Consider the following 57671-nt stretch of genomic DNA (forward strand, 5'->3'; position numbering starts at 1 on the left):
GCACAGCTTTTCTCCTTGACTTCGAATCCTTTAATTTTTAGATTGAAGATGTAAATTTGGAAAAAACTTTCTTATTAGTGTAACATATGTGTTGACAACTAAGATTAAATATACCTAGTAGATATAATGGGAGTATTGACTTGCTTCATTTCAGAAGAAGTAGATACTCCCATTTGTTTTGATTTTATAAACTACTCATATTTTACAATAGCTATTCACACTATAGGTGAAAAATACTAACCTTTACCAATAGGGTATGCAAAATATAAAAATCCCTTTTTTGTAACACCCCACACATAATCATTTGCTAATGAATTATGCTTTACATCTTCCTTAATTATAAAGAACTTTTTTTCAGCTGATGTATCTTTTTGGTTTATTTCATGAATGTCTGAAAAAACTAATTCGATAGCATTCCCATTAAATAGAGTAATAAGCCGAGTTCTAATTGCAATACTTGGACTTATGTGGGATATTATAAAGGCAAGTATTAAAATCGTAATAATCACAGTGATTTTTTTCTTCATAATTAAAACCTCATTTTCATAAAAATTATATTTAGTTTAGTGTAGCTATATGAATATATGTCCTTTCATAATCATTATTTGTACCTGGTATTTTTCCCGCCTCATTTATTGGTACATTGTATCTGTCTTTAGTATGTGCTGCGACTCCAAAGTTAGGTCCGGGTCTAACTACAATATATGTGTGAAACCAACTTTTTCCGTTATGAAGGAAGCATAAATCACCCAATTTTAAAGTAGATCCATATTGATATCCGTGACCTCCCGGTCCTCTATATCCACCATAATTTCTAACTATAAATGCTCTTAAATAATGAGCTTGTGCCCAAGCATCACCATAGGTTGGTTGAATATGGAATGAATCAGGTTATAATGACCATGTCCTGTATTTGTTATCAATCCATATTTTGTGATTTTTGTCAGCTCTACCACCAGCTTTCCTTAAAGCTTGAGAAGCAAAATTAGCACAATCATTTTCGAAACTCAGATAGTTTGGGTTTCTTTTAAATGCATATTCTTTAGCATAGTCTCTTATAATATTTCTTTGATTATCGGTAACGTTTTCATAGCTTGCTCTCATTGAAACGGGTGTAATCATTTTTCCGATGTATCTTTGTTACTTATACTTATTTTTATTTCATTCATTCTATTATTGATTTTATATAGGTTACTTTCAATAAAAGTATTGCTAATATCATCAGAGTTTATACTTTGTCTAGAGTTATCTGTACCATCGTCTTTTATATAACCTAATTCCTTATTTGCATTGAATTCTCCATCGATAGGATCGGCATCAGTATCAATATTTGCTGACAAAATATAATAAGTATTTCCTTTTTTTTGCAAAATGACTTCATAGTCATTTCTAACCATCGCTTTCTCTCCTTGAGCCGTTGGTATATCATAGGTAAATTCTTCTGTTACTTCAACATTTGCCGTTACAATATCATTTTTTTTCTGTAAATTAGCGAACTTAAATTCGTAGTTATTATTATAAGAGATGTAGTTATCGTTCTTATTATTTAACTCTTTGATTTCATTTCTCATTTTCAGATATTTTTTAAAATTGTCATTACCAACAGTTGAAAAAACATTATTACCGCCATTGAAATTGTAATCTTCAGAAATGAATGTTTTTATTGTTTCTTCAAAATTAGAAGATTGTCAGAGTTTAATTTTTGTTCTTCTTGTTCTTGTATATCAACCGTATCAGAAAATACACTGGTAGTTAAAGATAGAATCAAAAATAACGATAAAATAGTTCCACGACCGATTTGCTTGTTTAGCATATAAAAAACCTCCTTTTTAAAAAATTTAAATAAAAAATTAATAAGTTGTAATTTGAGCACAAAATAACACAAAAAATAAATAAAGTCAATACTTTTTTAAAATTTTAATCATTATATTATTAGTGTAACATATGTGTTGACAACTAAGAATAATGATTAAAAAAATAGAAATAATCACTTGAAAAAAGTATTATATTATGATATCCTAATTGAGATATATGCAAGAGGGGTCGTGCTGTGACACGACGGCATAAAAATTAATAGATTAAGTCTTTTAAGCTGGTCCAGAGAGACTGGAAAGGATAAAACTGTAGATTTGTATAAGATATCGTCGTATGGATTTTTTCTATACTTTTTGGCATACTTTATGTAGGTTATTACCGTCCTTACACTCTGGTGTAGGGACATTTTTTTATGTAAATTTGCTAGGCTTAATCGGAATGGAGCAAATATGATAAGTGGCAAGGAAAAATTAATCGTGGCTATAGACACAGATGATTATGAGAAAGCAGTAAAACTAATAGATTCTTTGGAGGATAGCGTTGATATATTCAAGGTTGGTCTTGAAAATTATATTGCCTCTAGGGGCAAAACTGTAGATTATCTTAAATCCAAGGGCAAGAAAATATTCTTGGATTTAAAGTTTCATGATATTCCAAATACGATGAAATCTGCTGTTAAGGCAGTTATTAGAGATGGAGTTTGGTTGATGACCATCCATGTTTCAGATATCGAAGGTATGAGACAATGTGCCGATGTAGCAAGATCAGAATCTGAGAGATTGGGAATAGAGAAACCGTTGATAGTTGGAGTAACTGTTTTGACATCTCTTAGCGATAATGATTTAAAAGATATTGGATGTGATATGAACACTCAAGAGCTGGCAATAAAAAGAGCGAAATTGGCAAAAGAGGCAGGGCTTGACGGGGTAGTTTGCTCTGCAAGGGAAGTGAGCAAGATAGTGGACGCTTGTGGTAAGGATTTTGTTACGGTTTGCCCAGGAATTAGACCAGCTAGTATAGAGGTAGGGGATCAGAAGAGAGTTGTAACCCCTGGTGAGGCAATTTTGAATGGTGCTAGTGTTTTAGTTGTTGGAAGACCGATAACTCGAGCTCAAAATCCAAGCGAATTGGCGGATAAAATAGTAAAAGAAATAGAATCAGTATTATAATCGGGAGGCTTAAATGAAAGGCAGATTAATTTTAGAAGATGGAACTATATTTGTGGGCAAGGTTTTTGGATACGTTGAAGATAGCGTGGGTGAGGTAGTATTCAATACATCTATGACAGGTTATCAGGAAATACTGACGGATCCATCATATTATGGTCAGATAGTAGCTATAACCTATCCGTTGGTAGGAAATTACGGGATAAATTTGGAAGATAAAGAATCTGAAAGCGTAAAAGTCAGTGGCTTTATAGTAAGAGAAAAGAGTGATTTACCTTCAAATTTTAGATGTGAAATGGACTTGGATACATATTTAAAGCAAAGTAAAGTTATAGGCTTAGAGGGAATTGATACAAGAGCATTGACAAAAATACTTAGAAATAAAGGTACTATGAGAGGTATAATCACTACGGAGCATTCAAAGCTAAGAGATATTCAGAGCAGATTGGATGCGTATGACAATACACAAGCAGTTAGAATAGTGGGAAGAAAAAAAATTGAACATATACCAGGAATTGGCAAAAAAGTAGCAATTATGGATTTTGGAGTTAAGGAAAATATAATAAGAAACTTCAAAAAGAGAAGCTGTGATATTACTATTTTCCCTGCAGAAACTACAGCAGATGAGATATTGAATACTAATCCGGATTTGATATTCTTGTCAAATGGACCTGGTGATCCGGCTGATCTTCAAGATATTGTGGACAATGTGAAGAATATGATAGGCAAAAAGCCGATTGTGGGAATTTGCCTAGGTCATCAGATATTGGGGATTGCACTGGGAGGAAAGACTGGTAAATTAAAATTTGGTCATAGAGGAGGAAATCATCCAGTGAAAGATTTTGAAGAAAATAAAATATTTATTACATCTCAAAATCATGGGTATTATGTAAAAAAAATCCCAGAAAATGTGACGATAACGCAGGTGAATTTAAATGATAATACTGTAGAGGGAATGAGACATAATACTTTACCTATCTACAGCGTTCAGTACCATCCAGAAGCGTGTCCTGGACCAAATGATTCTGAATATGTATTTGATAAATTTATGGAATTAGCAGAGTAGAATTAGAGATACAGAAAAGGAGAAAAAATATGCCTAAAATAGATAGTATAAAGAAAACATTAGTACTTGGATCAGGTCCAATAATTATTGGGCAAGCAGCAGAGTTTGATTATTCAGGAACTCAGGCTTGTCAGGCTTTAAAGGAAGAGGGTATAGAGGTTGTATTGATAAATTCAAACCCTGCGACAATAATGACAGATCAGGAAATAGCAGATCACATATATATAGAACCATTGACAATAGACTTTATTGAAAAGATTATTGCTAAAGAAAGACCTGATAGCTTGCTTGCTGGCATGGGTGGGCAAACTGGCTTGAATTTGGCTGTAGAATTGTACGACAAGGGTATTCTGGATAAATATGGCGTAAAGATAATCGGTACTTCTGTTGAATCGATTAAAAAGGGCGAGGATAGAGATACATTTAGAGAAGTGATGAATGAAATAGGTCAGCCGGTAATTGAAAGTGATATTGTTACTACTCTTAAAGACGGTTTGAGCTATGCCAAAAAGATAGGATATCCTGTTGTTGTTAGACCGGCGTATACGTTGGGGGGTACTGGTGGAGGTATTGCTGACAATGAAGATGAACTGAGAGAAACCTTGACTCATGGACTTCAGCTAAGCCCAGTAACTCAGTGCTTGATAGAAAAGAGCATCAAGGGATGGAAAGAAATAGAATACGAGGTTATGAGAGATTCTAACGGCAACTGTATAACTGTCTGTAATATGGAAAATATAGATCCAGTAGGTGTTCATACTGGTGATTCAATAGTAGTTGCACCTAGTCAGACTCTTTCAAATGTTGAGTATCAATTATTGAGAACGGCATCTTTGGATATAATTGATGCCATAGGTGTTGAGGGTGGTTGTAATGTGCAGATAGCTCTTAATCCAGATAGCTTTGAATATGCCATTATAGAAATTAATCCGAGAGTTTCCAGATCATCTGCTCTTGCTTCAAAGGCAACAGGTTATCCAATTGCCAAGGTCGCAGCAAAAATAGCTCTTGGCTATACGCTTGATGAGATTCAAAATGCTGTTACAAAGAAAACTAATGCTTGTTTTGAACCGACTCTTGATTATGTAGTCGTGAAGATTCCCAAATGGCCATTTGATAAATTCAAGCACGCAAACAGAAAGCTTGGAACAAAGATGATGGCAACTGGTGAAATAATGAGTATAGGGGCAAATTTTGAGGCGGCATTTTTAAAGGGGATTAGATCGCTTGAAACTGGAAAATACTCATTGGTACACAAGGCATCTGAGCTTAAAAATTTATCAGAATTAAAGGCGAGTATAGTAGTTCCAGATGATGAGAGAATTTTTGATCTTGCTGAAATGATTAGAAGAGGCTACAAAATAGAAATGATATCTCAAATAACTGGCATGGATGAATGGTTTTTAAATAAGTTTAAATGGATAGTCGAGCAAGAGGAAAAGCTAAAGGTAATGAGTATTGAAGATATTTCAAAGGACTATCTTTTGGAGCTAAAGAAAAAGGGATTTTCTGATAAGGGAATAAGCGATTTGATGAAAATAGATTCTGAAGATATTTTAGAGCTAAGATCATTGTACAAGATTCAACCATCATATAAAATGGTAGATACTTGCGGTGGTGAATTTGAAGCACTGTCACCGTACTATTATTCAACATACGAACAGTTTGATGAGGTTGAAGTATCTGATAAAAAGAAGATAATCGTATTGGGCTCTGGTCCAATCAGAATAGGACAAGGAATAGAGTTCGATTATTGTTCAGTTCACTGCGTAAAATCTCTAAGAAAGCTAGGTGTTGAAACAATAATTATAAACAACAATCCAGAAACAGTTAGTACAGACTTTGATACATCCGACAAGCTGTATTTTGAACCATTAACTGAGGAGGATGTTTACAATATCATCAAAAAAGAAAATCCAGATGGTGTGATATTACAGTTTGGAGGACAGACTGCGATAAAGCTGGCAAAATTCCTTTTTGAAAAAAATGTGAAAATATTTGGAACAGATTTCAAGGATATAGATGCGGCAGAGGACAGAGAAAAGTTTGACGATCTTTTGGAAAGATTAAATATCAATAGACCAAAGGGAAAAGGTGTGTGGTCGGTTTCTGAAGGTGTGGAAGTAGCTACGGAATTAGGTTATCCGGTGTTGGTTAGACCATCTTATGTTCTTGGTGGACAAGGAATGGAAATCACTTATGACGAGGTTAGACTAACTCAATATCTTGAAGATGCATTTGAAAGAGATGCTATAAATCCGGTTCTAATAGATAAGTATCTAACAGGTCGTGAAATAGAAGTCGACGCAATATGCGATGGTCAAGATATACTGATACCTGGAATTATGGAGCATCTTGAAAGAGCAGGTGTTCACTCTGGAGATAGCATCACGATGTACCCAAGTCAGAGAATTTCTGACAAGATAAAGGATAAGATTTATGAATATACAAAAATGATGGCATTAAATCTAAATGTAATAGGAATGGTAAATATTCAGTTTATTGAGTACAAGGATGAGCTGTACATAATAGAGGTAAATCCTAGAGCGAGCCGTACCGTACCGTATATTTCAAAGGTCAGTGGTGTTCCAATCGTGGATTTGGCGACAAGGTGTATGCTAGGCGAAAGACTACAGGACTTGGGGTACGGAGTTGGTGTATATAAAACTCCAAAGCATATATGCGTAAAGGTACCTGTATTCTCAATGTCAAAATTATCAAAGGTAGAGGTGAGTCTTGGACCAGAAATGAAATCAACAGGAGAAGTATTGGGTGTAGGAGAAACTCTAGAAGAGGCTTTATACAAAGGATTTTTGGCATCAGGTCAAAGAGTATCAGATGAAAACAAGAAGGTTTTGGCAACTATAAACAACAACGATAAGGAAGAATTTATCGAAATAGCCAAGGGCATGAGTGAGTTGGGATACCAATTTATTGCCACAGAAGGTACTGCGAAGGCTCTAATAAATGCTGGTGTCAGCTGTGATGTGGTAAATAGGGTTGAAGAACCAAGACCGAATATTTTGGATGTAATTAGAAATAAGCAGGTTGATTTGGTAATAAATACACCTACAAAGGGAAATGATTCAACTAGAGATGGATTTAAAATAAGAAGAACTGCGATAGAATTTCAGACGGAAATTATGACATCATTAGACACATTAAAAGCAATGGTTGCTGTAAACAGAAAACACGTGAGCTCTGAGCTGATGAAGGTTTATAGCTTGAATGATATAAACAATAATAGTATTTGCTAAGATCTATGTGCATATATTGTTTTTTAGGTGTGCATACTATATTTACAGTCTTGACAATCTAAGTGAATATGATATAATGTGGCGGTATAAAGAGCATTTAGGCTTTTTATACCGCTATTTTGTTGGATATATTATTTTTGGAGGGCATTTTATGGATTTTTTTAAGAGACTTTGCAAGCTAATTGTAGGACTATTTTTATATGCGTTGGGAATTATGGTAACCATAAATGCCAATATAGGATACTCTCCATGGGATGTATTTCATGTAGGTGTTTCCAAAGCAACTGGTTTGTCACTAGGGACTATATCAATATCAGTAGGATTTATAATAGTGATAATAACTTCACTTTTGGGAGAAAAATTTGGTATTGGTACAATATTAAACATGATATTGATAGGTGTATTTATCGACATAATTATTAAGCTAGATTTTTTGCCAGTAGGAAAGAGCTTTTTACAAGGTATAGCTATGTTGCTGATCGGTTTGGAAATTATAGCATTTGCAACATATTTTTATATTTCGCCAGGATTTGGTGCTGGACCAAGAGATGGGTTGATGGTTGCTCTATCCAGAAAGTTAGGATTATCAATAGGTATATGTAGAAGCATCATTGAATTTGTCGCAGCTATTGGAGGTTATTTCTTGGGAGGAATGCTAGGAGTCGGAACGGTAATTGCAGTTTTGTCGATAGGTTTTTTGGTTCAAAATACTTTTAAAATAATAGGCTTTGATCCAAAGGCAATAAAGCATGAGAGTGTTAAGACCACAATATCAAATTTAACTAAAAAAAAGTAGTTTGTATTTAAGGGGCTGATTTACAAGCTCCTTTTTTGTTTGTAACATTTGATATTGCTGATATTAGATTAATAAAATTTATTGATAATAAGAGCTTTTTTTCAAAAAAGTCATAAAAAAGTAAAAAAATATAAAAAACATATTGACAAAAGTATTTAATAGGTATAGAATTGTATTTAATTCCTAGTAATTTAATCGGAATTAAAAATAATATTTTACAGTAAGGAGAAGCTGACATGAAGAATATAGTATCGAAAAATTTAATAAGCATTGTTTTCGGAGAATTTTCTTCTTGTTGTTGCTGTTGTTGTAGATAATCTTTTGTATAATTGTTTACCTTGACGATGACAACAAATTGATAAGTTGTCTGAGCTGGGTGAATAGTTATAGTCTTTGAGCATACATTCTATCTATTGAATGTTCTATGTATAAACCCAAATTAGAATTAAAAAATTAAAGTAAAAAATAATTAGGTAAAAATTTGAATATGTGAATTAGTGTTGGATTGCAGCTATGTACTTGTTGCCGTGTTTTTTGGTACATTTATTTGGATTTTCATGTTTAAAAATCCATGCGTACATAGATTGGTTTAAATACTTGAATAATAATTTAATATAATAAAAATTTAAATGTAATTTTGAATATAATTTTGAAAGGAAAAGAATTATGAAAAAGAATGTAGTTGAATTAATAGGAAATACACCAATAGTTAATATAGCAAGAGTAAATGAAAATATATATTTAAAATTGGAAGGAAAGAATCCAGGCGGATCTGTAAAGGATAGAGCAGTATTAGGTATGATTCTTGGGATGGAAGAAAGAGGAGAATTAAAGTCTGGAGATAAAATTGTCGAGGCTACAAGTGGTAACACAGGTATAGCAACAGCGATGATAGGAAGGAACAGAGGCTATGATGTAACAATCATAATGCCAGAATCGATGAGTGTTGAAAGAAGAGCCTTGATAAAAGCATATGGTGCAGAGCTTATTTTGACAGAAGCTGCAAAGGGAATGCAGGGAACGATAGACAAGATGAATGAGCTATTAAAAACTGGAGAATATAAGTCTTTAGGACAGTTTGATAATCAGGATAATCCAAATTATCATTATAAGACAACTGGACCTGAAATACTAAAGGATGTTCCTGATGCAGATATTTTTGTGGCTGGTATAGGAACAGGTGGAACAGTATCTGGAGTTGGAAGATATTTGAAAGAGAAGAATCCAAATATTAAGATTTTTGGTGTTGAGCCGGCAGCATCACCGTTAATAAGCGAAAATAAGTTTGGATCACACAAAATACAAGGTATAGGAGCAAACTTTATTCCGAAGATATACGATGGATCGATTGTAGATGAAGTGTTGACAATAACTGATGATGAAGCATTTGATGCTGCTAGAGAGGTTTCTAATAAAGAAGGTATAATGATAGGTATTTCATCAGGGGCAAATGTGGCAGCGGCTAAGAAGCTGGCTGAAAAATTCCCAGATAAAAAAATAGTAACAATATCACCAGATGGAGCAGAAAAATATTTATCAATGAATCTATTCTAGTATGGTACAAAAAGATTTAAATTAAGAGGTGTTTGTGATGAAACTAATAAAAAATATAGATTACATACTTGAGAATGATGCTGCTGCAAATTTCGGAAAGATAAGGTTTTTTAATAGATTGAAGGTTTTTATACTGTATCCATCAGTGCATGCACTGTTGATACATAGTATTACTCATCCGCTTCACAAGCTGGGGCTTGTGTTTATTGCTAGGCTAATATCTCAAATTGGAAGGTTTTTGACAGGTATAGAGATTCATCCCGGAGCAACAATCGGTCACAGCATAATGATAGATCATGGAATGGGTGTTGTAATTGGTGAGACTGCCGAGGTTGGAAACAGAGTTGTCATCTTTCATGGCGTAACTTTGGGTGGAACTGGAAATCATACAGGTAAAAGGCATCCTACAGTTGGAGATGATGTGTTTATTGGTGCAGGAACAAAGGTTTTGGGACCTATTAATATCGGAAACAATGTAAAAATTGGTGCAAATAGCGTAGTGCTAAAAGATATTCCAGATTGCTCTACAGTAGTTGGTATACCAGCAAAGGTAGTCAGGACAAGAATAGTAGAGGATTCCAAGATTATTAAGCTTAGCGATAAAATGAATATAGCTGAAAATGAAGAACGAATGATGTATTACATTTAAGTTGCTCACACAATATTTCTTTATATAAAACAAAGAGGACCAATCCATAATGGAGGTCCTTTTTGCTTTGTAAGAAAAAATAGATAATCTTGTTAATTTTAATACGTCAAGAAAACGATAATGGCTAGATTATTGTCTCCGTTATCGATTTTTCATAGCCAAATATGATAACTAAAATGAAAGCACTTAAAATTGACACTATCATGGTGTAGTAAATGTATTGACATATAGATTTTATTATGATAAAGTTCGAATTAATAAAGTGCTTTATTTTAAATTGAAACTTTCTGAAATTAAGTATTATTGGAGGGGGGGATTTTTTTGAAGAACAAATTGCTGGCTATTAGCATAGCTTTATCATGTATATTTTCATTATCTGCTTGCAAGCAAGGTAACGTGGCGAATAACAATAGTGAAAAAAGCTTGTATGTAATACAGTCAGATCCGTCACAATCAAATTCAAAAATTATTAAATTGGATTCCGATTTGAATGTGATTGCCGAGAAAAAAGTAGATGTCAAGTCAATTGCCAAAGGTTTTAAAAATATTGATTCTGATGGAAAGAATATTTATATTACGACTGAATTTATGAATGCTTATTCTTCGGAGTATTTAAAAAAGATATTGAAATATGACACGACAAAGAACGATATTAGCTACATCAATACGCCACTTACGCTAACGGACACTGTTAGTTGCGACAAAGATAGTATATACACAACATATAATTGGAGCGGAAAATGTGATTTGTTTAAAATAGGCATGGATGGAAAAATAGAGGCAGCTTTTACCTTTGATGAGTCCGGTTTTTCTCCATATACAAAAGTAATTGGTAATAAGCTATATGCTTCATATTCTAAAATATTAGGTAAAAGTGATCGTAGTGCAATATACTGTTTTGATAAAGATACATTAAAAAAAGAGTATTCATATTATATGGATGAGAGAGATTTTATGAGTGCGAACTCAATAATAAAAAAAGGTAATCGCATCTTTTTGGTTGGGGGATTAAATAACTCACAAAAAGAAAACGGTGTGATGCAAGTATATGATGAAGTAAAAAAAGAATACAAATCATATAAGATGGATTATAAAGCTAATAGTGCATTTTTAGTTGGCGATGACATATATATTTTCACGACTGAAACGAACGATGTTTCTTTTAATAAGGGAATAGTGTATAAATTTGATACAAAAAACGATAAGCTTCAAATGATAAAGACACTAGATAAATCTTTTTATTCAGTCGAAAGGATAGGCGATAGATATGTTTTGGTATTAAGAAATAAACTGTATCTGTTAGATGATAGCTTTAAAATAATTAAGGAAATTGATTTAAAAAATGATTATAATTTGGAAATAATTGCCGTATAATTGAAATGTATTCTTAATTTTATAGCTCCAGTCGAATTTTGCTGGGGCTGTTTTTGCCGTTTGTGACACTTTTTGTACCATTCATAACATATTAATGATTTACTCTAAAAAATATAGTATAATATTTATATCAAAACTTTTTAAAATTAATTTTATTGGGGGCATTTTTTGTTTTAGGATTCTGACAATATAGTGAGGATCTTGTTAGTGGGGGTTACGAATATGTTTATAGGAAAAGATAGAGGGCTTTTTAGACGATTTCAAAAAGAGATATTAAATAAAAATAATCCATTTACGATATACACGTATATTTTTGTATTAATGGCTTTTATAATTTTAGTGATGCTAAAGTTCAATGGATTGAGCTTAATCTATAAGGGGGATGCACTATCTCAGCATTTTCCGAGTCAGTTTTATCTAATAAAGACGATAAATGACTTTTTCTTTGATTTTGCCAGAAATTTAGAATCATTTAATTTCAAGTTGGGATTTGGTAGTGATTCTCTTTTCACATATTATCATTATGGACTATTTGATCCCTTGAATATTTTACTGATTCCGTTAAAAAATATGGATCCAGTAGCTGTATATTCAATCAGGATAATCTTTAGGCTATATGCTTCAGGTGTCTGTTTTATAATTATGTGTAGATATTTTTTGCGTATAAGACATGAGGATAGGTCAATTGCTTCTATTTCTCTAGGTGCGATTATTTACGTTTTTTCAAATTATCCTTTATCAAGTGGAGTGACTCATCCATACTTTGGATATAGTACCATATTGCTACCGTTGATGATAATAGGAGCTTCAAAGCTGATACGTGAGAATAGCAAAAAGATGTTCGTTATAACAAGCTTTTTGTCTATAGTAGTCAATTTTTATTTTGCATATATTATTGCGTTTCAGGTATTAATATACTCTATTGTGTATATAGCTAAGGTTACAAAGGGCAAAAATAAAAGATTTATAATTGGATTTAGATTATTTTTTAGAGGCATATACAGCTATCTTATTGCAGTGCTGTTATCGGCTTGCGTGATATTTCCTATGATATACGGAATAGTAAACAGTATTAGAAATAATTCGATTCGCATAGACCTGCCAATAATCACTCAAAGGCATATAGTTTTGAGGTATTTTTTTGATTTTTTTAAAACTCCAAGAGCAGGTGACGCTGTTACTGCGGGAATTGCTATTATTACTTTGTTTACGATTTCTTTATTATTTTGCAGTAAGGGAAGAACAAAGCTAAAGCTTTTGTGTGCAATTGTAGCTATGGCAGTTTTCGTTCCAAAATTTCAAAGTGCAATGACCGGTTTTTCATATGCCAATTACAGGTGGACCTTTGCTGTTGCATTATTGGTTTCTTACATATTTGTTGAAATGTTTGATGAGCTGACGAGATTGAATAATAAAGAAAATAAAAAGACGCTGTATGTCTGTTATGTATATATGTTTTTGTATATAATATATGCCATTTATTTGTTTTTCAAAAAGAGCTATCCAGAGTCGCTTGCTTTGGCGATGCTGGATGTAAGTGGTTTAATAGTTTTTCTATCGTATACATATGTACTAATATATAAAAACAATGATAAAAAAAGAAGGTATTTGATCGCCATAACAGTTGTGACAATATGTATGTCTATGTGTGTATATGTTGAAAAAGCTTCAATCGCAGGGGTATTGGCAAAAACGAAATCCGTTAGAAATATGATAACAAGCAGGGAACTGATAGAGCTATCAAAAGTGAGTGGTAGTATTTTTGAGAGAGTAGATAACAGTGATTCAAGAAGCATGAATTTTTCTGATATTTATGGCTATGGTAGCTCGTCAATCTATTATAGTATTGAGAATAAAAATTTGTCGATGTTTAACTTGATTATGAAAAATTCAAAGGCAGCTCCGGTAACTCTTATGAACAATATGGATTCAAGAGTGGCGCTAGATAATCTGATGTCAGTCAAATTCTATGTTGGAAGGAAAAAGATTCCTTATGGATACGAGCAAACCTATATGAAGGATGTGTATGTGAATAGCAATTATATACCATTCGGATTTACATATGATAGCTTTGTTGATTATAATCAGGTTAGAGATTATTCTAGTCTTGATTTGCAGGAGCTGATGTTGAGAAGCTGTGTTGTTGAAGATGTGGATAAAAATATCAAAAATAAAATAAAAAATGGCAATATTGCTAAGAATGTTGAAAAAATAGAAGATAATTTATCTGTAAAGCTAAGCTTATCAGGAAAGATAAAAACAAGTAAAAAAATAAACCTTGTGGCTGATTTGATGGCAAATAAAAATGGTGAACTGTACTTACATTTGCCTAGTCAGGATAGCTTCAAAAATATGGATAAGCTAGAGGCAAGGGTAAATGGAGAATCCAATAGGACAAATTTTACAAAAAAGAATACTAGATGGTACTCGGGAGAAACGGATTCGTTAATTAATTTGGGCTATCTGAAAAAAGGAGCTCATAAGGTCGAAATAAGTATTCCGAGTGGAGTTGAATTTGATACGAAAGATATATCTTTTGAAATTAGAGATGTAAAATATGTTGAAGAAGCATCTAAAGCTTTATCGAAGGAATATTTGAAAAAAATTTCAACAAATTCACGTGGGTTTGAAGGTGAAATAGATGTGTCAAAGGATAAATTGATGTTTGTTTCCATACCTTATGGCGATTCTTGGAGAGCATTTGTGGATGGAAGAGAAGCTGAGATAAAGAAAGCGAATATTGGATTTATGGCGATTCATCTTGGAAAAGGAAGGCATAGAGTGAGATTTGTTTATGACAGACCTTATCAAAAAATTGGATTGATAGTTTCGATGGGTACATTGCTTTTATTAGGTATTTTCAAGCTGTACAGCCTAATAAGTAAGAAATCTGTGTAGAATATCAGCACATAGCAACAAAAAATATACCATAATGTTTGCTTTTGGTGTATAATGTAGAGAAATATTATAGACAGGAGTGATTCAAATGGGAAAAATACCTTCATATAGTGAAGCATTGGAGATATTAAAGAAGTATAACAAGGAGGCTTTTCATATTCAGCATGGTGAAACTGTTGGGTATGTAATGAGGTATTTTGCGAAGAAATACGATCCAGACAATGTAGATTTTTGGCAAATCGTGGGATTATTACATGATTTGGATTTTGAAATGTATCCATCAGAGCATTGTGTAAAGCAGGTTGAATTGATGGAAGCTGAGGGGCTGGATGAAAGTATAATATACTCGACAACTAGTCATGGTTACGGATTGACTGGTACGGAGTCAAAGCCGGAAAAACAAATGGAAAAAATTCTATTTGCAGCTGATGAATTGACAGGTATAGTTGGAGCAGCAGCTCTTATGAGACCTTCGAAGAGTACTCTGGACATGGAGCTAAAATCTTTGAAAAAGAAATTTAAGGATAAAAAATTTGCTGCTGGATGTTCAAGAGATGTAATTAAGCATGGTGCAGAAAATCTAGGCTGGGAATTGGATGAGCTGTTAAATGAAACTCTTGAAGCTATGAAGGAAATGGAAAGAGGACAATAAAAATAATCTTGGGGCTGACTTATAAGAGTCCCAAATAAAAGGCATACCCACATTATCAATGTAATAAAGTAGGGTATGCCTTTTGTTTGTGCTTTCTTTATGAGTTTTGTAAGTAGAATTCGATCTATTGAGTGCCATGTTTATTATATTATGTGCTATTGCAAGTAATCCAAATTCAACTTTTACTTTTTTATTGCCTCTCAAATGAAATTTTGTGAATGACAAATTAGATTTATTTGCATCTGCTTCTATATTTGTTCCGTCAGCATAATATATATCAGTACCTTCAAGTTATTTATTAACTATATATTGCTAGTGTTTCAAATACATGAAAAAACAACATTAAAATAAACTTATTATATTTTTTTTGTTTTTGTCATGATATAATTAAAATAGATAGAAAAGATTTGAAATGTATTTTAAAAGGAGGTATTTAAATGTATAAGAAATTGTTAATGGGTGTCATATGTTTTAGTTTTTTAGCAAGTGTTTTTTTTAATCCATATATTTCATTTTCAGATGGAGTTTTGCTAGAAAACGTAGATTTACAAACACAAAAAACTGAATTTTCGGAAAATGTTTTTAACGACCTCAGATCTAAAAGAGATAAATTGTTAGAAGAAAATTTATCTCTCCATAATATAGATGCTGAAATAAGAGATAATTTAAAATATTATACCTTTAATGACGAAAAAGGTCTAATTAAATACATTGATAATAAATTTCCTAATATATCTGAAATTAAAAAATTAGAAATGCAGAATAAAGTATTGAATTATCTTAACAAAAATAATACCACTGTTGATTCTGAGCCACTTTTTATTGAGTGTATTTTTAAAGAAACTGAACTAAGTGTTTTTTAATGAATGAGAAATCTGATGATGATTTATCAAAAAAAAGATAATCTTATCGAATTAGTAAAAAAAGAAGAAAAGGTATTTCAAAATTCAAATTTTGAAAATAGAGAAGAGCTTGCATCGTATATTAGTGCTCTGATTAATACTAATCTAACTAAAGAAGAAATACGATATTTAAATGAATCCCTTGCTTCTATTTTTTAATTAAAATTATAGGGCTGACTAATAAGAGCCCCAAATAAAATGCATACCCACATTCTCCACGTGTAAGAAAATGAATGTAGGGTATGCATTTTTGTTTGTGCTTTCTTTATGAGTTTTGTAAAAAGAATTATTTTAAGCATATTCTATTCCTTCAAAATAAAATATTTATTATTCTCTATTTAATTTAAAAAAGTTTTTTGAAAAAATATCCAATATTATTTTAATATGACAAGTAATGAAAATCAATATACTTTGTAGAATTTTCAATAATTATAAAAAATCTATGGGATGTATTAAAAGAAAAGATGTATTTGAAATCTTATTTTTAGCGAAATATATCACTTTTTTAATCATGAATCGTGATTATATGATATAATTATTTTTAATTTGTATAAGGTAAATAAGTGTATGCTTTAAAGCAAATACAATACAGAATAGATTGTTAAAGAGAAAGGAATAAATAATGATACTATTATCGGATAAATGGAAAGATTATGAGCTGATAGATATGGGAAATGGTGAAAAATTGGAAAAATGGGGAGATGTTGTTTTGAGAAGACCTGATCCACAGGTTATATGGCCCATAAATAAGGAATGGCCTCTATGGAAAAATCCTCATGGACATTATCACAGAAGCAATAGAGGTGGAGGAAGCTGGGAAGTAAAGAAAAAATACCCTGAGCAATGGAATATAAATTACGGTCCATTGAAGTTTAAAATAAAGCCTACCGGATTCAAGCATACTGGTTTATTTCCTGAGCAAGCGGCGAACTGGGATTGGATGATAGATAAGATTAAATCATCAAAGAGACCTATTAAGGTTCTCAATTTATTCGCATATACAGGAGGGGCATCAGTGGCTTGTGCCTATGCGGGTGCAGAGGTTTGCCATGTAGATGCTGCAAAGGGTATGGTAAATTGGGCAAAAGAGAATATTGAGCTTTCAGGACTAAGGGATAGAACAGTAAGATTTATTGTAGACGATGTTTTCAAATTTGTCGAAAGAGAGGTCAGAAGAGGAAATAAATACGATGCTATTATTATGGACCCACCTTCATATGGAAGAGGACCAAAGGGAGAGGTATGGAAAATAGAGGATAAGCTGTATGAGTTTCTTGAGCTTTGTTTGAAGGTGCTGTCTGATAAGCCTCTTTTTGTATTAATCAACTCATATACAACAGGATTTTCTCCAATAGTGCTTGAGAATATTTTGCAGACTACTGTTAGAAGGCAGGTTAAATCTGGTAAGGTTTATGCTGGAGAAATTGGTATTCCAGCGTCAAGAACAGGAATGATTCTTCCTTGTGGAATATTCGGACGTTGGGAAGCATAATACGGAGGCGATCGATGTCAAGGATAAAGCTAAACGTGATTTATGAGGATAATCATCTTTTGTTGGTTGAAAAGGTGAGAAATATATTGTCACAGGCTGATAACACTGAAGATTTGGATATGATCAATATCTGTAAGGATTACATAAAAGAAAAATATAATAAGCCGGGAAATGTATATTTAGGCTTGGTTCATAGGCTGGATAGACCAGTGGGTGGAGTGATGGTTTTTGCAAAAACCTCAAAGGCTGCCTCTAGGCTATCGGATCAAATAAGACGTGGATTAATGAATAAGACATATAGGGCAGTAGTCGTTGGGAATGTAGAAAAAGAAGGATATTACGAGGATTATCTTCAAAAAAATAAAAAGACAAATATTGTAAGGGTGGTAGACAAAAATACGAAAGATGCAAAGCTAGCAAAATTGTCATTTAAAAAAATTTCCAGCTGTAAAAATAATGAAAAAGAGGTCTATTCACTTGTTGAAATTGATTTACTGACTGGTAGGCCTCATCAAATAAGGGTGCAGTTTTCTAGTAGAGGAATTCCTTTGTATGGCGATCAGAGATACTCAAAATACTCATCGGTGGGTCAGCAGATAGCTCTGTGGTCTACAAGGCTAGAGCTTATTCATCCTACTACAAAGGAGAAGATGATTTTTGAGTTGTTGCCTCCAAATGAATATCCGTGGAATATTTTCTAGTAGATATAGATAGATTAAATATAGTTTGGGCTAAATTCAAGCTGGAGTAGATTTAAATAAGAGCAAATTTAAATTAGAACGGATTTAAATTAGAACAGATTTAGATTAGAGTATATTTGAACTGGATTAAACACGAATTGGAATAAAGTTTTGTTTTTTATGGGGAGGGTAGATTATGAGCTATGGTGGGTTTTATTTAAGTGATCCGATTGGAAATAATGAGTTTTCATTTAACGAGAGAGAAAACAGAAAAATATATGTGCCAAGCTTGATAAAAAAAGAGATTCATATTGATAATTTCAACTTAGATTTTGTCAAGTTTGGTAAGGCTCCGAGCTTTATTGAGATTGAAGATGGCGTAGAGCGTGTTTGTTATGGTCTTGAGCATATGTACGAAATTGATCTTATTATCGATGCAGAGAAAAAGAAGAAAATATTTTTGTTTGATAATCACAATCATGCATTTTACTTTTGGTGTAGATCAATAATCAGTGGGCATTTAAAAAGGGGGAGGTCATTACTACATGTTGATCAGCATAAGGATACGAGGCTTCCACCTAATTTTGATGTAGACATCAGAGATATTGACGCTGTGGTAAATTATACAAATAGAGTGTTAAATGTTGGTAATTTTATTAAGCCAGCTATGAATTTTGGTATATTTTCGGAGCTTGTAATAGTAGATTCGGAATACGGTATGTGTTTGGATATGCCTTCTGATTATATACTTGATTTAGATTTGGATTTTTTTTCGAAGGACATGGACTATATAGATCTGGATTTTCGAATGAGCAGGGTAAAAGACTATATACAAGGTACGGATTTGATTACAGTAGCTACAAGCCCATATTTTATTGAACAGGAAAGAGCAATTGATATGCTTGAACGATTGCTAAAATAATGTGGAAATTGGCTATTATTTGTGATAAAATAGTGTAGCTAGAATTATTAGATATGGAAAAATGGTTAAAATGAATTTTTAATTTTTAGTTTTAAAATTAACATTATATTGATAAAGAGAGGTAAAATTTATGTTATTTGAGGCATGGAGAAGCATGAGCGAAAATCATCAAAGCGAAGAGGCTGAAGTAAAGTTCTGGGAAGCCTTTTTGAAGGATGAAACAACAATATATGATGAAGTATTAAGAGAAAAAACACAGATTATTGCTGGAAAATTGAGTGATTTGGCAAGTCAGTACAAAACTACGCCGGAATTCTTTATGGGATTTTTGGATGGTATAAATGAAAGTATAGAAATGCCTTTGGAGCTTGAAAGGATTGAAAAAGATACTCAAATCAGCATTAAGATCGACTGGGAAAAATTATATTTCAACATGGTTAATGTAGAAGCACATTGGTTATATGGGCTAAAAGGCTGGGAAGATATACTACCTGAGGATTTGAGAAAAAAAATTCAGAAGGAATTTAAGAAAACAAAAATTGTTGTTAAGGAAGAAAAAATCAAAAGAAACGACCCATGTCCATGTGGAAGTGGTAAAAAGTATAAAAAATGTTGTGGCAAATAATTGACAAATTTATTGAGATATTGTAAAATATTATGTTATCTTGACAAAATTACATCTTTATGGTATTATATTATAGTATAATACAAAAGGATGGTGATATTTTTGGCAACAACAGCTACGCTAGATAATATTAGACATACGTTGGAAAAGTATGTTGGGAACAAAATATTACTAAAGGCAGATCAAGGAAGAAAACATATTGTTACTAAAAAAGGCATACTTGAAAATTTATATCCAAGTGTTTTCGTTATTAAAATTGGCGATGCTGAAAGTGGGTTCGAGAGAGTGGCGTACAGCTATTCTGACTTACTTACTGAGACTGTAAAAATTAAGGTTTTTAAAAGTAACAATGCAAGTTAATAAAATTGGATACTAATATTTAGGGGCTGTAGCATTTATTTTCGCAACGGCTCTTTTTTATGTTATAATTATGATATGTGGAATTTTGTACATTTTCTGTGGAATCTATGTACTTTAAGTAATTCCTTTATGCGGAGGTTTATTATTGATGAAAACAATTAAATTGAGGGCAAGAGCGAAAATCAATTTATCAATTAATATTAATGGAGTTTTTGAAGATGGATATCATGATGTGCAAATGGTAATGCAGTCAATAGACCTGTCTGACTATATACTAATTAGAAAGAAGCCCTCAGGCTATAAATTGACAATATCAAATTCGAATTTGATTTCTGATAAAAGAAATATAATATACAGGACATGGCAATATATGAAGGAAAAATATGAAATTGAAGAGGGTGTAGAGGTTTTTCTGGAAAAGAATATACCGATAGCAGCGGGCATGGCAGGTGGAAGTGCAGATTCTGCTGCGATGTTTGTTGGAATTAATAAATTATTTGATTTGGGGCTTGATGAAAAAGAATTAATTGAGGACTCAAAGGCATTGGGATCTGATATTGCATTTTGTATTTCTGGTGGCACTGCATTGGCTTGTGGAAAAGGTACGGACATACAAAAGCTTAAAGCTTTGAATAAAGATATCAACATTTTGGTATGCAAGCCGAATCAGTCCGCATCCACGAGTAAAATATATAGCAAATTTGATATAATGTTCTTGGACGAAAAAAATAAAATTTCACTTACCGATAATAGGCTGATGAATTATGTTCCAAATAACGAGAGGCTAGTTGAATCTATAAGCAATGGAAAATGTATCTGTGACATTGTTGAAGCGATGGGGAATATGTTGGAGCCTGTTACTAGAACTTTATGCTCTGATATAGATATAATAAAAAAAATCATGGATGCTTCAGGCTCCATAAAAAGCATGATGAGTGGAAGTGGACCGACTGTTTTTGGTTTCTTTTCGGACAATAAAGCTTTAAAAAAATGCAGTAAAATATTGAGAAATGAATATATAAATACATATGTGACCAAACCTTCTAGTAAGGGTGTGGAAATATGTGTATTTAATTAAGGGGAAAATATATGGATAGAAGACCGATAGGAGTTTTTGACTCCGGCTTGGGTGGTTTGACTGTTCTAAAAGAGATAAACAGATACCTTCCCAATGAAGATACAATATATTTTGGTGATACAGCCAGAGTGCCTTATGGACCGAGGTCAAAGGAAACAATAATAAAATATACTTTTCAAGCGATTAATTTCTTAAAGTCGAAGGAGGTTAAGGCTATAGTTATTGCGTGTAATACAGCCACAGCTAGAGCCTTGGTGGAGGCAAAAGAAAGCTATGACATCCCAATCATTGGAGTAATAGATGCGGGGGCAAGAGCTGCAGTCAAAACTACGAAAAATAAAAAGGTTGGAATTATTGGTACTGCTGGTACAATAAATTCAAAGGCATATAATAAAGCAGTGAAGAGTATAGACAAGAAAATACAGGTGATAGGTAAAGCCTGCCCACTATTTGTACCTTTGGTTGAAGAAGGATGGGCAAACAAAGAAATTTCATCGACTGCTGCACACATGTACTTGGATTCGTTGATTGAAAGGGGTGTCGATTCACTGGTTTTGGGATGCACTCATTATCCGATACTCAAGAGAACTATCGGTGAAGCAGTTGGAGCTGATATAAAATTAATAAATCCTGCGAAAGAGACGGCTTTGGATTTAAAGAAAAAATTGGAGGACAATAATTTGCTGAACACCTCAGAAAAAAAGGGTAGTTGCAAGTATTTTGTTTCTGATATCAACGAACAGTTTTCAAAAGTCGCAGGCGAGTTTTTGAAGAGAAAGATAACAGACTTGGAAAAAGTTGAGATTCATAGATATTGATTAGGATTTGAAAGGGATTCGAATAGAATTTGGGTGTGATATGGATGTTAAGATTACAATAAAGACTTCTCAAATTTTAGAAGCTGGTGATATACAAACTATTGAGAGCTTTTACAATGGAAAAAAAACTCTTAAAAGCACTGGGATATTTTTAGCTTTTGAAGAAAATGGCAATATGAAGAAATACCATAGAGTCATAAAGATAGGTGACAAAGAGGTTGCAATTATCAACTCAGGTGATTCTAGCTCAAAAATGAAATTTGTGGAAAATGAGAGTCATAATTCCATTTATAGAACACCTTATGGCAGCTTTGATATGTCTATTTACACGTACAAGATAAAGAAAAAAATTCTGGAAAATGAAGTAAAGCTAAATTTAGATTATAAAATAGAAATAAAGGGATTGATGAAGGCTAATAATAGAATAGAAATAAAGGCTATTGCGGAGGAGTAATATGATATTTGACTCTGTTTTAAAAACTATTACTGAGAAAAGCATGATAGAAACAGGTGACCAAATAGTAGTGGCAGTTTCAGGTGGTCCAGATTCTGTGTGTTTGCTGCATATTTTGCATAAGCTATCAAATCAAATGGACATAAGGCTATTTGTTGCTCACTTAAATCATCAAATTAGAGGACTCGAAGCTCATCTAGATTCCCTGTACGTTATGAAGCTTTGTGATAGCTTAGATATACCATGCTTTATAAAGTCAATTGATGTTCCAAAATATTGCGAGGATAATAAGCTTGGACTTGAAGATGGTGCAAGGATACTAAGATATAAAATGTTCAACGAAATAAAAGCAAGGGTTGGTGCGAATAAGGTTGCAATTGGTCATAATAAAAATGATCAGGCTGAGACTGTTTTGATGAGAATAATGAGAGGGACAGGGCTTCAGGGCTTGAGAGGAATCGAATATAAAAGAAAAGATGGTATTATTAGACCTATTTTGGATTTGAATAGAAAAGATATTGAAAAGTATTGTGTTGAGCATGAGCTGTATCCAAGGATTGATAGGACAAACCTTGAATCAATATATTCTAGAAACAAGATTAGACTGGAATTGATACCTTATATTCAAAAAGAGTTTAATGATAATTTTATAGATAGTGTAATCAGAATGGTTCAAAATCTAAGAAGCGATAGCGACTACATTCTTAATGAAGTAGATAAAGAGTATGCCGAGCTGGCAAGAGCTTATGAGGATGGGGTGTATTTATTTGTAGAAAGGTTTAATACATTACATAGTGCTGTCAAATCCAGGCTTATAATTAGAGGTATAAGAGCTTTGGTTGGAGACGTAAACGGAATAGAAAAAAAGCATATTGACGAAGTGCTGGAAATGTCGAAAGATGGCAAATTGAATAAAAAAATCAATCTTCCAAGAGGTATTTTCGTTTATAGAAAGCAAGGATATATCTTGCTGACTAAATCCATATTAGAGGAGAGCAATATTGAGTATGAGTACGCGATTGAGCCTGGAAAGGACGTTTTCATATCTGAATTAGGAAAGACATTTAAGTCAGAAATTGTACCTTTGGAAAATTTTAACAGTGATGAATTAAAAAAAGGCTTACAATTTCTAGATTTGGGTAAAATAAGAAGTAGCATTAGATTGAGAAATAGAAGACAAGGTGATAAAATAAGATTATCGGGTGGATCTAAAAAGATAAAAGAGCTTTTCATAGGCTTAAAAATCCCGAGGGAAAATAGAGATAAAGTACCAATTTTGGTTGATGGAGAGAGTGTGGTTGCAGTTTGTGACTATAGGATGAGCATAGATTACAAGATCGAAGAAAAAACCGAAAAGATTTTGATGTTTACGCTTGAATAATAATAAGGAGGTAGGTATATTGCATAAGACACTGAGAGGTGCCGGAATTTATTTGATAATGTTGCTATTAATCGTAGGAATCGTTCGGTACACTGGAAATCAAAAAGAAAAATACACTGATATGGAGTTTTCAACTTTGTATCAAACCTTGAAAAATGGAAATATTAAAGACATAAAAATTGTCGATGATACGAGTATTTCTGGAACATTAAAGGATGGAACTAAGTTTAAGTCTTATATTCCTAGTGAAATTAAGAGTGATAAATTGGCACAGGATTTTTTGACTAGCATTGAAAAAGATAAGGTGAAATTAACTGCTGAACCGACCCCTAAAACTCCTTGGCTGATAGAACTATTGCCGACATTACTACTTTTGGCATTCATGGTTATTGCTTTCTTTGTTATTATGAATCAGTCACAGGGTGGTGGAGGAAAGGTTATGAGCTTTGCCAAATCAAAAGCAAAGCAGCATAAATCAGGTAAAGATAAAGTATTATTTAAAGATGTTGCTGGGTTAAAAGAGGAAAAAGAAGAGCTACAGGAAATTGTTGATTTCTTGAAAAATCCAAAGAAATATATAGATTTGGGAGCTAGAATTCCAAAGGGGATTTTGATGGTAGGACCTCCAGGAACAGGTAAGACATACTTATCAAGAGCTGTTGCTGGTGAAGCTGGAGTACCATTCTTTACTATTAGTGGTTCAGATTTTGTTGAGATGTTTGTCGGTGTGGGTGCCTCAAGAGTAAGAGATTTATTCGAGCAGGCAAAAAAAGAATCGCCAGCAATTATTTTTATCGATGAAATAGATGCTGTTGGTAGAAAAAGGGGTGCAGGTCTTGGTGGCGGACATGACGAAAGAGAGCAGACATTAAATCAGCTTCTTGTTGAAATGGATGGATTCGGTGTAAATCAAGGGATTATTATAATGGCTGCTACTAATAGACCTGATATTCTCGACCCAGCGCTTTTGAGACCTGGACGCTTTGATAGACAAGTTGTTGTCGGAAGACCAGATGTAAAGGGGAGGGAGGAAATTTTCAAGGTTCACTCAAAAAATAAACCTTTGTCAGATGACATTGATTTGAATGTTTTAGCAAAGAGTACACCTGGATTTACTCCAGCCGATATAGAAAATATTATGAATGAAGCTGCTATATTAACTGCGAGAAATGGCAAGGATAAAATATCCATGGAATATATTGAGGAAGCAATTACCAAGGTGATTGTTGGTGTTGCTAAAAAATCAAGAGTTATAAGTGAAAAGGAAAGAATTTTGACAGCCTATCACGAAGGAGGACACGCAGTATGTGCTCACTTGTTAGATTTGATGGATCCAGTTCATCAGGTTACTATTATTCCAAGAGGTATGGCTGGTGGATTTACACTACAGTTACCAACGGAAGATAAATATTATGCTACTAAGGGAGAAATGATGCAGGAGTTGATAGTACTTCTTGCAGGAAGAGTATCTGAAGAGTTAAACTTGGATGATATTTCTACCGGAGCATCAAACGACCTTCAAAGAGTTACTCAATTAGCTAGAGATATGGTCGCTAAGTATGGTATGAGCGAAAAGCTTGGACCAATAAATTTCGCTTCACAGGATGAAGTATTTATAGGTAATAGCTTTGGTCATGCAAAGGAGTATTCTGAAGAAGTAGCTGCTGAGATAGATGTTGAGGTTAGAGCTATAGTATCTGATGCATATGAAAAAACTAAGATTATGTTGAGAGAAAATCAAGAACGATTGGATTATATAGCAAAGGCGTTGCTTGAGTTTGAAACACTAAATGAAAGTCAGTTTGTAGAAGCTTTTGAGATGAGGCTTCCTTTAAATAGAGAGGAAAAAATTGATGAGGAAATTGATCAGGTAAAAATCGATAATGAAAAAATTGATGATGAGATTTCGACTGCCGACAAAAATAAAGCTGATGTAGAATAAATAAAATATTAAATACTTGTTAATAAATCTCGAATGCTTATTACTAATATTGCAGTATTTAACCACCAAAAACAAATTTGTATTTGGTGGTTAATTTTTTTTATTATATTTACATAATAATTTATGCGTGATATAATTAAAGAGCGTTAGCTAATAAAAAAACGAACGATAGATAATAGTTTGAAGGTGGCGTATTATGAAAAAAACTGGAGCTGTTATAGTAGCTGCTGGACTATCTTCCAGAATGAAGGCTTTTAAACCTTCTCTGCCATTTGGAGATTCTACGGTAGCGAATTGTACGATTAGTAAACTGAAAAAACTGGATGTTTATCCTATTACGGTTGTTGTCGGACATAAGTCGGATGAATTGAAAAAAAGTATTTTTTTCGATGATATAAGGTATGTTGAAAATGAAAAATACTCAGAAACACAAATGTTTGATTCTGTTGTCCTTGGTGTTGAAGATATAATGAATTTGTGCGATCGGATTTTAATAATGCCTATGGATTTACCTGCCATTTTAGAAGAAACATTGGAAAAGGTTTTGAGTATTGATGCCGAACTAGTGAGAACGACATATAATGGACAACCAGGACATCCTATAATAGTGAGCAATGAATTTGCAAAATCTCTTGGAAATTACTGTGGAGAGGATGGGCTTAGAGGTGCAATGGAATCATATGGATCTCATATTACCAATGTAGATGTTGATGATGAGGCTGTATATTTCGATATAGATACGCCAGAGGAATATTCTGAGCTTATTGAGTGGAACTATCAAAGAGGTAAAGGATATCCTATAGGACCTCAAATTGAAGTCAAATTAAAAGCTAGAGAAGTTTTTTTTGATGAAACAGCTTATAGATTACTGAAGAGTATAGACTCCCAAAAATCTATACAGCAAGCGTGTGTTAGCGTGGGCATTTCATATTCAAAGGGAAGTAAGATTATTAAGGATATTGAGAGAGAGCTTGGATTTCCGGTTGTTGAAAAATGGACCGGAGGAACAGGTGGAGGAGGGTCTTCACTTACCAAAGAGGGCTTGAGATTGGTTGATAGCTATTCTAAGCTAATGAGTGAAATGTATAAAGATCTAGAAAAAAAGTATAAAAAATATTTTGCCATGGGATTGAGAGGGTAGTGAGTTTATGAGAAAATTATATCTTGTTAGACATGCGACACCTAATTTCAAGGACGATATCAGACTGTGTATCGGAAAAACCGATATAGATATCGGCAACAAGGGAATAGATGAAAGCAAAAAATTGAGAGACTTTTTTTCGAAAAAGCAAATAAATAGTATTTTTTCAAGTCCGCTAAGTAGGTGTGTAAGTACTGCTGAAATAATTTCTGATGGTAAGCTAGAAATAAATATTGACGCAGGGCTTATGGAAATTGACATGGGCGAATGGGAAGGTATACCTCTTAAGGATATCGTCAAAGAGCTTGGAGATGAACCTTCGAATGGCGAAAGGCGTGTAGATGCCTTGAAACGCATGGAAAATGCTATTATAGAGATAATGAATAATACAGCTGGAGATGTTATTTGTGTTGCTCATGCTGGTGTTAATTGTGCATTTATTGCAAAGGTGATAGGTGCAGATATTAAGACCTCTAGGGCTATAAGGCAGCCATACGCATCTTACAGCTGTTTTGAGTATGAAAATTTCGAGTTTAAGTGTCTGGAAATTGGAATTTTACCTGAAAAGGAGTCTGAATTGAAATAATATGAAAACGTTTTTTAAGTTATTGGATGAGGAATTAAATAGTGGTAGAGATGTTACTATGGTTAGCATTACTGCCAGCTCTGGCTCCACGCCTAGAGGTGCTGGTGCTAGAATGATTGTAGGAGAAAAAGGAAGGATTTATGGAACTATTGGCGGTGGTGCAGTTGAGTATCTCTGTCAACAGAAGGCGCAGGAAGTTCTAAGTACAAAGAGATCGTTTAATGAAAAATATATTCTGAGACAAAACGAGGTTCAGGATTTAGGTATGATCTGTGGTGGAGATGTGGCGTGTTTCTTTCAGTATATATCGAGCGAGGATGAAAATACGAAAAAATTGGTTCGTGCCATTTTAGATTCTTTTGAAAGAAATGAAGACATATGGTTGATACTGGATATTACAGATGGTGTTCAAGCTTCGATGGGAGTCGTATGTGGAAGTAACCATTGTGTTGGAATAGATATACCAGAAGAAATAATCAATAGCTTGGATGGAAAATCGAGAAAGTACACTATAGGCGAAAGAATATATTATGTCGAACAAATAAATAGAAATTCAAAGGTATATATTTTTGGCGGTGGTCATGTGGCTCAGCAATTGGTGCCGACATTACATAGGATAGGATTTAATTGTATTGTGGTGGAGGATAGAGAAGATTTCGCCAAAAAGGAATTATTCGATGGCGTTTTGTCTACAAGAATAGTGAATATGGAAAACTTATCTGAGCTTTGTGATGAGATTACGAAAAATGACTATATTTGTATTATGACTAGAGGACACAAGGACGATTATATCGTTCAACGTCAAGTTTTAAAGTCTCCTGCCAGATATATTGGAGTAATTGGAAGTAGGAAAAAGACTGCGAGTGTGATGGAAAGGCTAAGAAATGATGGGTATGGTGACGAGGATCTAGCTAGAATAACGGCACCTATAGGTATATCCATTGCGTGTGAAACACCTGCAGAAATAGCGATTAGTATTGCTGGACAATTGATAAATGAAAGGGCGAAAGATAGACATGAAAATAATTAAAACAGTTGATGCAGAGGGGGCTGTCCTTTGCCATGATATAACGCAGATAATAAAGGGCGTAACAAAGGACACAGTTTTTAGAAAGGGTCATGTTGTTACAAAAGAAGATATACCAGTATTGTTGAGTGTTGGAAAAGACCACATATACATTTGGGAGAATGACGAAAATATGCTTCATGAAAATGAAGCTGCGGAGGTGCTATGTTCTCTCTGTCTAAATGATAATATGAAAAGATCTGAACCAAAGGAAGGTAAAATAAATCTATTTGCTGATTGCCATGGGCTGCTAAAAATAAACAGAGAGGCATTAAAGGCTGTAAATAGCTTTGGGCAGATGATGATTGCAAGTATTCATGGGAACTTTTCTGTGAAGGAGGGAGAGAAGCTTGCAGGTACTAGAATAATTCCATTGGTAATTGAGAAAGATAAGATGGAAAAGGTAAAGGAACAAGTCTTGAATATTACTTCTGGAAAACCGATCTTTGAAATAAAGGAATTTAAGGGGAAAAAGGTAGGAGTTGTAACTACAGGTAACGAGGTTTTCTATGGGAGAATAAAAGATACATTTACGCCTGTTATCATTGACAAGATAGCAGAATTTGGAGGAGAGTTATTTGAAAATATAGTTCTAGAGGATAATGATAAAAAAGTCACAAATGCAATACTAGAGCTGATTGAAAAAGGTGCAGATATGGTGGTTTGTACTGGTGGAATGAGTGTAGATCCTGATGATAAAACTCCTTTGGCTATCAAGAATACAGGTGCAAATATCATTTCATATGGTGCACCAGTGTTACCAGGAGCGATGTTTTTGCTGGCTTATTATAGTAAAAAAGACGAGGATAGAGCTATTCCAATACTAGGCTTGCCGGGGTGTGTCATGTATGCGAAGAGAACTATATTTGATTTGGTTCTTCCAAGAGTTATGGCTGATGATGTAATAACAGCAGAGGATATGGCAGAGCTCGGTGAAGGAGGATTATGCCTGGAGTGCGATGTTTGTATATTCCCTAAATGTAGCTTTGGAAGATAGTTAATATAAATACTAGAATTATTTTAAGTTTGAAATGGAGACGATATGAGTAATTTTACACATTTTGATAAAAACGGCAATGCCATTATGGTAGATGTCAGCCATAAAGATGAAACTATAAGGGAGGCAGTTGCAGTAGGTAGTATCAAGATGTCAAAAGAATGTTTTGATAAAGTCAAGGCTGGTGGAATGAAAAAGGGTGATGTGCTAGGCATAGCAAGAGTAGCTGGTATTATGGGGGCGAAGAAAACTGCTGAGTTAATACCTCTTTGCCATATTCTAAATCTAAGCAAAGTGGAGATTGATTTTGACCTTGATGATAATGAGAACAAAATTATGGCTTCTTGTACGGTAAAGACAGTTGGAAAAACCGGAGTAGAGATGGAGGCATTGACAGGCGTAAATATATGTCTTTTGACGATTTACGATATGTGCAAGGCTGTAGATAAAGGCATGGAAATATTGGAAATTAAGCTGATGAAAAAGACCGGCGGTAAGAGTGGAGTTTGGGAAAGGTAGAGATTATCGTGATTGATTCATATAACAGAAATATTGACTATATGAGGATTTCTATTACGGATAGATGTAATTTGCGTTGCAGATACTGTATGCCAGATGGAATAAAATTGTGTTCTCATGATGATATTTTGTCATTTGATGAAATTGTGATGGTGTGTAGGGAAGCAATAAAGCTAGGTATAGTTAACTTTAAAATTACGGGTGGAGAACCGTTAGTCAGAAAAAATTGTCACGAACTGATAAAAAAAATATATGAGTTGGATGGTGTAAAAGAGGTTACACTTACTACAAATGGAATACTTCTTGTAGATCAGCTCGATGATCTTATGAAAGCGGGTATAAAGTCTATAAATATCAGTCTTGATAGCCTAGATAGAAATAAATATAGAGAAATTACCGGATTCAACAAGCTTGACAGAGTGCTTGAAGCAATAGAAAAATCAATAGAAAAGGGATTGAAGGTAAAGATAAACGCCGTTTTACATGATAAGGACTTTGCAAATGATTTTTTGAGCTTGATTACACTAGCTCAAAAATATACCATTGATGTGAGGTTTATTGAGATGATGCCGATTGGTTTAGGAGCGAAATCGATGCTGGTGTCAAATGAGGATTTGATCAAAATATTATTTGACTCTTTTTCAAATGTGACAATTGATAAATCAAAGCATGGGAATGGACCAGCTCAATACTATAAGGTTGGTGGATTTTTAGGCTGTGTCGGATTTATAAGTGCCATTCATGGAAAATTCTGTGATTCATGTAATAGAATTAGATTGACCTCGACAGGTGATATAAAATCCTGCTTGTGCTTTGATAAATCAACAACCATAAAGAATTTTCTAAAAATGGAAGATGCAGAAGGTGTTTATGAAGCACTTTCAAAAAGTATTCTTGAAAAGCCTGAAAAGCACTGCTTTGAGGATATGAAAAACATCACAGAAACGAAGAAGATGACGCAAATTGGTGGTTAGATATGGGGAAGGAATTGCAAGATGGCAAAAATAATTGGAATATGTATAAGTGAAAAAAAGGGTACTCAAAAAAAGGAAGTGCCTAGTGTGAAATTGATTGAAAATTTTGGAATAGAAAATGATGCTCATGCTGGAAAATGGCATAGACAGGTAAGTATTCTTTCCTATGAAAGAATAAATGAGTTTAGAGCAAAGGGTGCTGATGTTGATTTTGGCGCATTTGGAGAAAATCTAATAATAGATGAATATGATTTTAGAAGTATGCCAGTCGGTACAAGATTTAAAATAGGTGAAGCTGTGTTAGAGCTGAGTCAAATAGGTAAGGAGTGTCATTCTCATTGTGCGATATTTCATTCAGTTGGAGATTGCATAATGCCAAGAGAGGGTGTTTTTACTGAGGTAATAGTAGGTGGAGATATAAAAATAGGGGATGAAGTAGAGCTTATTGAAGTTAATCTGGATGTACCACTGACAGCAGCAGTAATAACTGTTAGCGATAAGGGATCGGTTGGTCAACGAAAGGATGAGAGTGGTCCTATAATTACAGAAGGATTGGTAGAAAATGGCTTTGTAGTCAAGGAAGAGATAATAATACCAGATGAACAGAAAATAATTGAACAGCAATTAAAGAGACTTGCAGATCAGAGACAGGTAAATCTGATAATTACGACTGGAGGGACTGGATTTGCTATGCGAGATGTGACTCCGGAGGCTACAAATGCCGTATGCGATAGAATGGCGAATGGAATTTCCGAAGCGATTCGAGCCTATTCAATGAACTACACGAAAAGGGCTATGTTTAGCAGAGCTGTGAGTGGTCTTAGAAATAGTACTCTGATAATAAACTTGCCGGGCAGTCCAAGAGCTGTAAAAGAGTCATTGGAATTTCTATTGCCAAATTTGGAGCACGGATTAAAGATTTTAAAGGGCACATCTTCAGAGTGCGCTAGAAAATAAATATTTTTAACTGTATTAATTTAAGGGAGGAAAAGACGTATGAAATTAGGTCACAAATTTAAAGTATTATGTTTGTTATTGGCATTGATTGCAGGGACAACACTTACAGCCTGTACAAAGAAGAATACTACAGATGAAAAGGCAACGGAAGCCAAAAAAGAAGTAAGCCTTTTTATTGCAGCAAGTCTTTCTGATGCAGCTGGCGAGCTGGTAAAGGATTTTGAAGCACAAAATGCCGATGTAAAGGTTGTGGTAAATGCGGATAGCTCTGGAAAGCTTAAATCCCAGATTATGGAAGGTTTTGACTGTGACATCTTTTTAAGTGCATCAACTAAGGAAATTAAAGAATTAGATGAAAAGGGAATGTTAGTCGACAACAGCACTATGGATCTTTTGCAAAACCAATTAGCTATCATAGCTTACAAGGATTATGATGGATCTGTAAAAGGATTGGATAGTGTTAAGGAGGCCAATAGTATAGCTTTACCATATGGAAGTGTTCCAGCAGGCTTTTATGCTAGAAAAGCACTGATTGCAGAGGGGATATTGAAGGTCGAAAATCAAGACAATGAGACTGTAAAGGCAATTACAGGAAAGACTGTATCTGAGGCATTGGGTGGAATTACGATTAGTGAAAAAGAGAATGTTAGCGTGGCTTTGAGCTCTGTTGCAGAAAAATCAGCAGAAATTGGATTTGCTTACGTTAGTGATGTAAAGAGAAATGAGAATGTGAAAATAGTAAGTACAATAGATGTAGAAAAAACTGGAAAAATAACATATCCGATTGCCAAGGTAAAATCAAAGAATAATACTGAGGACAAAGCTGAGATTACCGACAAATTATATAAAGCTTTGTCAGATGATAAGGCGAAAAAAGTGTACGAAAAATATGGATTTAAGGTGAATTAACACATCGTTTCGCATTGGAATGTCATTTTAAATCGAGGAGTGGGAATACATTGAATGAATCACTTGAAATAATTAAAAATCTGGACTGGAGTCCTTTAATAATATCAATAAAAACTGCTATTGTTGCCACTATAATCTCATTTTTTATAGGTGTACTGTTAGCAAAAAAGGCGATGACGTGTAATAAGAAAAAGAAAGCTTTTTTGGATGGAATAATGTCTTTGCCGATAGTTTTGCCACCAACTGTAGCAGGCTTCATTTTGCTTATTGTATTTAGTAAAAGGAGATTTTTTGGAAGCTTTTTATTGGATAACTTCAATATTTCGGTACTACAAACGTGGATGGGATGCATTCTTGCAGCAACTGTGATTGCATTACCTCTAATGTATCAAAATGCAAGAGCAGCATTTGAACAGGTTGACGAAAGCTTGATTTATGCAGCTAGAACACTTGGTATGAGTGAAAGAAAGATATTTTATAGGATACTTTTGCCGGTATCAAGACCGGGGCTAATTGCGGGATCAATTTTGTGTTTTGCCAGGGCTATGGGAGAATATGGAGCGACTTCAATGATCGCTGGGAATATACCTGGAAAGACGGGGACAATTTCACAAACTATTGCAATGGTAATTAATGATGGCGATTATTTGAAGGCGGGCATCTGGGTTGTAATAGTTTTGATGATATCCTTCGTGATAATATACTCAGTGAATGTAGCCTTGAGTAAAAGATAGTCTGTAGATATTTAAAAGATAATATTTAAAAAAATTTGAATGGAATTGGAAAAATGGGCCTATCAGTTGAAATAAAATCAAAACTGAATATTTTTGAAATGGATATTTCATTAAAAACCACATCGAATAGGATTGGTATTCTCGGTGCATCAGGTTCAGGTAAAAGTATGCTGCTAAAATATATCTCTGGAATAATAACTCCGGATGAAGGCGTTATTGAGCTGAATGACGAGCTTCTATTTGACTCGTCGAAAAAAATAAATATAAAGCCACAGAAGAGAAATGTGGCTTATATGTTCCAAAATTATGCACTATTTCCGACTATGAGTGTCAGAGAGAATATAGAGATAATTATTGAGGGTAGCAAAAAATACAAGGCAAAAAAAGCATCTGAGCTTATGAAAAGATTCTGTATAGATAATATTGCAAGCAAAATGCCGAGAGATCTTTCAGGGGGACAACAGCAGCGTGTTGCATTGGCTAGAATTATGGCTTATGAGCCCAAGCTTATATTGTTGGATGAACCGTTTTCGGCTATGGACAACGATTTGAAAGACAAGCTACAGATGGAGCTAGAGGAGATGGTTGCAGATTATGATGGTATAATCATCATGGTATCTCATAGTAGGGATGAAATATATAGGTTTAGCGATGAGCTGATAATTATTGATAACGGTGGGATTGTGGAGCATGGAACAACAAAAAAAACATTTAATCATCCCAAAACAATTCAAGGTGCAAAGATGGTTGGAGTGAGCAATATACTGCCAGCTAGTATAGATAATGAGTCAATGCTATTTATTCCGGAAATGGATTTAAAAATTGCTTTAGATGATGCTGACGAAATTTGCAAAAATAAAATTAGATATGTTGGTATAAGGGATGTAGATTTTAAAATTTTGTCAAGCAACGAGAATGTAGAAAATGTTGTAGATGTGAAAATTGAGAAAATTTATGAAGGAATAGAGAACATCAAAGTATTTTTTTCATTTAAGAAAAATAGTGATTACAGCTATATGTATGATCGCTCAGATAAAGTATACTGTATTAGAATAAATAAATTGCAAGATAGATATGATATATTAGAAGGCTCGTCACTAACTCTTTCAATCGATAAAAGGGATTTGATTTTCATTGAATGATGAACAATTACTGTTTTTTAGCCTATTTTTGATACAGGTGAGGCTTTATATGCAATAAAAATAATTTAAATGGCTAGATTTCAACATTTTATTTGTTGTATTTGGCCATTTTTATATTTTTGGTTTCAGCTTATATTTTATATAATAACATGCTTTTATCAACATAAATCACGTTTTGTGCATTTTTTATCATCCTTTTATTTTTTATCAATTTATTTTAATGATTTTAATAAAACACAATTGTAATATTTACTGTAATATTATATAATGATAGTGAATTATTGGCACAAATTCATTTTAATGAAAAAATAATTCATTCAAAAAATCTAAGGCGTAAAGTTTTAAAGGAGGCTTAAGAATGAGTATTTTAAGTGATTTTCAGTACCATGCACCTAAAACTAAGGCAGAGGTTTTAGCGTTGTTGGCTGAAATTGGTGAAAAATCAAAGATCCTTGCTGGAGGCACTGATTTAATTATCATGCTAAAAGAAAAGATGATCGAAACGGAAAACCTTATCAACATCGCTGATGTTAAAGAATTGTCAGGCATTGAGTTCACAGAAAATGGCGTGGAGATTGGTGCCTGTACAAGGATTGCAGAAATCGAAAATTCAAAAGAGCTAACAGAAAAAGGCTATAATGCATTGGTTCATGCGGCAGGTGAACTAGGATCTTATCAGGTAAGGTCGATGGCTACATTGGGAGGAAATATTTCACATTCTTCTCCAGCTGGTGAAACACCAACACCTTTGGCTGCATTGAATGCAAGTGTAGTTATTGAAAGTGTGAGAGGAGAAAGAGTTGTAAAGGCAGAAGACTTTATTCTTGGTAACCGTAAAAATGTGTTAGAAAAGGATGAAATGCTTACAAAGTTCATAATTCCTACTCCAGCTAAAAATTCGGCAGCGACTTATGGATACATAGGTTTGAGAAATGCAATGGAAATTGATGCTGTAAATATGGCAGTAAATATTGAACTAGAAGCAGACAAAAAGACTATTAAGAGTGTTAAGCTCGTAATGGGTTCGGTATCTCCAAAGCCGATTGTTTCTGAGGCTGTGCCTGCATTGCTTGTAGGTAAAGAATTGAATGATGAGTTGATTGAAAGCGTTGGCGAAGCTGCAATGGGTGAAGCAAAGCCGATTTCTGACATCAGAGCATCTGCTGAATACAGAAAAGATGTTGTCGGAGCATTAGCTAGAAGATTGACGAAAGAAGCATATGATTTGGCAATGGAGGTGTAAAAATGAAACAAGTAATCACATTAAATATTAATAATCAAAATTATGATGTCATTGTTACATCAAAGGATCTTTTGTTGGATGTTATTAGAAAGACTGTTGGTTTAACAGGCACAAAAAAAGGCTGTGGTCAGGGTGACTGTGGAGCCTGTACAGTATTGATTGATGGTCATCCTGAATTGGCTTGTTTGAAGCTTGCAATCGCTTGTGTTGATAAAAAAATAGTTACAATTGAAGGTATAGCAAATGAAGATGGTTCATTGCATCCAATTCAGGATGCATTCTTGGATCATGGTGCAGTTCAGTGTGGATTCTGTACTCCAGGGATGATTTTATCAGCAAAGGCTTTAATTGATAGAAACCCAAATCCAACTCAGAAAGAGATAAAGACTGCTATATCTGGAAATACTTGTAGATGTACTGGGTACATCAATATCATTAAAGCTATTGAGTCTTATGCGAATTTAGTTGCAGAAAAGGGGGCTAAGTAAGATGGGAAAGATGTACGAAGTATCTAACAGATATAACAACTATAAAGATTATACAAAAGAGTTTACTGAAGTAGGTAGAAGTATTCGTAGACCAGACGGTCCAGATAAAGTAAAAGGTGCTGTTCGTTATACTGATGATATCACTTTGCCAAGAATGGCTTATGGTAAGCTGTTGAGAAGCAAGCATGCCCATGCTAAAATATTGAAAATTGACTATAGTAAGGCATTGGAGCTGGATGGTGTATTGGGCGTTATCACTGGAGAAGACTGCCCGATTCCTTATGGTATAGTACCTCATAATGCAAACGAACATGCATTGGCAGTTGGAAAGGTTAGGAACTGGGGAGAACCAGTAGCAGCAGTAGCTGCGATAACAGAAGAAATTGCTGAAAAAGCCTTGGAATTGATAGAAGTTGAGTATGATGTTTTAGAAGCCCTTGTAGATCCTAGAGAGGCTGTGAAGAGAGATGATTTAAGGATTCATGAGGATTGTCCTAACAATATAAGCTATGAAGGTGTTCAGGTTTATGGAGACCCCGATAAAGCATTTGAAGAAGCTGATTATGTTTTGGAGCAAGATTATTATTCTTCATATGTGAATCATGGATTTATTGAACCTCAATCTGCAATAGCTGATTTTGATGTTGCAACTGGAAAGCTTCATCTATATGCTACTTGTCAGGTCCCACATTATACTCATCAGCAGTTAGCCAAGGTTCTTGAAATGCCACTAAACAAAATAAGAATTACAGTTCCTCTAATAGGTGGTGGATTTGGTGGTAAAGGAGTTGCTTCTCAGGCAGATTTCTGTTCAGCATTATTATCTAGAAAGATAGGTAGACCTGTAAAGATAACTTACGAAAGAAGCGAAGTATTTGCTACAAACAATGGTAGACATCCTTGTTATATGAAGATGAAGCTAGGCTTTGATAAGACTGGTAAAATTACAGCTTGTGAATTCAATAACTTGATGGACGGTGGAGCATATGCTGGTTGGGGGATAGTTGTTTTATTCTATACTGCATCAATGGTACACATTCCATATATGATTCCAAACGTAAAATTTGATGGAAAGAGAATCTATACTAACAAACCTACTTGCGGAGCTTTCAGAGGTCTGGGTGGAGTTCAACCAAGATTTGCAATGGAACAGATGTTGGATCAAGCTGCGGCACACTTCGGTATGGATCCATATGAAATAAGAATGCTCAATGCTGCTGAATCTGGATATACAGCCATGAGTAAGATGTATATTCCTCATACAGAATACAAAAAATGTTTAACTGAATGTGTTGAAAAATCAGGATATAAAGAAAAGCATGGAAAATTACCTTTTGGTAAGGGTATTGGTCTGTCTGGAGGATATTACATTTCAGGAACTTCATATACGTTATACCTATCATATAAACCACATACTGTTGCAACAATAAAAGTCGATGAAGAAAATGATGTAACAGTATACTGTGGAGCTACAGATATTGGTCAAGGTGTTGATATGGTAATGGCTCAGATGGCAGCCGAAACATTGGGTGTTAAGACAGAAGACGTTACTGTTGTTCCAAGAGATACAAAGATTTCAACGTTTGATTTGGGAACATTTGCCAGTCGTTTGACATTTGCTACAGGCTGGGCTATTAGGCAGGCAGCAGAAAAAATAAATGCAGAGCTTAGACCAGTTGCTGCTGGAATGCTTGGAATTCGTGGTGATGAAGTTGAGGCTCAAGGTGGAGAATTCTACAATATTTACAAGCCTAATAAGAGAGTTCCTTGGAGAGATGTTGTATCAGCATATATTCAAACAAATGGACCATTGACTAAGACTGGTCAGTTTACTCCTCCAAGAAGAAAGGGAATTCAGCAAGGTGGTAACATTGGACACTCTCCAACATTTGGATTTAGTGCCCAGATTGCAGAGGTAGATGTAGATTTAGAAACAGGAAAGGTAAACGTAGTTAAGATCACAGAAGCAGGAGACTGTGGTGTAGCTATTAATCCACAGAGTGTTGAAGGTCAGGTTCATGGATCTATACAAATGGGTATGGGACAAGCCTTATATGAAGAAATGAAGATTGCTCCAGATGGAACTTTCTTAAATCCTTCATTACATGACTACAAGATACCGACTGCACTAGATATGCCTGAAATAGATGCCAATATCGTCGATGCATATGATCCGTCAGCACCATATGGAGCGAAGGAATCAGGTGAAGGACCAATTCAGCCGACTATTCCAGCTATATTCAATGCTGTTTATGATGCAATAGGTGTCAGATTTACTGAAATGCCTTTGACTCCTGAAAAGGTGCTTAATGCAATTAAAGAACAAAAAGCAAAGGGTGTATTTTAATACGAAGGCATTTAGAGATCTACAATAAAATTTTTTAAATCCTTTTATGCGTTTAGGTAAGAAATGTGTAAATATTTAGAATTTAAATTAATAAATGGTTATGTCGGTGTCACTGTAATGGTGGCACCGGTATATGTTAGATGAGAGGTAATTTGATGCGTGAAATAAAATTTAAAGCATGGGATGATGAAAACAAAATAATGTATTCGCCAGACGAACTTGAGCAACAAGGTGCTTCGGAACTAGAAAAGACTATCTATGGGTATCTTTCGTTTGGTACAGTTTTGATTTATGATTTTAAGAATCCTGATGAGCCAGTAGAATTAGTCCCACTACAAAGTACTGGTTGGTACGATAATGAGCAAAATGAAATATTTGAAGCTGATATTGTAGAGGGAGATAATGGGATTTACCAGATAATGTGGAGCGAAGAAATTGCAGGATTTGTACTAATTGGTAATGATGGCTCTATTGCAATGGGTGGTCCGTATATGTCAGAAACATTTAAGTTAAAGGGAAATATATACCAGAATCCGGAACTTTTGGATTTTAGTATATAATGTGAAGCGTATGATATTGGATATAAAAGACAAGAATTTTTTTGAAAAAGCAAATGGGAAATCTGTGGATTTCTATTTGGAAGATGATATGTTTGAAATAGAAGGCAAAATATCAGTTGAGGGGGATGACAGATTTATTATGGTTATAGATGCTGTCAGCCATATGCTGAAAATTGCCGGTGAAAAATTAAAAATTGGAGAAAAATATGGAAGACTTACTGCGGCGAGGATAGAGGACGGTAAGGTTTTCGATTTGGAGATAAATAGAGTGTTTGTACCATTGGTTAATCCAAATAAAGAGGATTTTGAAAAAGAATTTGCTAATGGTATTACTCAATTTTTTAATAAGCCAGACGATACTTTGATTTGGTATGATTCACAAACAGAAAAATGGAATATGGAAGTCAATAAGATAAATATGTTTTGTAGTGGAGATAGATATGAATACAATTCCATTGGCGAAATGTTTGAGGGGGCAGAAGAGTATTTGAATGGTAAGTGGCAGTGCATTTATTTCAGTGCTGAAGTAGAAGAAGATGAAGGAGAGTTTTATAATGGGTAAGCATATTGTAGAAAAAAACTATCATCGTTTGGATCCAGTTGGTCAAGATGATATGTGTGCAAATTGCTCAACAGCATGTAAAACTAGTTGTAGCAGGAAGCTGGCACAGTCAGTGGGAAATGATATTAGCTATATAATTGACGAACCTACTGATAAAGAGGTAGTTATCGATAGGCTATATGATGTAATCATTAAAGACGTCGACAGTATACCATGCGATCTAAAAAATCAAAAATTAGTTTTTGATGTAAATGGGAATTTGATTGAGGGCGAACTAAAAACACCTTGGAGAATGGATTGGATTTATTCTGTAATTTCAAATTTCCTATCTGAGGATTCTCATTTGTCTGGAACGAAGAGTGTGAGATTTAATAACCCTGAGGAAGATGATCAGATTATTGTCTGTGATGTGGTTAGCTATATTCATAGAAAATAGTATGGTTTGGAAAAGGTAGTCGATATGAACAAGGATTTTATTTTTCCAAAGGATTACTGTCCTACAAAATATGAATGTATGGATATACTTAATAGGTATCAAACTCCTGAACACGTGCAATTACATTGCTTTGCTGTGGGTGAAGCCGCAAAATCTATAGCGATTGAATTGAATAAAAAAGGCTTGAAAATAAATTCTCAGCTGGTAGCAGCTGCTGGATACTTGCACGATGTAGCCAGAGTTCATAAAAATCATGAGAAGGTTGGTGCTAAATATCTACATTCAATTGGCTTGGAGAATGTAGCGAAGGTAATAAATGACCACACGAAACACAAAATCAACACAGATATATGCTCTTTAGACGAAGAAGATGTATTGTGTATTGCAGATAGAGTGGTTTTGCAAAGCAATTTTGTTGGACCACAAAGGCGAATGGAATACATTAAGAGCAAGGCTTTGAAGAAATACGGACCGGAAAGCGAGGATTTTTTGGACAGCATTATAGCAAAGTTTGTGAGATTTATAGTAGAATTGGAAGAATTTATAGGTGATGAATTGTATAATATTATTCCTGATGAAATTAAATGATAAATTTATATTTGAAAATAATACTACTAAAAACTGCCATATTTCTGTGAAAACAGAAATTTGACAGTTTTTTGCTAATGATACTTATTTATTATTTGTATACCAAGTATTTTCTTAGACCTATGAGCTTGAAGACTGAATTAATTTTATCGTAAGAGGTATAAATAAAAAATTTATATATAACCATTTAACCCACGAATTGATATTTCTCCAGAAAAAATTGTTCTGATAATACCCATCTGATCTCTAACAATTAGATTTCCATTTTCATCTATGTTTTCAGCAAATACTTTTTCTTTTTCGCCATTATTTATTAAGTATATTTCTTTTCCTAAAACTGCTGAGTAATCTCTCAATGTTTTTCTTGTTTCTACTATAGAATTTTTTTTGAATTTTGAATATAGTTTCTCAAATATTTCAAAGAAATCCTTTAATAATTTTTCTCTTCCTATTTTATATCCCTCATTTTCAATTGAGGTCGCGATATTAGGTAGTTCGTCAAAGCTCGTTTTGTAGAGGTTAATGCCAATTCCTACAACAATAAAGTTGATTCTGTCTATCTCGGCATTCATTTCAGTTAGAATTCCGGAAATTTTCTTTCCGTCTACAATAATGTCATTAGGCCACTTTATTTTTGCTGGAATATCGTTTTTATTCAGTGCGAGGCATAATGAAGCACCAGCTATTTGTGTCAAAAAACTAGCTTTTGAAAGGGGGATTTCTGGTTTTAATATCATACTGAAATAAACTCCAACATTTTCATCGGAAATCCATTTTTTACCTGTTCTTCCTTTGCCGTTTGTTTGTTCGTTAGCCAGAACAACAGTACCCTCCTCTGATTTTTCTGCAATTTTGTTGGCATGGGTGTTTGTAGAATCTATGGTTTGAAAAAAGATAATGCTCTGAGCAAGATATTTTGTATTTAGATTATGAATAAATTCGTAAGTCGAAAAACCACGTTCTTCCTCTGATTTTATCAGTTTATAGCCAGAGCCAGATTTCGATTCAATCACATAGCCTTCTTTTTTTAGAGAGTTAATGCCTTTCCAAACTGAAGCTCTTGAAACTCCAATTTCATCTGAAAGGGATTCTCCAGAAATATATTTATCCGAATTTTTGAGTAGTGCTTCCATTATCAGGTCTTTGGTATTTTTCATTTAGTAATCAGCTCCTTTAAATAAATATTAATCTAGTGTAAAAATGTTAGTAGATACTTTATTTTAGTCTATTTAATTGATAAAAAAATCATAAATATTTTTTATATCATTTTCTTTATTATATCATATTAGTTTGACAATTATAACTTTATTAAAATACCATATTAAAGAATTTGTGTTTGAAATGAAAATTTATAAAAATTGAGTAAAAATATTATCGTGTCAAAAATCTGAACAAATAAGTCAAGATGCTTGCTATTGTTAGGTTATGATGATAAAATAATACTGTTATAGGTTATTTTGAAATAATTTGAGAGGAATTGAAATAAATATGTTATTAGTATTAGATGTCGGAAACACAAATATGGTTCTTGGCGTATATCATGATAAAAAGCTTATTAGGGATTGGAGAATAAATACTGATTTGAATAAGACTTCTGATGAATACGGAGTTATAATAAAAAGCTTGTTTGATGCGAGTGAATTGTCTTTGGGTGTAGTTACAGATGTTATTATTTCTTCAGTGGTTCCTGCTGTGATGCATTCTTTGGAAAATTTTTGTAGAAAATACTTCAATATTATTCCATTGATAGTTGGACCTGGAATAAAGACGGGTCTTAATATTAAATATTATGATCCCAAAATGGTAGGGGCAGATCGGATAATAAATGCAGTGGCTGGAATATCTAAATATGGAAGTCCGCTGATATTAATCGACTTTGGAACTGCTACTACTTATTGTGCAATTTCTGAAAAAGGAGAGTACCTTGGAGGTGCGATTTCCCCTGGAGTGAAGATATCGAGTGAAGCATTGTTCCAAAAAGCATCAAAGCTTCCTAGAGTTGAGCTAGTAAAACCAGAGACGATAATATGCAAAGATACTGTATCATCAATTCAGGCTGGTGTGATTTATGGTTATGCTGGTCAGGTTGAAAAAATTGTCAAGATGATGAAGAGTGAATTGGGTAATGAGGATACATTTGTGGTTGCTACTGGTGGACTTGCTAATTTTATGGCATCTGAGACGAATGTGATAAACGTGGTTGATCCATATCTTTCACTGGATGGATTGAGATTGATTCATAAAAAAAACAAATAAATTGATATATGATTTTATTCGTGATAATCGTTAATGTAGAAATAGAAAACATTGTTAATGTATAGAATAGGAAAATTCATTATTAATGATTGCTAATGCAGAAATAGAAAATTTTATTGATGATGATTGCTAATGTAAAATATAAAAATTATAAGAAAGAGGTATTGATGAAATTTAGAGATTTTGAAGTATCGAATGAGGTATTTTTGGCACCAATGGCTGGAGTAACTGATTTGCCCTTCAGATTAATCTGTAAGAGATTTGGCTGTGGATTGTTGTATACTGAGATGATAAATGCAAAAGCTCTATGCTACGATGATGCAAACACAAAAAAAATGCTGAATATAATGGCTGAGGAGCATCCTGTAGCAGTGCAAATATTTGGCTCTGAGCCTGAATTTATGGGAAAGGCAGCAAAAATACTCAATCACTATCCGAATGAGATATTAGACATAAATATGGGATGTCCTGCTCCAAAAGTAGTTAAAAATGGAGATGGTTCTGCACTGATGAGAAGCCCTGAATTAGCCAAAAAAGTATTGAGTAGTGTGGTTGAAAGCTCCTCCAAGCCAGTGACCCTGAAAATAAGGAAGGGATGGGATGATAACTCTGTAAATGCTCTCGAAATTGCTCTTATAGCTCAGGAGGTAGGTGTGGATGCGATAACGATTCATGGTAGAACTCGTGAACAATATTACGGAGGAAATGCTGATTGGGATATAATAAAGCTGATAAAAGATAATTTGAATATACCTGTTATTGGAAATGGTGATGTCACAAGTATAGAAGATGCAATTAAAATAAAGAACGACACCAATTGTGATGCAATTATGATTGGAAGAGGTGCTCAAGGAAATCCTTGGATTTTTGAAAGGATAAATCATTATCTAAAAACAGGCGAAATATTGCCGCAGCCTACTATAGATGAGAAAATTGGAGTGGCTATTGACCATATGGAATTAGCTATAGAGGAGCATGGTGAGTATGTAGCAGTTAGAGAGATGAGAAAGCATATTGGCTGGTATTTAAAAGGTATGAAAAATTCCGCTAGAGTGAGGGATAAAATAAATAAGCTGGAGGATCCAGAAGAAGTGATAAAAACGTTAAAAATATTGACAAATAGTTAATTTTAGCATATAATATATCGGATATTTTAGTATAGGTACGGAGGTATAGCATGGAGGAAAATAAAAGCAAAGAGTTTATTCTTACTCAAGAGGGCTTTGATAAATTAGAAGAAGAATTAGAAATATTAAAAACGACTAGAAGAAAGGAAGTTGCGGAGAGATTGAAAGAAGCAATTTCTTTTGGTGACCTTTCTGAAAATGCAGAATATGATGAAGCCAAAAAGGAACAGGCTACACTTGAAGAAAGAATAATAGTTCTTGAAAATATGATTAGAAATGCTGTTATTATAGATGAAAACAGCGTAGACTTAGACGTAATAACAATAGGGTCGATTGTAAAAATTTACGATGAAGAGTTTGATGAAGAGATAGAATATACAATTGTTGGCAGTGCAGAAGCAGAGCCATATGAATTTAAAATTTCAAACGAATCTCCAGTTGGAAGAGCCTTGTTGAATAGAAGTGTTGGAGATCTAGTTGAAGTTACTGTTCCTGACGGAATAATAAAGTTAAAAGTACTAGAAATAAAGAGATAGTATTATGGAGGGAAAAATGGAAAATAGCAAGCCAGAAAATATAGAAGAAATTAATCTGAGTGAAGTATTACAGGTAAGAAGAGACAAGCTAAAAAATCTTCAAGAATCAGGTAATGATCCATATAAGATAAGTAAATATAACGTTACGCATTATTCAGATGAAATAAAGAATAATTTTGAAGAATTTGAAGGAAAGCAAGTTTGTGTGGCTGGTCGTATTATGTCAAAGAGAATAATGGGTAAGGCTTCATTTATGCATCTTCAGGATCAGAATGGAAGAATACAGGTTTATGTAAAAAGAGATGACGTTGGTGTTGATGATTATAAACTGTTCAAGACTTATGATATGGGTGATATAGTTGGAATAGAAGGCTTTGTGTTCAAAACAAAAACTGAAGAGGTTTCTATTCACGCCGAGAAGATAGTTCTTTTGTCTAAATCACTTCAAGTATTACCTGAAAAATATCATGGATTGAAAGATATAGATTTAAGATATAGACAAAGATATGTTGATTTGATAGTGAATCCAGAAGTAAAGGAAGCATTCTTAACAAGAACAAAGGCATTGAAAGCGTTGAGAAGTTATTTGGATAATTTGGGATTCTTAGAGGTTGAAACCCCTATACTAAATACTATTGCAGGTGGTGCAAACGCAAGACCCTTTATAACTCATCACAATACACTGGATATACCGATGTATTTGAGAATTGCAAACGAGCTATATCTAAAGAGATTGATAGTAGGTGGATTCGACAAGGTATATGAAATGGGAAGAATGTTCAGAAATGAAGGTATGGACATGAAGCATAATCCAGAGTACACTGCGATTGAGTTATACCAGGCATATGCTGATTATAAAGATATGATGGAAATCACAGAAAATGTAATATCTCATATGGCAGAGGTTGCAACAGGTAGTATGAAGGTTAATTATCAGGGGACTGAAATTGATTTTACTCCTCCATGGAAGAGAATGACTATGGAGGAATGTGTTCTTGAATATGCTGGAGTGGATTTTTCAAAAATAGATACTGATGAAGATGCTTTGGCTGTTGCCAGAGAAAATGGAATTGAAATTACTCCTGGAATGAGACGTGGAGAGGTAATCAATGCTTTCTTTGAAGAATTTGGAGAAGATAAATTGATACAGCCGACTTTTATAACTCATCACCCAGTGGAAGTGTCTCCATTGGCAAAGAGAAATGTAGAAGATCCGAGAAGAACTGATAGATTTGAGGCTTTTGCAAATAAATGGGAGCTGGCTAATGCATTCTCAGAGTTAAATGACCCAATCGATCAAAGAGGTAGATTTGAAGATCAGGAAAGAAAGAGAAAGCTTGGGGATGATGAAGCATTTGAAATGGATGAAGATTTCTTGAATGCATTGGAGGTTGGATTACCTCCAACTGGTGGTCTTGGAATAGGAATTGACAGAGTGATAATGCTGCTTACAGATTCTCCATCTATTAGGGATGTATTGTTATTCCCAACGATGAAGCCCATAGGCAAAAAAGATGAGGAAAATCAAGGATTGTAGGATTTCGTAAATCAAAAAGACAACAAAAAGTGATGTGACCCCCAAAAGTTAGACTTTATTAGCGAGACAGCTTCGGCTGCCTCGCTATTTTTTATGCAGCCAAGGCAAAGAGCCTATTCCAATGCATAAGAGATTCTTTTGAAATTTTATATTTTCTGAATACGAATTTAATGGAGAGTCCTGTTCTATACGTTTTCACGGCGTGATATTTTGTTTCAACGGCGTGTTGTAAGTATATTTGTTTTTGTACGAAAAATTACCATAGGTAAAACCTACGGCAATTTAGAGATTTTGGATTATCATCTTATTTATGGTAAATTATACTAACTAATTTTAGCTCATATATTAATCACTGTATTTTTTTTAGACAGTGTGAATTGTGTTATTTTTTCTCCACCTGAAAAACTGCCACTAGTATTTAGCTTCGAATTAGTTGAGGAGTCTTCACCCGAAGTATTTTTTGAGCTATTTTCTGAAATAGTTCCGCCACTGTAAAGTGCATATATTTCACCCTCCTTTAGTTTGTCAGAGCTTATCAATAATGCTTGATAAGACTTTTGAGCTTTGAAGGATGTAATTACATTGTTATTGGAGTCTACCAATGTCAAGGCTTGATTTTCACTTTGTGTAGAGCTAAATCCGAATGTAACTGTATTTTGTGTAGAACTATCATCGAATCCTTGATACATATCTGCAGTACCGATAGCTACAAAAGTTCCATTTGTTATTTTCGCTGTTCCTGTGTAATCAAGGCTTCCGTTTCCCCCATTGGAAGGTCCGTATACAATTGTTTTTCCTCCTGTTATATTGATATCGGCATTTGAATCCAGACCATCTCCTTGTGCGTTCACAGTAAGAGAACCACCTGAGATATTTACAGATACACCGTTCTGTGCACTTTCTCTACCACCTCTCATTCCTTGGAAATCAGAGTTACCTGAAGCTCCGTTTATTCCATCGTCACTAGAAACAATAGAAATTGTTCCTCCTTTAATATTGATTACCTTAGATTCAATTCCTTCGTAGCTATTTGAAATGGTTACCTTAGATTCGTTCGTGATATTCAAAATTTCTTCACTATGTATTCCGTCATCTCCGGCTTTTACATTCAGATTTCCTCCATTTATATTAATGTTTTTGTTGCTATGAAGAGCATCTTCTTCGGCATTTACAGTAATGCTACCATTATTGACAATGAGATCAGTTCCTGCCTTCAAACCCTTGCTGCTTTCGCTTGAATTTGAATTTTCAACATGTGTGCTTAAATCACCAGCTTGAATAGTCTGGTTATTTTGATTTTTTATTCTTGAACTAGTTGTAGTTGTAATTTTATTATCTGAAAAAGCCTTGGGGCTTGATCTCTGGGCTGGATTATTCTGAGTGGCACTACTATTGGAATCTGGTTTATTAGGAGGTGCCATCATATTTCCTTGATTGTCAAATTTTGAATTCGATTGTGGAATCCTGTTTTGCTGGTCAATATCTAATCTCATATCATTTTTACGTCTGCCTCCTAATGAGTTTTCTTGTGATTGCTTGGATACGGCTTCTCCACCGTTTCCTGTGGTAATATCGAAATCTCCAGCATTTATTTCAAGTATTGTTTCTGCGTCAATACCATCATTTGCAGCAGATATTTTAAATGTTCCTCCATCTATAGAAATCCATCCCTTCGATGTATCTGTTGAATTGGATGACTTGATTCCATCTTTACTAGAGTTGAGATCGAAACTTCCACCTTTTATCGCGATTGAATCTTTTCCTGTTAGGGCATCGCCTTTGGAATCAACTTTGATATTTCCACCTGTTATTACTAGCTCGTCCTTTGATTTGATTCCTTCATTGTTATTGCTGTTGACTGTTAGTGAGCCATTTCCATTGATTGTCAAATTGCATTTTGAGTAAATGGCAGCATCGGGTAAATCGGTTTTATTGGTCGTTGAAGAATTATTATCGGTGCTATTTGTAGCTGTGCTTTCAGAATTTGCTGTATTAGTTGAAGTGTTGCTTACAGAGCTTGTATTTGAATTATTCGAGGTTGCAGCACCAGAATTGTCCACTATTTTATTTGTGGTATTGTCTGCCAATGTAAGGAATACTTTGTCTGCAGTCTTTATATTTAGTGGTATACTGTCTTTATTGGTGATGCTCACATTATTGAAAACTATCTGAACTTTATCGGTGTCAGGAGCTTCAACAATTATTTGGGCACTGTCTAGTGTTCCTGACAAAACATATGTTCCTCCAGACTGTATTATCAAGCTTCCATTTTTTTCTTGAGCACCGTATCCAGAAGTTGTGATTGAGTTACCTGAAAGTGTGATTTTTGTGGCAGTGCTTTCATCCCATGAGGGATCCAAATCCCTGTCAGAGTATTTATCTGTTATAGATGTTACTGCTGTGGTAGCTGTAGAGGTCGAGCTTGACTTTGTTTGAGCATTGCTACAGCCAGATGCGATAAATGATATGGCTATTAGAGCCAGGGCTAATTTATTTTTTATTTTATAGTTTTTCATATTTCTCCTCCAATTTAATAAAAATGTATTATGTATATAGTCAATGTGTGTCTAAAAATAGATTTAAATATTTAACCATATTTTAAGTCGTTTTTGAACTAAAGCTCTTCTTTTTTCTTTAATCTTCCACACATGATGTTTAGATTTCCGTTTCTGCAACGAAGATCATCAATAAATTTCTTTTCATCCTTTATGTTTTTTAATTTGATTTGATAGTAAAGCTCGTATAAGCTTCCCATATTAGTTGTTTTTGCTGTTATTAAATCTGATTTCGTTGTATATTTCTCAAAAATATCATCAAAAACCTCTGTATAATCAAGGCTTTCAGGTATTACTATTTTCAGATCCTTTTCTGAGTTTTTTTGATCTGCAAAATTGCTGGATAAAAGTATTAGGTTTACAATTCCAATTATCAATACAAAAAGTACGGCTATTGCAATATATCCCATACCAGCAGCCAAGCCTATTGCCATAGATAGAAATATGCTTCCGATTTCTCTGGCTCCGCCTGGTATTGATCTAAATCTTACCAAGCTAAAGGCTCCCATCACTGCAACTCCTGTTCCCAGGTTTCCATTTACCAGTAGTATAACTCCTTGTACTATAGCCGGCAGTAGAGCTAAAGTAACGACGAAATTTTTTGAATAAGAGTTTTTATACATATAGATAAATGTAGAAATTATTCCTAGTACGATTGACACAATTGAGCAAATTAAGAAATTATGAACAGTTATTCCATTACTGACAATCGACGTTGTTAATATCTCATTAATCATGATTTACTACCCCCTCCTCTAACAAATATCTTCTGAGTATTGTCTTGTATGCGACACCATATTTTGAAAAGGAGGAAGGCATTATTTTTAATTCATCAAGTGTTTTTGATAACCAAAGAGGCATTCCACCTATTGTTTTTATTTCCATTATGTATTTACCTTTTTCTAATAAATACTGTCCGTAGGATCCACTAGAAAGTGAGAGATCATAATCTCTGAAAAGTAGATTGCTATCAAGCGTTATTCTTAGATTTTTATCTCCAATTCCTTTCATAGCAAATCTATGATAGCCAATGAATACTTTTGGTTCTGGCTTATAGTAATCAAGTGACCACTGAATTTCTTTTCCGATTTGGGTATTATCCATACATTTATTTTTCAGCATACATACTTTTGCAGTGCTATAAGGCATTTGTAGTCTTCTTTTGTATACTATTCCATCATGCTTTTTCTTGATTTCTAGGAAAACATCATCGTATGCCTTAGGTATTCCATAGCTCCTCAATCTGATTTTTTCTTTATATACGGGCTTTTCAATAGATGCTCTAATCATTTTGAAATCATGAGTATCATAGTATATATTATTAATTTGTGATTCTGAGTATTCATCGAGCTGCATTTGCTTTTTGAACAGTAGCATTAGTTTGTTATACTGATCGCTATTGATAATATATTTTTTCTCGTATCTTTTAAAAGTATTTATTGTTTTTTTCATGTTTCTACCTCCGTAAAATTTTTTGATTTATGTTTGGTTTATTAGTTGTTTTGCTTTATCCTGAGTACAGTATAGTTTTGTTCACTGAAACGAATCTTAAAATTATATTTCAGGATATTTTAAGCTTGTAATTACAAAATACTTCATATATATTTAATGTAAGAAAGGATATTATCAATGAAACAAAAATATACATTAATAAAATAAAAAAAAATGAAAATAAAAAAAGTAAATATATAAAAATAGAAAGAAGGTAGTTAATATGAGAATATTAGTGGTAGAAGATGAGGTAAGATTATCTGAAGCGATTGGTCAGATTCTTGAGAATGAAAAGTATGAAGTTGATATTTCAAATGATGGTGAAGATGGGCTTGACTATGCTATGTCAGGTATATATGATGCAATTATTCTTGATGTTATGCTTCCTAAAATTAATGGCTTTGATGTCGTGAGAAATCTTAGAAAAAATAAGATTGCAACTCCAGTGATTATGTTGACTGCAAAAGATGAGATAATAGACAAGGTGACAGGATTGGATTTTGGAGCTGACGACTATATGACAAAGCCGTTTGTGTCAGAGGAATTATTAGCTAGGATTAGAGCATTAACTAGAAGACAAGGTGAAGTTATATTTGAAGAATTGGAGTACGAGGATATAAAATTAAATCTATCTACATATACTCTACAATGTGGCGTGAAATCTGTACACCTATCTCATAAAGAGCTTGAAATAATGAAGCTGATGCTTTCAAATCCGGCTTTAATAGTTTCGAAGGAGATGATAATAACAAAGGTTTGGGGATATGATTCTGATGCTGAGGATAATAATGTTGAGGTATATATATCCTTTCTGAGAAAAAAATTGTTTTTTGTCAAATCTAAGGTAAATATTGGAACAGTCAGAAAGGTTGGATATAGATTGGAGTATTCTAATGATTAAGCAATTAAAAAGAAAATTTATTATGATAACAATGTCTCTGATTACAATTGTTTTGGTTGCAGTATTCATTGCTATATCTGTAATTCACTATAGTAGATTGACTAATGATAGTTATAGAGCAATGGATAGGGTTGTAATGGGGAAAATGAATGGATCATTCCAAAAGCCTAAAATCGATGAAAAAGGAGAGAGAAGAGATTTTCAATTTGCACCGATTTTCTTTGTGGATTTGGACTCCGGTGGTAGTATTGTTTCTACGACTACCGATTATGTAAATATCACCAAAGACACTATTAAGACAGCGGTAGAAGAGGTTATAAAAAATGAAAATGTTAGAGGGAGCCTATCAAAGCTGAACCTATTATATCTAATACATAGAAATAATGATGGAAGCATGAGAATTGTTTTTGCAGATCAAATACACAATAGAGAATCGTTATTTATTTTGATGAGAAATTTGTTAATAGTTGAAATATTTGCTCTTGCTGTTTTTTGGTGGATGAGTGTTTATCTAGCTGGAGTGGCATTAAAGCCAGTTGAAAAAGCATGGGCTAATGAAAAGCAATTTTTGGGGGATGCATCGCACGAGCTGAAAACACCACTAACTGTAATATTGACAAATCTTAGTATTTTGGAGTCAAATTCGGATTTATTTGATAAGTCACAATTGAAGTGGATTAGGAACAGCAATTTTGAAGCAATGAGAATGAAGGAATTGATCGAACAAATGTTATTTTTGGCAAAATATGATTCATATCAGCTACCAATAGTAGCAGAAGAAATAAATTTGAGTGAATTAACTATGGAGAGCATATTGACAATGGAGTCAATAGCATTTGAAAAAAATGTAGAGTTTAAAAATAAAATAGAAGATGATGTAATAGTTATCGGAAATTCGGCACAGTTAAAACAGCTAGTCAATATTTTACTTGATAATGCTTGCAAATACTCAGAAGAAAAAACAGAGATTAAGGTTAGTCTAAAGAATGACAGAGATAGAAGTATTTTGGAAGTAAATAACAAAGGGAATGTGATACCGAAAGAGGATATAGAAAAATTATTTGATAGATTTTATAGATCGGAAAAATCCAGAGTTCGGAAAGAAGGTGGATATGGATTGGGATTGTCCATTGCAAGGAGTATTGTCAAGGCTCATAATGGAAAGATAGAGGTTTGTAGTAATCTGGAAGATGGAACTACATTTAGGGTGATGATATAGGTAGCCATCTCTGGCGATTTGAATAAATTTTTATTTGAACTCGTAGTATAATTTTATATGGTACCTAAATAAAATAGTAAAGCAATACTCGGTATGCTTGTTTGATAGCGGTGAAATGTAAATTAGTTATATATTTAGTAGCATAAATCATATACATCTGTTATAATTGAATCATAGTTAAATGTAAATTGAAAAGTCATATCCTTAAAAATGGGTAAGTAGAAAATCATCATTGAATTACAGTGAGACGTGAATTCTGTTGTCATTTCTAAAGCATATATTAATATGCTTTTTATCATAATGTAGTATTACTTACAAAAGTAAAGTAGTTTGCAAATATATAAAACAGGAATGAAAATTTTGGTATTATTAGTGAAATAAAAAAGATAAATTAAGACTTATTTTTTGAAAATTCACAATTTAATAGGAATGGAGGTTGATTAAATGAGTGATTTTATTAGTGATATTAAAGAAAATTATTTAAAAATGGAAAGGGAATTAGTAACTCAATTAAATTATGATGTTACTAATCAATATTTGATTGCAGGTTCATATCGTGAAGAAATCTGGGCTGATTTTTTTAGAAAAATAGTACCTAAGAAATTCAACATAGCTCGTTCCGTATTCATAATGGATTCAAATAAGAATATTTCCAAGGAAGTGGATATAGCCATATATGATGAGCAATATACACCATATATTTTTAATCGTGGAATAATAAAATTTATACCTGTGGAGGCTGTAGCCGCGGTAGTTCAATGCAAGAGTAGGAATCTAGATTCAGGTGTTTTAGAAAAATGGGCTGATTCCATTGACAAATTACAAACTTCAAATGATTCTATTGTTAGGTTGGCTACGAATATTCATATTGGAAATGAGAGTAATAGAGTTACTCAAACTGCAACAAAACCGATTAAGATATTATGTTATATACCGGAAAATAAAACTGGCAAGGATGATACTGGAGGAAGAAGCAAATTTGATATTGTTATTGAGGCCTATAAAAATAATTGTTCAAGAGAATATAATGCGGAAGAAAACTCGTCGAGTGGAAATTTAAAAATAACTTTTTCGGATGAAAATCTACGTGAAATATTATTTAAATATAATCGAGTGGGAGAAAAAGATGAATATGAAAACGATCCTAAATACCCGAAAATACTAAGGGAAAGGAAAATAAGTGACTACGAAATAACTGACGAATCAGTGGAATATACGTTGCTTTCATTTATATTTCAGTTCAATCAAATGCTTATGATGATTAACAATCCGATGTTTTTCCCTCATAAGGCATATGTAAATATGCTCAATAAATAATTGAAAGAAGGTGATATGAATGGCATATGTCGTAGCCATCTCTGTTGAAAAGGTCCAAAAATATATTTTTCATGCAATTGATCAAAATCAAGTAGATGAGAAAACACTTAAAAATATTATTTTATCATCTGAACATGTAGCAAAGAATTTTTTGGAAGAAGTTGAGAATAAGTTTAAGTTATGCGATGGAACAATGCAAGACAAGATTCTTTGGATATCGGGTAAAGTTATTTTTTATAGTAAAATGACAGAAAATGAAATAAAAAACAACTTAAAAGAGCTATTTCAAAAAGTTTATATAGAATATTGTGGGAATATCTTTTTAAATTATGTATTTTTTCCAGCGAGAAATATTAGAAATACGAGTAAAATGTATTTCTTGAAAGAGGCAGAGCGTCTACTTGCAAGTGATTATACGAAATCAAAGGTAATAAGTGAGAATAGTGAAATATTATTTAGATTCGAAGAACTTGAAAGCAAAAAAATAAATCTTGAGTATGAGAGAAAAAAATCTAAGGAAAATGTATTCCCAGATAGCATGGATGAATTAGTTGTGTTAGATGAAAAACATGTTACAGATAGTAGTAACGGTAAAATTGCAGTTGTTAAGGCAGATTTTAATAATCTTGGACAAATTATGAAGGAAATAAATGATTATGATGAATATATAAAATTAAGTAGTCTGCTGGAAAATAAAATTTCACTGAAAAAATTTGAGATAGAAGTTAGCAAAATTAAAAAATTAATTAATAAGATAGTTCCATTTTATGTAGCAGGAGACGATATTTTTTATGCTACGCGTATTGAGACTTTATTTGATTCTATTAAATTGCTGAAGAATATAATAAAAGAGATCAATCAAGATATTGAAAACATACTAGCTAGAGACAATAAAACGGAATTATCTGTTGCTGTGGGGGTGAGTTTTGTCAATAATCATCAGCCAGTTCGTTATTATAGACAAATAGTTGAAAAAGAACTACTCAAAATTAAGAAAAAGATGAAAACAGAAAAAGCCTTTAATTCAATATTAGGAATATGTATGGAAAATAACTTTTTTTATATATATAAAGAAAAACTTGGCTTTTGGGAAAATGATGGATTTAATCGTTTTTGTGATGAGATTAGTGAGTTGCAGAAAATGATGGACGAAAAAGTATTTACTAGAACCTCATTACATAATTTCTTGATAAATTTGGAAATAGAAAAAGATAATGATAGGCGCATGCTTTATTGCCTTTATTTTTTGAAACCAAATATTCAAGACATAGATATATATAATACTGAACAATATAAAGAACTGCATTTTAAATATTACTGGCTGTCTCATTTGGTTGAAGGCAAAAGAGATACACCTGGCAAAGAAGAGAGAGAATTTGTACCTGAAAAAATTGAAGAAGTTTTGATTCCTAAATTGAAATTAGTATTACTTTTCTTAAAGGAGCGATATTGCGTTCCGTCGGAGTGTTCAAGCTATAAATACATCATTTCTTCAGCCAGAAGTTCATTGTTTGACCAAAAAAGGAGAATACGTTCTGTTATGTTTCATAAACCGATTAATTATTTATTGAATAAATTAGAGCCTAATAGTATTGAATTGTTGTTTATAAAAAGAATATCAGTAAATAGGAAATATTTCTATGTTACGTCCAACTTTGAACCAGCAGTATTTTATAGAGCAAAGAAACTAATTGAATCTGGAAAATCGAAACAAGTGGAAACGATATTCGAAAATTATAATTGTTGTTTTAATGAAGTAGATTCTGCTAGATCAAAAAGCATTCATACTATGAGTCTGGATAAAGAAAAGATCAAGAAAAAATTGAATGAAGTATTAAATGGAAAAAGTGATACGAAGTGGCTAGATAGACTTATTCTTCTTCATGAGTACAATTATCAAAGAATAATATTAAAAACAATAGAGAAAAAAGGGGGAAAACTATGATTGAAATAAATGTATATTTAACGACTGTATCTAGTTGCTTAATTGGTAATCAAACAGAAAGCTTTTCTATAGGGGGTGTAGATCAGTCTACAACAATTGATGAAAATAATAAACCAATAATACATGGATCTGCTTTTAAAGGTGCCTTAAGAAATATTATAAGAGAACAAGAGAAAGAAGGGAAGATGAATGAAACAAAGATTTTTGTTAAGTTGCTTTTAGAAAAAACTTTAGAAAAATATAAAAATATAAGTAAAAATGAAAAAATTGAAAGAATAATTTCAATTATTGAGGAAAAATATAATAATTGTAAAGCGGAATACATATTTGGTATTGAGGGAATTAATGGTTTTCCAAGGCTCTATTGTTCAGATTTTCTATTTTCAGAATGTAAAAACATGAACATGGATGATTATTTTTTTATAGAAACAAAAAACTGTTTGGTAGAAAATAATGGTGAGATATTAAGTAATCCTAGAACTTATCGCGTTGTAAGACCTAAAGTTGTGTTTAAAGGTATGATTTGGCTAAATGATATGTTCTTGGTAGGTATTGAAGAAAATAAAGCGAAATTGATGAAGGTTGAAAGTGAGATTAGAGAAGCATTGTTAAAGTTTAATGACGGATTACATAGAATAGGTAATTCGAAGTCTAGAGGATATGGGCAAATAGAAATAAATCTTGATTAGAAATAAGAATGGTGGTAGTAATGATAACATATCAGGTTAAATTAAGAAAAATTGGCGATATGACTACTTTACCGGACTCTCAAAGACTGTTCGGTTTTTTAGTTAACAACTCTAAGAAGTATTGTTCTGAAGATGATATTAGTTCCTTCGTAAGAGATGTAAGGGTGCAAAATCAAAAATGTATGATTTCAAGTTTAATGCCTTTAGGGTATTGTCCAACTCCAAAAAAATTCATAATGCAAAAGTTAGAAAAAGTATTAAGTGAAAATCAAAAATCCATAAAGTTATCTGAAAAAAAACAGAGGAAATTGATGAATCAAAGTAAACAAATTGTTAATAAAATAAAGAAAGATGATAATAATCACAAAAATAAGAAAAGAACAAAAGTGGAGTTGGAGAAAATAAAAAATGAATTTAATGAATTAGCTATTCAAATAAATAACTTGTCTGTAAAGAATATTTATGAAAGTATTAAATCTATGGACTTTGTAGAAATAGATGGACTTAAAGAAATCTTGAAATTGGCGGAAAGAGGAAAAGTTGTTAGGGTAGAGGATTTAAAAAAAATTAGGCATATAAAAAAAACAAAAAACTTCATTCAAAAATTTCGTTTAGAAAGTCAAATTAAGGGGGTGCCCGGTATACCGAATATCGCTTATTCGCTACCAATTTTGTATTTTATTGACAATATGGGCAATATCCAAAATGAGTTTAGTTTTTTTGTAAGAGTAGAAGAAGAAAGTTGCATTTCAAAGTGTTTAGAAGAAATTAAAAAGAATATTATTGTTCGTGAAATGCCATGTTTTTTGGGAAATAAGGGGAGTTCCGGATATAATGAATATAGAATTTATAATATAGAAAAACAAAATAATAAAAATTTTGAAAAGAGTTCAGATAATGGAGAGGTATTAATTAATTTAGGCGTACTATTGCCAAATATTGATAATATTGATGTGGAAAATTCAATT

General features: G+C 33.3%; 55 protein-coding genes and 2 pseudogenes (1 of these 57 running past the window's edge). 48 read left to right on the forward strand and 9 right to left on the reverse strand.

Going from position 1 to position 57671, the window contains the following annotated elements:
- Positions 1 to 236: 236 nt before the first annotated feature.
- The 4 genes and pseudogenes from BM120_RS08015 to BM120_RS10905 all read right to left on the reverse strand — a co-directional run bounded on the left by BM120_RS08015 (position 237) and on the right by BM120_RS10905 (position 1813).
- The gene (locus tag BM120_RS08015) at positions 237 to 527 is read right to left on the reverse strand and encodes a hypothetical protein (protein WP_091994770.1); all 291 of its coding nucleotides are present in this window, start codon (positions 525 to 527) and stop codon (positions 237 to 239) included.
- Positions 528 to 558: 31 nt separating this feature from the next.
- Positions 559 to 1122: pseudogene (locus BM120_RS11130) on the reverse strand (amidase domain-containing protein).
- On the reverse strand, positions 1119 to 1571 hold the full coding sequence (locus BM120_RS08030; RefSeq protein ID WP_091994777.1) for a hypothetical protein: 453 nt from the start codon (positions 1569 to 1571) through the stop codon (positions 1119 to 1121). The pseudogene BM120_RS11130 and the gene BM120_RS08030 overlap by 4 nt, the downstream one beginning before the upstream one ends.
- 89 nt (positions 1572 to 1660) lie before the next feature.
- Positions 1661 to 1813, reverse strand: coding sequence for a hypothetical protein (locus BM120_RS10905; RefSeq protein ID WP_177187407.1), 153 nt, complete (start codon positions 1811 to 1813; stop codon positions 1661 to 1663).
- Between the two features lie 451 nt (positions 1814 to 2264).
- Here BM120_RS10905 and pyrF point away from each other — a divergent pair, with 451 nt between their 5' ends.
- From pyrF to BM120_RS08220, 38 genes are all read left to right on the forward strand, one after another.
- The gene (gene pyrF, locus BM120_RS08035; RefSeq protein WP_091994779.1) at positions 2265 to 2984 is read left to right on the forward strand and encodes an orotidine-5'-phosphate decarboxylase; all 720 of its coding nucleotides are present in this window, start codon (positions 2265 to 2267) and stop codon (positions 2982 to 2984) included.
- Between the two features lie 13 nt (positions 2985 to 2997).
- Positions 2998 to 4047: a glutamine-hydrolyzing carbamoyl-phosphate synthase small subunit gene (gene carA, locus BM120_RS08040; protein WP_091994781.1), complete on the forward strand. Its 1050-nt coding sequence runs from the start codon at positions 2998 to 3000 to the stop codon at positions 4045 to 4047.
- A gap of 29 nt (positions 4048 to 4076) precedes the next feature.
- Positions 4077 to 7304: a carbamoyl-phosphate synthase large subunit gene (gene carB, locus BM120_RS08045; RefSeq protein WP_091994784.1), complete on the forward strand. Its 3228-nt coding sequence runs from the start codon at positions 4077 to 4079 to the stop codon at positions 7302 to 7304.
- 151 nt (positions 7305 to 7455) lie between these two features.
- Positions 7456 to 8100 (forward strand): YczE/YyaS/YitT family protein, encoded by a 645-nt coding sequence (locus BM120_RS08050; protein WP_091994786.1) that lies wholly within the window; start codon positions 7456 to 7458, stop codon positions 8098 to 8100.
- A gap of 666 nt (positions 8101 to 8766) precedes the next feature.
- Positions 8767 to 9654: a cysteine synthase A gene (gene cysK / locus BM120_RS08055; RefSeq protein WP_091994788.1), complete on the forward strand. Its 888-nt coding sequence runs from the start codon at positions 8767 to 8769 to the stop codon at positions 9652 to 9654.
- Positions 9655 to 9691: 37 nt separating this feature from the next.
- Positions 9692 to 10303 carry a serine O-acetyltransferase EpsC gene (gene epsC / locus BM120_RS08060; protein WP_091994791.1) on the forward strand — a complete coding sequence of 204 codons (612 nt, stop codon included), beginning with the start codon at positions 9692 to 9694 and terminating at the stop codon, positions 10301 to 10303.
- 321 nt (positions 10304 to 10624) lie between these two features.
- Entirely contained in the window at positions 10625 to 11677 is a 1053-nt protein-coding gene (locus BM120_RS08065; protein ID WP_091994795.1) for a hypothetical protein, read from the forward strand.
- A gap of 222 nt (positions 11678 to 11899) precedes the next feature.
- Positions 11900 to 14575 carry a YfhO family protein gene (locus tag BM120_RS08070; RefSeq protein WP_091994797.1) on the forward strand — a complete coding sequence of 892 codons (2676 nt, stop codon included), beginning with the start codon at positions 11900 to 11902 and terminating at the stop codon, positions 14573 to 14575.
- A gap of 88 nt (positions 14576 to 14663) precedes the next feature.
- Complete coding sequence (locus tag BM120_RS08075) at positions 14664 to 15227, forward strand: hydrolase (RefSeq protein ID WP_091994799.1); 564 nt, start codon at positions 14664 to 14666, stop codon at positions 15225 to 15227.
- Between the two features lie 437 nt (positions 15228 to 15664).
- Positions 15665 to 16090 carry a hypothetical protein gene (locus BM120_RS08080; protein ID WP_091994802.1) on the forward strand — a complete coding sequence of 142 codons (426 nt, stop codon included), beginning with the start codon at positions 15665 to 15667 and terminating at the stop codon, positions 16088 to 16090.
- Positions 16091 to 16105: 15 nt separating this feature from the next.
- Entirely contained in the window at positions 16106 to 16288 is a 183-nt protein-coding gene (locus BM120_RS08085; protein WP_091994804.1) for a hypothetical protein, read from the forward strand.
- Between the two features lie 463 nt (positions 16289 to 16751).
- A complete protein-coding gene (locus BM120_RS08090) occupies positions 16752 to 17621 on the forward strand; it encodes a class I SAM-dependent methyltransferase (protein WP_091994806.1) in 870 nt (289 codons plus the stop codon).
- Between the two features lie 14 nt (positions 17622 to 17635).
- Positions 17636 to 18322, forward strand: coding sequence for an RluA family pseudouridine synthase (locus BM120_RS08095; protein ID WP_091994809.1), 687 nt, complete (start codon positions 17636 to 17638; stop codon positions 18320 to 18322).
- A gap of 175 nt (positions 18323 to 18497) precedes the next feature.
- Positions 18498 to 19223: a peptide arginase family protein gene (locus BM120_RS08100; protein ID WP_091994810.1), complete on the forward strand. Its 726-nt coding sequence runs from the start codon at positions 18498 to 18500 to the stop codon at positions 19221 to 19223.
- Between the two features lie 130 nt (positions 19224 to 19353).
- A complete protein-coding gene (locus BM120_RS08105) occupies positions 19354 to 19848 on the forward strand; it encodes an SEC-C metal-binding domain-containing protein (RefSeq protein WP_091994813.1) in 495 nt (164 codons plus the stop codon).
- 102 nt (positions 19849 to 19950) lie between these two features.
- Positions 19951 to 20208 carry a Veg family protein gene (locus tag BM120_RS08110; RefSeq protein WP_091994815.1) on the forward strand — a complete coding sequence of 86 codons (258 nt, stop codon included), beginning with the start codon at positions 19951 to 19953 and terminating at the stop codon, positions 20206 to 20208.
- Positions 20209 to 20356: 148 nt separating this feature from the next.
- Positions 20357 to 21286: a 4-(cytidine 5'-diphospho)-2-C-methyl-D-erythritol kinase gene (gene ispE / locus BM120_RS08115; RefSeq protein ID WP_091994818.1), complete on the forward strand. Its 930-nt coding sequence runs from the start codon at positions 20357 to 20359 to the stop codon at positions 21284 to 21286.
- Between the two features lie 11 nt (positions 21287 to 21297).
- The gene (gene murI, locus BM120_RS08120; RefSeq protein ID WP_091994820.1) at positions 21298 to 22104 is read left to right on the forward strand and encodes a glutamate racemase; all 807 of its coding nucleotides are present in this window, start codon (positions 21298 to 21300) and stop codon (positions 22102 to 22104) included.
- Between the two features lie 40 nt (positions 22105 to 22144).
- A complete protein-coding gene (locus BM120_RS08125) occupies positions 22145 to 22558 on the forward strand; it encodes a YwiB family protein (protein WP_091994822.1) in 414 nt (137 codons plus the stop codon).
- A gap of 1 nt (position 22559) precedes the next feature.
- Positions 22560 to 23939: a tRNA lysidine(34) synthetase TilS gene (gene tilS, locus BM120_RS08130; protein WP_091994825.1), complete on the forward strand. Its 1380-nt coding sequence runs from the start codon at positions 22560 to 22562 to the stop codon at positions 23937 to 23939.
- 19 nt (positions 23940 to 23958) lie between these two features.
- On the forward strand, positions 23959 to 25881 hold the full coding sequence (gene ftsH, locus BM120_RS08135; protein ID WP_091994827.1) for an ATP-dependent zinc metalloprotease FtsH: 1923 nt from the start codon (positions 23959 to 23961) through the stop codon (positions 25879 to 25881).
- A 196-nt stretch (positions 25882 to 26077) separates the two neighbouring features.
- Complete coding sequence (locus BM120_RS08140) at positions 26078 to 27022, forward strand: NTP transferase domain-containing protein (RefSeq protein WP_091994830.1); 945 nt, start codon at positions 26078 to 26080, stop codon at positions 27020 to 27022.
- 7 nt (positions 27023 to 27029) lie between these two features.
- Entirely contained in the window at positions 27030 to 27608 is a 579-nt protein-coding gene (locus BM120_RS08145; protein ID WP_091994831.1) for a histidine phosphatase family protein, read from the forward strand.
- A gap of 1 nt (position 27609) precedes the next feature.
- A complete protein-coding gene (locus BM120_RS08150; protein WP_091994834.1) occupies positions 27610 to 28638 on the forward strand; it encodes an XdhC family protein in 1029 nt (342 codons plus the stop codon).
- Positions 28625 to 29671 carry a molybdopterin-binding protein gene (locus BM120_RS08155; protein ID WP_091994837.1) on the forward strand — a complete coding sequence of 349 codons (1047 nt, stop codon included), beginning with the start codon at positions 28625 to 28627 and terminating at the stop codon, positions 29669 to 29671. The genes BM120_RS08150 and BM120_RS08155 overlap by 14 nt, the downstream gene beginning before the upstream one ends.
- A 45-nt stretch (positions 29672 to 29716) precedes the next feature.
- Entirely contained in the window at positions 29717 to 30190 is a 474-nt protein-coding gene (moaC, locus tag BM120_RS08160; RefSeq protein ID WP_091994839.1) for a cyclic pyranopterin monophosphate synthase MoaC, read from the forward strand.
- Positions 30178 to 31164, forward strand: a complete 987-nt coding sequence (gene moaA / locus BM120_RS08165; protein WP_242941589.1) for a GTP 3',8-cyclase MoaA — start codon at positions 30178 to 30180, stop codon at positions 31162 to 31164. The genes moaC and moaA overlap by 13 nt, the downstream gene beginning before the upstream one ends.
- Positions 31165 to 31185: 21 nt before the next feature.
- A complete protein-coding gene (locus tag BM120_RS08170) occupies positions 31186 to 32121 on the forward strand; it encodes an MOSC domain-containing protein (protein ID WP_091994841.1) in 936 nt (311 codons plus the stop codon).
- Between the two features lie 39 nt (positions 32122 to 32160).
- Positions 32161 to 33030 carry a molybdate ABC transporter substrate-binding protein gene (gene modA, locus BM120_RS08175; protein ID WP_091994843.1) on the forward strand — a complete coding sequence of 290 codons (870 nt, stop codon included), beginning with the start codon at positions 32161 to 32163 and terminating at the stop codon, positions 33028 to 33030.
- A gap of 50 nt (positions 33031 to 33080) precedes the next feature.
- The gene (modB, locus tag BM120_RS08180) at positions 33081 to 33764 is read left to right on the forward strand and encodes a molybdate ABC transporter permease subunit (protein WP_091994846.1); all 684 of its coding nucleotides are present in this window, start codon (positions 33081 to 33083) and stop codon (positions 33762 to 33764) included.
- Positions 33765 to 33817: 53 nt separating this feature from the next.
- Positions 33818 to 34906 carry a sulfate/molybdate ABC transporter ATP-binding protein gene (locus BM120_RS08185; RefSeq protein WP_091994849.1) on the forward strand — a complete coding sequence of 363 codons (1089 nt, stop codon included), beginning with the start codon at positions 33818 to 33820 and terminating at the stop codon, positions 34904 to 34906.
- Positions 34907 to 35264: 358 nt separating this feature from the next.
- Positions 35265 to 36149 carry an FAD binding domain-containing protein gene (locus tag BM120_RS08190; protein WP_091994854.1) on the forward strand — a complete coding sequence of 295 codons (885 nt, stop codon included), beginning with the start codon at positions 35265 to 35267 and terminating at the stop codon, positions 36147 to 36149.
- 2 nt (positions 36150 to 36151) lie between these two features.
- A complete protein-coding gene (locus BM120_RS08195) occupies positions 36152 to 36637 on the forward strand; it encodes a (2Fe-2S)-binding protein (RefSeq protein ID WP_091994856.1) in 486 nt (161 codons plus the stop codon).
- 1 nt (position 36638) lies between these two features.
- On the forward strand, positions 36639 to 38984 hold the full coding sequence (locus BM120_RS08200; protein WP_091994859.1) for a xanthine dehydrogenase family protein molybdopterin-binding subunit: 2346 nt from the start codon (positions 36639 to 36641) through the stop codon (positions 38982 to 38984).
- Between the two features lie 155 nt (positions 38985 to 39139).
- Entirely contained in the window at positions 39140 to 39544 is a 405-nt protein-coding gene (locus BM120_RS08205; RefSeq protein ID WP_091994863.1) for a YopX family protein, read from the forward strand.
- A 10-nt stretch (positions 39545 to 39554) separates the two neighbouring features.
- Positions 39555 to 40106, forward strand: a complete 552-nt coding sequence (locus BM120_RS08210; RefSeq protein WP_091994866.1) for a hypothetical protein — start codon at positions 39555 to 39557, stop codon at positions 40104 to 40106.
- Positions 40099 to 40542, forward strand: a complete 444-nt coding sequence (locus BM120_RS08215; RefSeq protein WP_242941590.1) for a hypothetical protein — start codon at positions 40099 to 40101, stop codon at positions 40540 to 40542. Before BM120_RS08210 ends, BM120_RS08215 begins: the two co-directional genes overlap by 8 nt.
- A 6-nt stretch (positions 40543 to 40548) precedes the next feature.
- Positions 40549 to 41130 (forward strand): HD domain-containing protein, encoded by a 582-nt coding sequence (locus BM120_RS08220; RefSeq protein WP_242941591.1) that lies wholly within the window; start codon positions 40549 to 40551, stop codon positions 41128 to 41130.
- Between the two features lie 173 nt (positions 41131 to 41303).
- On the opposite strand, the gene BM120_RS08225 is transcribed toward BM120_RS08220, so the two are convergent.
- Positions 41304 to 42287, reverse strand: a complete 984-nt coding sequence (locus tag BM120_RS08225) for a biotin--[acetyl-CoA-carboxylase] ligase (RefSeq protein ID WP_091994874.1) — start codon at positions 42285 to 42287, stop codon at positions 41304 to 41306.
- Positions 42288 to 42618: 331 nt separating this feature from the next.
- Between BM120_RS08225 and BM120_RS08230 the strand changes: the two genes are divergently transcribed.
- From BM120_RS08230 to lysS, 4 genes are all read left to right on the forward strand, one after another.
- Positions 42619 to 43386: a type III pantothenate kinase gene (locus BM120_RS08230; RefSeq protein WP_091994878.1), complete on the forward strand. Its 768-nt coding sequence runs from the start codon at positions 42619 to 42621 to the stop codon at positions 43384 to 43386.
- Between the two features lie 167 nt (positions 43387 to 43553).
- On the forward strand, positions 43554 to 44513 hold the full coding sequence (gene dusB, locus BM120_RS08235; protein WP_091994881.1) for a tRNA dihydrouridine synthase DusB: 960 nt from the start codon (positions 43554 to 43556) through the stop codon (positions 44511 to 44513).
- 50 nt (positions 44514 to 44563) lie between these two features.
- A complete protein-coding gene (greA, locus tag BM120_RS08240; protein WP_091994884.1) occupies positions 44564 to 45049 on the forward strand; it encodes a transcription elongation factor GreA in 486 nt (161 codons plus the stop codon).
- A 4-nt stretch (positions 45050 to 45053) separates the two neighbouring features.
- Positions 45054 to 46586 carry a lysine--tRNA ligase gene (lysS, locus tag BM120_RS08245; protein ID WP_091994887.1) on the forward strand — a complete coding sequence of 511 codons (1533 nt, stop codon included), beginning with the start codon at positions 45054 to 45056 and terminating at the stop codon, positions 46584 to 46586.
- Positions 46587 to 46692: 106 nt separating this feature from the next.
- On the opposite strand, the pseudogene BM120_RS11135 reads toward lysS, so the two are convergent.
- The 4 genes and pseudogenes from BM120_RS11135 to BM120_RS08260 form a co-directional block, all read right to left on the reverse strand.
- Positions 46693 to 46824 (reverse strand): annotated as a pseudogene (locus BM120_RS11135) (IS481 family transposase); the annotation flags it as partial.
- A gap of 100 nt (positions 46825 to 46924) precedes the next feature.
- Positions 46925 to 49102: a carbohydrate-binding domain-containing protein gene (locus tag BM120_RS08250; RefSeq protein ID WP_091994890.1), complete on the reverse strand. Its 2178-nt coding sequence runs from the start codon at positions 49100 to 49102 to the stop codon at positions 46925 to 46927.
- A gap of 98 nt (positions 49103 to 49200) precedes the next feature.
- Complete coding sequence (locus BM120_RS08255; protein WP_091994893.1) at positions 49201 to 49878, reverse strand: DUF4956 domain-containing protein; 678 nt, start codon at positions 49876 to 49878, stop codon at positions 49201 to 49203.
- Entirely contained in the window at positions 49871 to 50593 is a 723-nt protein-coding gene (locus BM120_RS08260; RefSeq protein WP_091994896.1) for a polyphosphate polymerase domain-containing protein, read from the reverse strand. Before BM120_RS08260 ends, BM120_RS08255 begins: the two co-directional genes overlap by 8 nt.
- A 262-nt stretch (positions 50594 to 50855) precedes the next feature.
- Between BM120_RS08260 and BM120_RS08265 the strand changes: the two genes are divergently transcribed.
- The 6 genes from BM120_RS08265 to BM120_RS08290 form a co-directional block, all read left to right on the forward strand.
- A complete protein-coding gene (locus BM120_RS08265) occupies positions 50856 to 51533 on the forward strand; it encodes a response regulator transcription factor (RefSeq protein WP_091994897.1) in 678 nt (225 codons plus the stop codon).
- Complete coding sequence (locus BM120_RS08270; RefSeq protein WP_091994900.1) at positions 51526 to 52752, forward strand: sensor histidine kinase; 1227 nt, start codon at positions 51526 to 51528, stop codon at positions 52750 to 52752. The genes BM120_RS08265 and BM120_RS08270 overlap by 8 nt, the downstream gene beginning before the upstream one ends.
- 444 nt (positions 52753 to 53196) lie before the next feature.
- Complete coding sequence (locus BM120_RS08275) at positions 53197 to 54069, forward strand: DUF6602 domain-containing protein (protein ID WP_091994902.1); 873 nt, start codon at positions 53197 to 53199, stop codon at positions 54067 to 54069.
- A gap of 19 nt (positions 54070 to 54088) precedes the next feature.
- Positions 54089 to 56014, forward strand: coding sequence for a Cas10/Cmr2 second palm domain-containing protein (locus BM120_RS08280; protein WP_091994904.1), 1926 nt, complete (start codon positions 54089 to 54091; stop codon positions 56012 to 56014).
- Positions 56011 to 56703: an RAMP superfamily CRISPR-associated protein gene (locus BM120_RS08285; RefSeq protein ID WP_091994907.1), complete on the forward strand. Its 693-nt coding sequence runs from the start codon at positions 56011 to 56013 to the stop codon at positions 56701 to 56703. Before BM120_RS08280 ends, BM120_RS08285 begins: the two co-directional genes overlap by 4 nt.
- 20 nt (positions 56704 to 56723) lie before the next feature.
- Positions 56724 to 57671: the 5' portion of a MutS2 family protein gene (locus BM120_RS08290; RefSeq protein WP_091994909.1), read on the forward strand. It continues 219 nt past the right edge of the window; 948 of the gene's 1167 nt are visible here — the first part of the coding sequence; its start codon is at positions 56724 to 56726; its stop codon lies beyond the right edge, outside the window.

Origin of the sequence: Peptostreptococcus sp. D1 (assembly GCF_900112955.1) — a bacterium.
GTDB lineage: Bacteria > Bacillota > Clostridia > Peptostreptococcales > Peptostreptococcaceae > Peptostreptococcus.

Bases quoted from the DNA above. Each gene is read 5' to 3' on its own strand.
- BM120_RS08015 (WP_091994770.1), bottom strand. From the start codon at position 527: ATGAAGAAAAAAATCACTGTGATTATTACGATTTTAATACTTGCCTTT.
- BM120_RS08030 (WP_091994777.1), bottom strand. From the start codon at position 1,571: ATGAGAAATGAAATCAAAGAGTTAAATAATAAGAACGATAACTACATC.
- BM120_RS10905 (WP_177187407.1), bottom strand. From the start codon at position 1,813: ATGCTAAACAAGCAAATCGGTCGTGGAACTATTTTATCGTTATTTTTG.
- pyrF (WP_091994779.1), top strand. From the start codon at position 2,265: ATGATAAGTGGCAAGGAAAAATTAATCGTGGCTATAGACACAGATGAT.
- carA (WP_091994781.1), top strand. From the start codon at position 2,998: ATGAAAGGCAGATTAATTTTAGAAGATGGAACTATATTTGTGGGCAAG.
- carB (WP_091994784.1), top strand. From the start codon at position 4,077: ATGCCTAAAATAGATAGTATAAAGAAAACATTAGTACTTGGATCAGGT.
- BM120_RS08050 (WP_091994786.1), top strand. From the start codon at position 7,456: ATGGATTTTTTTAAGAGACTTTGCAAGCTAATTGTAGGACTATTTTTA.
- cysK (WP_091994788.1), top strand. From the start codon at position 8,767: ATGAAAAAGAATGTAGTTGAATTAATAGGAAATACACCAATAGTTAAT.
- epsC (WP_091994791.1), top strand. From the start codon at position 9,692: ATGAAACTAATAAAAAATATAGATTACATACTTGAGAATGATGCTGCT.
- BM120_RS08070 (WP_091994797.1), top strand. From the start codon at position 11,900: ATGTTTATAGGAAAAGATAGAGGGCTTTTTAGACGATTTCAAAAAGAG.
- BM120_RS08075 (WP_091994799.1), top strand. From the start codon at position 14,664: ATGGGAAAAATACCTTCATATAGTGAAGCATTGGAGATATTAAAGAAG.
- BM120_RS08080 (WP_091994802.1), top strand. From the start codon at position 15,665: ATGTATAAGAAATTGTTAATGGGTGTCATATGTTTTAGTTTTTTAGCA.
- BM120_RS08085 (WP_091994804.1), top strand. From the start codon at position 16,106: ATGATGATTTATCAAAAAAAAGATAATCTTATCGAATTAGTAAAAAAA.
- BM120_RS08090 (WP_091994806.1), top strand. From the start codon at position 16,752: ATGATACTATTATCGGATAAATGGAAAGATTATGAGCTGATAGATATG.
- BM120_RS08095 (WP_091994809.1), top strand. From the start codon at position 17,636: ATGTCAAGGATAAAGCTAAACGTGATTTATGAGGATAATCATCTTTTG.
- BM120_RS08100 (WP_091994810.1), top strand. From the start codon at position 18,498: ATGAGCTATGGTGGGTTTTATTTAAGTGATCCGATTGGAAATAATGAG.
- BM120_RS08105 (WP_091994813.1), top strand. From the start codon at position 19,354: ATGTTATTTGAGGCATGGAGAAGCATGAGCGAAAATCATCAAAGCGAA.
- ispE (WP_091994818.1), top strand. From the start codon at position 20,357: ATGAAAACAATTAAATTGAGGGCAAGAGCGAAAATCAATTTATCAATT.
- murI (WP_091994820.1), top strand. From the start codon at position 21,298: ATGGATAGAAGACCGATAGGAGTTTTTGACTCCGGCTTGGGTGGTTTG.
- BM120_RS08125 (WP_091994822.1), top strand. From the start codon at position 22,145: ATGGATGTTAAGATTACAATAAAGACTTCTCAAATTTTAGAAGCTGGT.
- tilS (WP_091994825.1), top strand. From the start codon at position 22,560: ATGATATTTGACTCTGTTTTAAAAACTATTACTGAGAAAAGCATGATA.
- BM120_RS08140 (WP_091994830.1), top strand. From the start codon at position 26,078: ATGAAAAAAACTGGAGCTGTTATAGTAGCTGCTGGACTATCTTCCAGA.
- BM120_RS08145 (WP_091994831.1), top strand. From the start codon at position 27,030: ATGAGAAAATTATATCTTGTTAGACATGCGACACCTAATTTCAAGGAC.
- BM120_RS08150 (WP_091994834.1), top strand. From the start codon at position 27,610: ATGAAAACGTTTTTTAAGTTATTGGATGAGGAATTAAATAGTGGTAGA.
- BM120_RS08155 (WP_091994837.1), top strand. From the start codon at position 28,625: ATGAAAATAATTAAAACAGTTGATGCAGAGGGGGCTGTCCTTTGCCAT.
- moaC (WP_091994839.1), top strand. From the start codon at position 29,717: ATGAGTAATTTTACACATTTTGATAAAAACGGCAATGCCATTATGGTA.
- BM120_RS08170 (WP_091994841.1), top strand. From the start codon at position 31,186: ATGGCAAAAATAATTGGAATATGTATAAGTGAAAAAAAGGGTACTCAA.
- modA (WP_091994843.1), top strand. From the start codon at position 32,161: ATGAAATTAGGTCACAAATTTAAAGTATTATGTTTGTTATTGGCATTG.
- BM120_RS08185 (WP_091994849.1), top strand. From the start codon at position 33,818: ATGGGCCTATCAGTTGAAATAAAATCAAAACTGAATATTTTTGAAATG.
- BM120_RS08190 (WP_091994854.1), top strand. From the start codon at position 35,265: ATGAGTATTTTAAGTGATTTTCAGTACCATGCACCTAAAACTAAGGCA.
- BM120_RS08195 (WP_091994856.1), top strand. From the start codon at position 36,152: ATGAAACAAGTAATCACATTAAATATTAATAATCAAAATTATGATGTC.
- BM120_RS08200 (WP_091994859.1), top strand. From the start codon at position 36,639: ATGGGAAAGATGTACGAAGTATCTAACAGATATAACAACTATAAAGAT.
- BM120_RS08205 (WP_091994863.1), top strand. From the start codon at position 39,140: ATGCGTGAAATAAAATTTAAAGCATGGGATGATGAAAACAAAATAATG.
- BM120_RS08210 (WP_091994866.1), top strand. From the start codon at position 39,555: ATGATATTGGATATAAAAGACAAGAATTTTTTTGAAAAAGCAAATGGG.
- BM120_RS08215 (WP_242941590.1), top strand. From the start codon at position 40,099: ATGGGTAAGCATATTGTAGAAAAAAACTATCATCGTTTGGATCCAGTT.
- BM120_RS08225 (WP_091994874.1), bottom strand. From the start codon at position 42,287: ATGAAAAATACCAAAGACCTGATAATGGAAGCACTACTCAAAAATTCG.
- BM120_RS08230 (WP_091994878.1), top strand. From the start codon at position 42,619: ATGTTATTAGTATTAGATGTCGGAAACACAAATATGGTTCTTGGCGTA.
- dusB (WP_091994881.1), top strand. From the start codon at position 43,554: ATGAAATTTAGAGATTTTGAAGTATCGAATGAGGTATTTTTGGCACCA.
- greA (WP_091994884.1), top strand. From the start codon at position 44,564: ATGGAGGAAAATAAAAGCAAAGAGTTTATTCTTACTCAAGAGGGCTTT.
- lysS (WP_091994887.1), top strand. From the start codon at position 45,054: ATGGAGGGAAAAATGGAAAATAGCAAGCCAGAAAATATAGAAGAAATT.
- BM120_RS08250 (WP_091994890.1), bottom strand. From the start codon at position 49,102: ATGAAAAACTATAAAATAAAAAATAAATTAGCCCTGGCTCTAATAGCC.
- BM120_RS08255 (WP_091994893.1), bottom strand. From the start codon at position 49,878: ATGATTAATGAGATATTAACAACGTCGATTGTCAGTAATGGAATAACT.
- BM120_RS08260 (WP_091994896.1), bottom strand. From the start codon at position 50,593: ATGAAAAAAACAATAAATACTTTTAAAAGATACGAGAAAAAATATATT.
- BM120_RS08265 (WP_091994897.1), top strand. From the start codon at position 50,856: ATGAGAATATTAGTGGTAGAAGATGAGGTAAGATTATCTGAAGCGATT.
- BM120_RS08270 (WP_091994900.1), top strand. From the start codon at position 51,526: ATGATTAAGCAATTAAAAAGAAAATTTATTATGATAACAATGTCTCTG.
- BM120_RS08275 (WP_091994902.1), top strand. From the start codon at position 53,197: ATGAGTGATTTTATTAGTGATATTAAAGAAAATTATTTAAAAATGGAA.
- BM120_RS08280 (WP_091994904.1), top strand. From the start codon at position 54,089: ATGGCATATGTCGTAGCCATCTCTGTTGAAAAGGTCCAAAAATATATT.
- BM120_RS08285 (WP_091994907.1), top strand. From the start codon at position 56,011: ATGATTGAAATAAATGTATATTTAACGACTGTATCTAGTTGCTTAATT.